62 protein-coding genes (2 of these 62 running past the window's edge) are annotated in these 53649 nt (G+C 70.1%); 28 read left to right on the top strand and 34 right to left on the bottom strand.

Going from position 1 to position 53649, the window contains the following annotated elements; all coding sequences use genetic code 11:
- Positions 1-905, bottom strand: the 5' portion of a protein-coding gene (locus ACIBX3_RS45255; RefSeq protein ID WP_397126828.1) for an FAD-dependent oxidoreductase. Its footprint begins 745 nt before the window's first position; the window shows 905 of its 1650 coding nt (coding positions 1-905); it begins with the start codon at positions 903-905; its stop codon lies off the left edge, out of view.
- 84 nt (positions 906-989) lie between these two features.
- Between ACIBX3_RS45255 and ACIBX3_RS45250 the strand changes: the two genes are divergently transcribed.
- Complete coding sequence (locus tag ACIBX3_RS45250) at positions 990-1562, top strand: TetR/AcrR family transcriptional regulator (RefSeq protein WP_397126827.1); 573 nt, start codon at positions 990-992, stop codon at positions 1560-1562.
- On the opposite strand, the gene ACIBX3_RS45245 is transcribed toward ACIBX3_RS45250, so the two are convergent.
- From ACIBX3_RS45245 to ACIBX3_RS45235, 3 genes are read right to left on the bottom strand one after another with little or no spacing between them, the layout of a single operon-like run.
- Positions 1552-2313, bottom strand: coding sequence for an SDR family oxidoreductase (locus ACIBX3_RS45245; protein ID WP_397126826.1), 762 nt, complete (start codon positions 2311-2313; stop codon positions 1552-1554). The two genes, ACIBX3_RS45250 and ACIBX3_RS45245, sit on opposite strands and share 11 nt — an antisense overlap.
- A gap of 8 nt (positions 2314-2321) precedes the next feature.
- On the bottom strand, positions 2322-3191 hold the full coding sequence (locus tag ACIBX3_RS45240; protein WP_397126903.1) for an RNA polymerase sigma-70 factor: 870 nt from the start codon (positions 3189-3191) through the stop codon (positions 2322-2324).
- Positions 3191-4066, bottom strand: coding sequence for an NAD-dependent epimerase/dehydratase family protein (locus ACIBX3_RS45235; protein ID WP_397126825.1), 876 nt, complete (start codon positions 4064-4066; stop codon positions 3191-3193). Before ACIBX3_RS45235 ends, ACIBX3_RS45240 begins: the two co-directional genes overlap by 1 nt.
- A gap of 100 nt (positions 4067-4166) precedes the next feature.
- Between ACIBX3_RS45235 and ACIBX3_RS45230 the strand changes: the two genes are divergently transcribed.
- On the top strand, positions 4167-4841 hold the full coding sequence (locus ACIBX3_RS45230; RefSeq protein WP_397126824.1) for a ThuA domain-containing protein: 675 nt from the start codon (positions 4167-4169) through the stop codon (positions 4839-4841).
- Here the strand turns inward: ACIBX3_RS45230 and ACIBX3_RS45225 are convergent.
- Together ACIBX3_RS45225 and ACIBX3_RS45220 are read right to left on the bottom strand one after the other, a co-directional pair.
- Positions 4831-5184 (bottom strand): hypothetical protein, encoded by a 354-nt coding sequence (locus ACIBX3_RS45225; RefSeq protein ID WP_397126823.1) that lies wholly within the window; start codon positions 5182-5184, stop codon positions 4831-4833. The genes ACIBX3_RS45230 and ACIBX3_RS45225 overlap by 11 nt on opposite strands.
- On the bottom strand, positions 5181-5393 hold the full coding sequence (locus ACIBX3_RS45220) for a hypothetical protein (RefSeq protein ID WP_397126822.1): 213 nt from the start codon (positions 5391-5393) through the stop codon (positions 5181-5183). The genes ACIBX3_RS45225 and ACIBX3_RS45220 overlap by 4 nt, the downstream gene beginning before the upstream one ends.
- 17 nt (positions 5394-5410) lie before the next feature.
- Between ACIBX3_RS45220 and ACIBX3_RS45215 the strand changes: the two genes are divergently transcribed.
- A complete protein-coding gene (locus ACIBX3_RS45215; RefSeq protein ID WP_397126821.1) occupies positions 5411-5923 on the top strand; it encodes a hypothetical protein in 513 nt (170 codons plus the stop codon).
- A 347-nt stretch (positions 5924-6270) separates the two neighbouring features.
- Here ACIBX3_RS45215 and ACIBX3_RS45210 read toward each other — a convergent pair whose 3' ends face one another.
- The 4 genes from ACIBX3_RS45210 to ACIBX3_RS45195 form a co-directional block, all read right to left on the bottom strand.
- Positions 6271-6558, bottom strand: coding sequence for a hypothetical protein (locus ACIBX3_RS45210; protein WP_397126820.1), 288 nt, complete (start codon positions 6556-6558; stop codon positions 6271-6273).
- The gene (locus ACIBX3_RS45205; RefSeq protein ID WP_397126818.1) at positions 6555-6941 is read right to left on the bottom strand and encodes a hypothetical protein; all 387 of its coding nucleotides are present in this window, start codon (positions 6939-6941) and stop codon (positions 6555-6557) included. The genes ACIBX3_RS45210 and ACIBX3_RS45205 overlap by 4 nt, the downstream gene beginning before the upstream one ends.
- Before the next feature lie 88 nt (positions 6942-7029).
- On the bottom strand, positions 7030-8379 hold the full coding sequence (locus tag ACIBX3_RS45200) for a helix-turn-helix domain-containing protein (protein WP_397126816.1): 1350 nt from the start codon (positions 8377-8379) through the stop codon (positions 7030-7032).
- Positions 8380-8445: 66 nt separating this feature from the next.
- A complete protein-coding gene (locus ACIBX3_RS45195) occupies positions 8446-8856 on the bottom strand; it encodes a TIGR03668 family PPOX class F420-dependent oxidoreductase (protein ID WP_397126815.1) in 411 nt (136 codons plus the stop codon).
- Positions 8857-8916: 60 nt separating this feature from the next.
- Between ACIBX3_RS45195 and ACIBX3_RS45190 the strand changes: the two genes are divergently transcribed.
- On the top strand, positions 8917-9801 hold the full coding sequence (locus tag ACIBX3_RS45190) for a hypothetical protein (protein WP_397126814.1): 885 nt from the start codon (positions 8917-8919) through the stop codon (positions 9799-9801).
- 22 nt (positions 9802-9823) lie between these two features.
- Here the strand turns inward: ACIBX3_RS45190 and ACIBX3_RS45185 are convergent, their stop codons facing one another.
- Positions 9824-10441 carry a MerR family transcriptional regulator gene (locus ACIBX3_RS45185; protein ID WP_397126813.1) on the bottom strand — a complete coding sequence of 206 codons (618 nt, stop codon included), beginning with the start codon at positions 10439-10441 and terminating at the stop codon, positions 9824-9826.
- A 15-nt stretch (positions 10442-10456) separates the two neighbouring features.
- The gene (locus ACIBX3_RS45180) at positions 10457-11305 is read right to left on the bottom strand and encodes a LysR family transcriptional regulator (protein WP_397126812.1); all 849 of its coding nucleotides are present in this window, start codon (positions 11303-11305) and stop codon (positions 10457-10459) included.
- Between the two features lie 170 nt (positions 11306-11475).
- On the opposite strand from ACIBX3_RS45180, the gene ACIBX3_RS45175 reads away from it, so the two are divergent.
- The 3 genes from ACIBX3_RS45175 to ACIBX3_RS45165 all read left to right on the top strand — a co-directional run bounded on the left by ACIBX3_RS45175 (position 11476) and on the right by ACIBX3_RS45165 (position 14054).
- Positions 11476-12549 (top strand): thiolase C-terminal domain-containing protein, encoded by a 1074-nt coding sequence (locus ACIBX3_RS45175; protein ID WP_397126811.1) that lies wholly within the window; start codon positions 11476-11478, stop codon positions 12547-12549.
- Between the two features lie 87 nt (positions 12550-12636).
- Positions 12637-13170 (top strand): RNA polymerase sigma factor, encoded by a 534-nt coding sequence (locus tag ACIBX3_RS45170; protein WP_397126810.1) that lies wholly within the window; start codon positions 12637-12639, stop codon positions 13168-13170.
- Positions 13167-14054, top strand: coding sequence for a hypothetical protein (locus ACIBX3_RS45165; RefSeq protein ID WP_397126809.1), 888 nt, complete (start codon positions 13167-13169; stop codon positions 14052-14054). Before ACIBX3_RS45170 ends, ACIBX3_RS45165 begins: the two co-directional genes overlap by 4 nt.
- 14 nt (positions 14055-14068) lie before the next feature.
- Here the strand turns inward: ACIBX3_RS45165 and ACIBX3_RS45160 are convergent, their stop codons facing one another.
- Positions 14069-15100, bottom strand: a complete 1032-nt coding sequence (locus ACIBX3_RS45160; protein ID WP_397126808.1) for an N-acetylglucosamine kinase — start codon at positions 15098-15100, stop codon at positions 14069-14071.
- A 79-nt stretch (positions 15101-15179) separates the two neighbouring features.
- Between ACIBX3_RS45160 and ACIBX3_RS45155 the strand changes: the two genes are divergently transcribed.
- Genes ACIBX3_RS45155 through ACIBX3_RS45135 form a run of 5 tightly spaced genes read left to right on the top strand, consistent with a single transcriptional unit; the run spans position 15180 to position 20043 of the window.
- Positions 15180-16049 (top strand): MurR/RpiR family transcriptional regulator, encoded by an 870-nt coding sequence (locus ACIBX3_RS45155; protein ID WP_397126807.1) that lies wholly within the window; start codon positions 15180-15182, stop codon positions 16047-16049.
- On the top strand, positions 16050-16784 hold the full coding sequence (locus ACIBX3_RS45150; protein WP_397126806.1) for a sugar isomerase domain-containing protein: 735 nt from the start codon (positions 16050-16052) through the stop codon (positions 16782-16784).
- A gap of 18 nt (positions 16785-16802) precedes the next feature.
- Entirely contained in the window at positions 16803-18215 is a 1413-nt protein-coding gene (gene ngcE / locus ACIBX3_RS45145) for an N-acetylglucosamine/diacetylchitobiose ABC transporter substrate-binding protein (protein WP_397126805.1), read from the top strand.
- A complete protein-coding gene (locus ACIBX3_RS45140) occupies positions 18215-19126 on the top strand; it encodes a carbohydrate ABC transporter permease (protein ID WP_397126804.1) in 912 nt (303 codons plus the stop codon). The genes ngcE and ACIBX3_RS45140 overlap by 1 nt, the downstream gene beginning before the upstream one ends.
- Positions 19126-20043, top strand: coding sequence for a carbohydrate ABC transporter permease (locus ACIBX3_RS45135; protein WP_397126803.1), 918 nt, complete (start codon positions 19126-19128; stop codon positions 20041-20043). The genes ACIBX3_RS45140 and ACIBX3_RS45135 overlap by 1 nt, the downstream gene beginning before the upstream one ends.
- Positions 20044-20094: 51 nt before the next feature.
- Here ACIBX3_RS45135 and ACIBX3_RS45130 read toward each other — a convergent pair whose 3' ends face one another.
- Positions 20095-20517, bottom strand: a complete 423-nt coding sequence (locus ACIBX3_RS45130; protein WP_397126802.1) for a hypothetical protein — start codon at positions 20515-20517, stop codon at positions 20095-20097.
- A 15-nt stretch (positions 20518-20532) separates the two neighbouring features.
- Positions 20533-21282, bottom strand: a complete 750-nt coding sequence (locus ACIBX3_RS45125; protein ID WP_397126801.1) for an FHA domain-containing protein — start codon at positions 21280-21282, stop codon at positions 20533-20535.
- A 182-nt stretch (positions 21283-21464) separates the two neighbouring features.
- Here ACIBX3_RS45125 and ACIBX3_RS45120 point away from each other — a divergent pair, with 182 nt between their 5' ends.
- Positions 21465-22016 (top strand): GNAT family N-acetyltransferase, encoded by a 552-nt coding sequence (locus tag ACIBX3_RS45120; RefSeq protein ID WP_397126800.1) that lies wholly within the window; start codon positions 21465-21467, stop codon positions 22014-22016.
- Here ACIBX3_RS45120 and metE read toward each other — a convergent pair.
- On the bottom strand, positions 22007-24154 hold the full coding sequence (gene metE, locus ACIBX3_RS45115) for a 5-methyltetrahydropteroyltriglutamate--homocysteine S-methyltransferase (RefSeq protein ID WP_397126902.1): 2148 nt from the start codon (positions 24152-24154) through the stop codon (positions 22007-22009). The genes ACIBX3_RS45120 and metE overlap by 10 nt on opposite strands.
- Before the next feature lie 86 nt (positions 24155-24240).
- Here metE and ACIBX3_RS45110 point away from each other — a divergent pair, with 86 nt between their 5' ends.
- The 3 genes from ACIBX3_RS45110 to ACIBX3_RS45100 all read left to right on the top strand — a co-directional run bounded on the left by ACIBX3_RS45110 (position 24241) and on the right by ACIBX3_RS45100 (position 25839).
- Complete coding sequence (locus ACIBX3_RS45110; RefSeq protein WP_397126901.1) at positions 24241-25080, top strand: LysR family transcriptional regulator; 840 nt, start codon at positions 24241-24243, stop codon at positions 25078-25080.
- Between the two features lie 130 nt (positions 25081-25210).
- Positions 25211-25429, top strand: coding sequence for a type II toxin-antitoxin system VapB family antitoxin (locus ACIBX3_RS45105; protein WP_397126799.1), 219 nt, complete (start codon positions 25211-25213; stop codon positions 25427-25429).
- Positions 25426-25839, top strand: coding sequence for a PIN domain-containing protein (locus tag ACIBX3_RS45100; RefSeq protein ID WP_397126798.1), 414 nt, complete (start codon positions 25426-25428; stop codon positions 25837-25839). The genes ACIBX3_RS45105 and ACIBX3_RS45100 overlap by 4 nt, the downstream gene beginning before the upstream one ends.
- A 115-nt stretch (positions 25840-25954) precedes the next feature.
- Here ACIBX3_RS45100 and ACIBX3_RS45095 read toward each other — a convergent pair whose 3' ends face one another.
- Both ACIBX3_RS45095 and ACIBX3_RS45090 read right to left on the bottom strand, forming a co-directional pair.
- Positions 25955-26623 carry a DNA alkylation repair protein gene (locus ACIBX3_RS45095; protein ID WP_397126797.1) on the bottom strand — a complete coding sequence of 223 codons (669 nt, stop codon included), beginning with the start codon at positions 26621-26623 and terminating at the stop codon, positions 25955-25957.
- 8 nt (positions 26624-26631) lie between these two features.
- On the bottom strand, positions 26632-27303 hold the full coding sequence (locus ACIBX3_RS45090; protein ID WP_397126796.1) for a TetR/AcrR family transcriptional regulator: 672 nt from the start codon (positions 27301-27303) through the stop codon (positions 26632-26634).
- Between the two features lie 97 nt (positions 27304-27400).
- Here ACIBX3_RS45090 and ACIBX3_RS45085 point away from each other — a divergent pair, with 97 nt between their 5' ends.
- The 4 genes from ACIBX3_RS45085 to ACIBX3_RS45070 are packed head-to-tail and all read left to right on the top strand — an operon-like array spanning position 27401 to position 32145.
- The gene (locus tag ACIBX3_RS45085) at positions 27401-28558 is read left to right on the top strand and encodes an acetyl-CoA C-acetyltransferase (protein WP_397126795.1); all 1158 of its coding nucleotides are present in this window, start codon (positions 27401-27403) and stop codon (positions 28556-28558) included.
- 4 nt (positions 28559-28562) lie between these two features.
- Complete coding sequence (locus ACIBX3_RS45080) at positions 28563-29927, top strand: alkaline phosphatase D family protein (RefSeq protein WP_397126794.1); 1365 nt, start codon at positions 28563-28565, stop codon at positions 29925-29927.
- Between the two features lie 25 nt (positions 29928-29952).
- Positions 29953-31431: a glycoside hydrolase family 3 protein gene (locus tag ACIBX3_RS45075; protein WP_397126793.1), complete on the top strand. Its 1479-nt coding sequence runs from the start codon at positions 29953-29955 to the stop codon at positions 31429-31431.
- A gap of 42 nt (positions 31432-31473) precedes the next feature.
- On the top strand, positions 31474-32145 hold the full coding sequence (locus ACIBX3_RS45070; protein ID WP_397126792.1) for a pentapeptide repeat-containing protein: 672 nt from the start codon (positions 31474-31476) through the stop codon (positions 32143-32145).
- Between the two features lie 7 nt (positions 32146-32152).
- Here ACIBX3_RS45070 and ACIBX3_RS45065 read toward each other — a convergent pair whose 3' ends face one another.
- From ACIBX3_RS45065 to ACIBX3_RS45045, 5 genes are read right to left on the bottom strand one after another with little or no spacing between them, the layout of a single operon-like run.
- Positions 32153-32767, bottom strand: a complete 615-nt coding sequence (locus ACIBX3_RS45065) for a hypothetical protein (RefSeq protein ID WP_397126791.1) — start codon at positions 32765-32767, stop codon at positions 32153-32155.
- A gap of 44 nt (positions 32768-32811) precedes the next feature.
- Positions 32812-33867, bottom strand: a complete 1056-nt coding sequence (locus ACIBX3_RS45060; protein WP_397126790.1) for an NAD(P)H-dependent flavin oxidoreductase — start codon at positions 33865-33867, stop codon at positions 32812-32814.
- A complete protein-coding gene (locus ACIBX3_RS45055) occupies positions 33864-34586 on the bottom strand; it encodes a CoA-transferase subunit beta (RefSeq protein WP_397126789.1) in 723 nt (240 codons plus the stop codon). Before ACIBX3_RS45055 ends, ACIBX3_RS45060 begins: the two co-directional genes overlap by 4 nt.
- Positions 34570-35337: a CoA transferase subunit A gene (locus tag ACIBX3_RS45050; RefSeq protein WP_397126900.1), complete on the bottom strand. Its 768-nt coding sequence runs from the start codon at positions 35335-35337 to the stop codon at positions 34570-34572. Before ACIBX3_RS45050 ends, ACIBX3_RS45055 begins: the two co-directional genes overlap by 17 nt.
- A gap of 8 nt (positions 35338-35345) precedes the next feature.
- Complete coding sequence (locus ACIBX3_RS45045; RefSeq protein ID WP_397126788.1) at positions 35346-36074, bottom strand: enoyl-CoA hydratase family protein; 729 nt, start codon at positions 36072-36074, stop codon at positions 35346-35348.
- A gap of 65 nt (positions 36075-36139) precedes the next feature.
- Between ACIBX3_RS45045 and ACIBX3_RS45040 the strand changes: the two genes are divergently transcribed.
- Positions 36140-36895 (top strand): SDR family oxidoreductase, encoded by a 756-nt coding sequence (locus ACIBX3_RS45040; RefSeq protein ID WP_397126787.1) that lies wholly within the window; start codon positions 36140-36142, stop codon positions 36893-36895.
- 40 nt (positions 36896-36935) lie between these two features.
- On the opposite strand, the gene ACIBX3_RS45035 is transcribed toward ACIBX3_RS45040, so the two are convergent.
- A complete protein-coding gene (locus ACIBX3_RS45035; protein ID WP_397126786.1) occupies positions 36936-37589 on the bottom strand; it encodes an NIPSNAP family protein in 654 nt (217 codons plus the stop codon).
- A 219-nt stretch (positions 37590-37808) separates the two neighbouring features.
- Here ACIBX3_RS45035 and ACIBX3_RS45030 point away from each other — a divergent pair, with 219 nt between their 5' ends.
- Together ACIBX3_RS45030 and ACIBX3_RS45025 are read left to right on the top strand one after the other, a co-directional pair.
- Positions 37809-38093: a hypothetical protein gene (locus tag ACIBX3_RS45030; protein WP_397126785.1), complete on the top strand. Its 285-nt coding sequence runs from the start codon at positions 37809-37811 to the stop codon at positions 38091-38093.
- A 57-nt stretch (positions 38094-38150) separates the two neighbouring features.
- Positions 38151-38411, top strand: a complete 261-nt coding sequence (locus ACIBX3_RS45025; RefSeq protein WP_397126784.1) for a hypothetical protein — start codon at positions 38151-38153, stop codon at positions 38409-38411.
- Positions 38412-38514: 103 nt separating this feature from the next.
- On the opposite strand, the gene ACIBX3_RS45020 is transcribed toward ACIBX3_RS45025, so the two are convergent.
- From ACIBX3_RS45020 to ACIBX3_RS44985, 8 genes are all read right to left on the bottom strand, one after another.
- Entirely contained in the window at positions 38515-39261 is a 747-nt protein-coding gene (locus tag ACIBX3_RS45020) for an SDR family oxidoreductase (RefSeq protein ID WP_397126783.1), read from the bottom strand.
- Positions 39262-39302: 41 nt separating this feature from the next.
- Positions 39303-40508 carry a RimK family alpha-L-glutamate ligase gene (locus tag ACIBX3_RS45015; RefSeq protein ID WP_397126782.1) on the bottom strand — a complete coding sequence of 402 codons (1206 nt, stop codon included), beginning with the start codon at positions 40506-40508 and terminating at the stop codon, positions 39303-39305.
- Between the two features lie 30 nt (positions 40509-40538).
- Positions 40539-41834, bottom strand: coding sequence for a DUF2252 domain-containing protein (locus ACIBX3_RS45010; protein WP_397126781.1), 1296 nt, complete (start codon positions 41832-41834; stop codon positions 40539-40541).
- Between the two features lie 63 nt (positions 41835-41897).
- The gene (locus tag ACIBX3_RS45005; protein WP_397126780.1) at positions 41898-42920 is read right to left on the bottom strand and encodes a hypothetical protein; all 1023 of its coding nucleotides are present in this window, start codon (positions 42918-42920) and stop codon (positions 41898-41900) included.
- A complete protein-coding gene (locus tag ACIBX3_RS45000) occupies positions 42917-43282 on the bottom strand; it encodes a PadR family transcriptional regulator (RefSeq protein WP_397126779.1) in 366 nt (121 codons plus the stop codon). The genes ACIBX3_RS45005 and ACIBX3_RS45000 overlap by 4 nt, the downstream gene beginning before the upstream one ends.
- A gap of 34 nt (positions 43283-43316) precedes the next feature.
- The gene (locus ACIBX3_RS44995) at positions 43317-44090 is read right to left on the bottom strand and encodes an SDR family oxidoreductase (RefSeq protein WP_397126778.1); all 774 of its coding nucleotides are present in this window, start codon (positions 44088-44090) and stop codon (positions 43317-43319) included.
- 11 nt (positions 44091-44101) lie between these two features.
- Complete coding sequence (locus ACIBX3_RS44990; RefSeq protein WP_397126777.1) at positions 44102-45256, bottom strand: acyl-CoA dehydrogenase family protein; 1155 nt, start codon at positions 45254-45256, stop codon at positions 44102-44104.
- Positions 45243-45764, bottom strand: a complete 522-nt coding sequence (locus ACIBX3_RS44985) for a flavin reductase family protein (protein ID WP_397126776.1) — start codon at positions 45762-45764, stop codon at positions 45243-45245. Before ACIBX3_RS44985 ends, ACIBX3_RS44990 begins: the two co-directional genes overlap by 14 nt.
- A gap of 230 nt (positions 45765-45994) precedes the next feature.
- Between ACIBX3_RS44985 and ACIBX3_RS44980 the strand changes: the two genes are divergently transcribed.
- The 4 genes from ACIBX3_RS44980 to ACIBX3_RS44965 all read left to right on the top strand — a co-directional run bounded on the left by ACIBX3_RS44980 (position 45995) and on the right by ACIBX3_RS44965 (position 50021).
- A complete protein-coding gene (locus ACIBX3_RS44980) occupies positions 45995-47164 on the top strand; it encodes a thiolase C-terminal domain-containing protein (protein ID WP_397126774.1) in 1170 nt (389 codons plus the stop codon).
- A complete protein-coding gene (locus tag ACIBX3_RS44975) occupies positions 47164-47598 on the top strand; it encodes a Zn-ribbon domain-containing OB-fold protein (protein ID WP_397126773.1) in 435 nt (144 codons plus the stop codon). Before ACIBX3_RS44980 ends, ACIBX3_RS44975 begins: the two co-directional genes overlap by 1 nt.
- 882 nt (positions 47599-48480) lie before the next feature.
- Positions 48481-49218 carry a GntR family transcriptional regulator gene (locus ACIBX3_RS44970; RefSeq protein WP_397126772.1) on the top strand — a complete coding sequence of 246 codons (738 nt, stop codon included), beginning with the start codon at positions 48481-48483 and terminating at the stop codon, positions 49216-49218.
- 200 nt (positions 49219-49418) lie between these two features.
- A complete protein-coding gene (locus tag ACIBX3_RS44965) occupies positions 49419-50021 on the top strand; it encodes a GNAT family N-acetyltransferase (RefSeq protein ID WP_397126771.1) in 603 nt (200 codons plus the stop codon).
- A 239-nt stretch (positions 50022-50260) separates the two neighbouring features.
- Here the strand turns inward: ACIBX3_RS44965 and ACIBX3_RS44960 are convergent, their stop codons facing one another.
- Positions 50261-52003 carry a proline--tRNA ligase gene (locus ACIBX3_RS44960; RefSeq protein WP_397126770.1) on the bottom strand — a complete coding sequence of 581 codons (1743 nt, stop codon included), beginning with the start codon at positions 52001-52003 and terminating at the stop codon, positions 50261-50263.
- A 96-nt stretch (positions 52004-52099) separates the two neighbouring features.
- Positions 52100-52771 carry a hypothetical protein gene (locus ACIBX3_RS44955; protein ID WP_397126769.1) on the bottom strand — a complete coding sequence of 224 codons (672 nt, stop codon included), beginning with the start codon at positions 52769-52771 and terminating at the stop codon, positions 52100-52102.
- A gap of 125 nt (positions 52772-52896) precedes the next feature.
- Between ACIBX3_RS44955 and ACIBX3_RS44950 the strand changes: the two genes are divergently transcribed.
- Positions 52897-53649, top strand: partial view of an acyl-CoA dehydrogenase family protein gene (locus ACIBX3_RS44950; RefSeq protein WP_397126768.1) — the 5' portion only. 213 nt of this gene lie beyond the right edge of the window; 753 of the gene's 966 nt are visible here — the first part of the coding sequence; the start codon lies at positions 52897-52899; its stop codon lies off the right edge, out of view.

The raw sequence follows: 53649 nt of genomic DNA, 5'->3' as shown, positions 1-53649 counted from the left end.
GCGGTCAGCAGCTCGGCCCCGAACTTCAGCGCCTGCCTGCGTGCCCGGTCGGCCAGTTGCTGGCCCGAGACGCCGTCGGGGAAGCCCAGATAGTTCTCGATCCTGGAGCTCTGCCCCGCCTGCCCGCCCGAGGCGTGCGCCTCGACCAGCACCGTGTTGAGTCCTTCCGAGGCGCCGTAGACGGCCGCGCCGAGCCCGGCCGGGCCGCCGCCGACCACGATCAGGTCGTAGAAGTCGGTGGCCGGGGTCCTCGACAGCCCCACCGCCGTGGCCAGCGTGGCCTGGTCGGGCGACTCCAGCGTGGTGCCGTCGGCGGTCACCACCAAGGGCAGGTGGCAACCCTCGCCCGCGGCCTTCACCAGCTGCGCGCCGTGCGGGTCCTCCGACAACATCCACTGGTACGGCACATGGTTGCGGGCCAGGAAGTCGCGCACCGCGTACGACTGCGCCGACCACCGGTCGCCCACCACCCGCAGCTCCGACCGCTCGATCCGCTCGGTACGCAGCCACGCGTCGAGCTGCCCGTCGATGACCGGGTAGAACTTCTCCTCCGGCGGATCCCACGGCTTCAGCAGATAGTGGTCCAGATCCACCACATTGATCGCCTGGATCGCCGCGTCCGTGTCGGCGTAGGCGGTCAGCAGCACGCGCCGCGCGTACGGATACATGTCCATGGCGGCCTCGAGGAACTGCACCCCGTTCATCTGCGGCATGCGGTAGTCGGCCAGGATGGCCGCCACGTCGTCGCCGCGCAGCCGCATCTCCCTGACCGCCTCGATGCCGTCGCCGGCCGTCTCGGCGCGAACAATCCGGTATTCCTGGCCATAGCGGCGTCGTAGGTCGCGAGCAACCGCTCGCGAGACGCCCGGGTCGTCGTCCACCGTCACGATGACCGGCTTGTCCATGCCCCCTACCTTCTCCCAATGGGTCTCTACTCGCAGCATGTCATGCGCGGGAAACCAGCGAGCATCCGCTCATATCATGAGCGGATGCGCACGCGCGATCGCATCATCGAGGCCGCCGAGCAGGCTCTTCACGAGTTCGGCATCGTGGGGGCGACGACCAAGCGGATCGCGCGGCAGGCCGGCTGCTCCGAGGCCCTGCTGTACAAACACTTCCCCGGCAAGGAGGCGCTCTTCCTCGCGGTGCTGCTGGAACGGATGCCCGCGCTCGGCCCCGCGCTGGCACGGCTCCGGAAGGGCGTGGGGCAGGGCGACGTGGCGGCCAACCTCACCGACTTCACGGTCGCGGCCGTCGAGTTCTACACCAGGGCGGCGGGCATCGCCTCGGGCCTGCTCGCCGACCCCTCGCTCCTGGCGGGCTTCAGGAGCATGCTCGCCGAGATCGGCACGGGCCCGCACACGCCGATCATGGTGCTGGCCGAGATCATCAAAGCCGAGCAGGCCGCCGGCAGGATCGACGCGGACATGGATCCGCAGGCCGCCGCCGCGATGCTGATGGGCGCCTGCTTCCACCGGGCGAACCTGTCCCACTTCGCCGACCCGCCCGACGACGACCGGACCTGGGCGGCCGGGATCGTGGGCACCCTCCTCAGGCGATGACGTGGCTCTCGCCGCCGTCAACCAGCATCGAGATCCCGGTCACGAACGACGCCCGCTCGCTGGCCAGGAACGCCACCACGTCCCCCACCTCCTCCGCGCGCCCGATGCGGCCGACCGGCACTCCCCGGCCCCGCGCCGCCAGCGCCTCCTCGCCGCCCGCCAGCTCCCTCAGCCGCTCGGTGTCGATGGGCCCCGGCATCACGTTGTTGACCAGCACGCCGTCGCCGCCGACCTCCCTGGCCAGCGTGCGGACGACCCCGGCCACGGCCGAGCGGGTGGCGTTGGACAGCGCCAGGCCGTCCAGCGCCTCGCGGGCCGACCTGCTGGTGATCGTCACGATCCGGCCCCAGCCGCGCGAGCGCATCTCGGGCAGCACGGCGTGGATCAGGCGTACGGTGCCGAGCAGGTTGCGCTGGACGGCCACGTCCCAGTCGGCCAGGGTCGCCTCGTCGAAGCGCCCGGCCGGCGGCCCGCCCGCGTTGGCCACGAGGATGTCGATGGGGCCGAGCACGCTGCGCGTCTCCTCGACGACCCGCCGCGCCGCGGTCGGGTCCTCCACGTCGGCCAGCACCGCGTGCACGACCTTGCCGTATTCCTGCAGCTCCACCACCGCGTCGGCGAGCTTCTCCGGATTGCGGGCGGTGACGCAAACGTCGCAGCCCTCCCGCGCCAGGCTCTTGGCCGCGGCCAGTCCGATGCCCGCGCTGCCTCCGGTGACGAGGGCGACCTTGCCCGAGATGCCGAGATCCATAGGCGAGACTATAGATCAGCGGATCGGCGCGGCCGCACGTGCTCCAGTTTGTCCGGGTTCAGCATCGTGTAGATATCCCTGATGACCCCGTCGCGGAAGTCGATCACCACGAGCTGGTGTCCCTCGCCGACCCGCGTCCAGATCGCCGGCCCGCCGTTGACGTCGACCACCCGCGCCTCCGTGAACTCGTATCGCGAGATGAGCCCCTCCAGGAACGCGAGGACCTTGCGCCGGCCGATGATCGGCCGCAGCGCCGCGCGCACCTTGCCGCCGCCGTCGTTCCAGGCCACGACGTCCTCGTGGAACAGGTCGGTGAGCGCGCTCAGGTCGCCGCCCGCGGCCGCGTCCATGAACTTCATCAGCAGCTTCGCGTGGTCCTCGGAGGACGGCCGGAACCGGTCGCGCCCCTCCGTCACCCGCGCGGAGGCCCGGTGGTGCATCTGCCGGGCGTTGGCCACCGACGAGCCGACGATCTCCGCGATCTCGTCGTACGGCAGCTCGAACGCCTCCCGCAGCACGAACACCGCCCGCTCCGGCGGCGACAGCTTCTCCATCATGTGCAGCGTCGCGTACGAGACGGTGTCGCGCAGCTCGGCCGTGTCCAGCGGCCCCGCCTCCGCCGTCAGTACCGGCTCCGGCAGCCACGGCCCGGTGTACGCCTCCCGCTTCACCCGGGCCGAGCGGAGCTGGTCGAGCGCCAGCCGCGAGACCACGGTCACCAGAAAGCCCCGCGGCTCCCTGATCTCGCTCCGGTCGATGCCCTGCCAGCGCAGCCACGCCTCCTGCACGACGTCTTCCGCGTCCCACATGCTGCCGAGCAGGCGGTAGGCCAGACCGAGCAGCATGGGCCTGTGTTCCTCGAAATCCACGGTTGGCATCATGCCGCGTCGCCGAAGAAGGAGGCGTGCCGGGGCCGCCAGTTGAGCCGGAGCCGCGCGCGGCAGTTGTCGGCGCCCCGCAGCCTGGTCATGTACGCCACCCCGAAGGGGCCGACCGCGAGCCTGGCCAGGAACGCCGGCACCCGCTTGGGCTTGGGCGCGCCGAGCCGGTCCGCGTACGCGGGCAGCCATTCGGCGAAGGTGACCGGCGTGTCGTCCACGACGTTGAGCGCCCCGGTGACGTCCCGGTCGAGTGCGGCCACCACGGCCGTGGCGGCGTCGTGCGCGTGGGTGAACGACATCACCGACCCGCCGTCGCCCACGATCGGCAGCTTGCCCGCCAGCACGGCCTGCGTGGTGGAGCCGTCCTTGTCGTACACCGATCCGGGCCCGGTGAGGTGCCCGAACCGCAGCACCAGCCCGCCTGCCGCCACGGTCCGGCGTTCCAGCTCCTCCAGGGCCGCCACCACAGGCGCGTACGCCTTGGGCGCCTCCCGCCACAGCGGCGCGTCCTCGTCGGCCAGCCCGGGCGCCGGCGCGTAGGCGTAGGCCAGCCCCTGGGAGATGAACCTGGCGCCCGGGGCCGCCTCGATGAGGTTGCGCGTGCCCTCGGTCCGCAGCCGGTTCGTCAGCGCGAACTGCTCGCCGATCTTCCGCGGGTCGATGACCTTGGGGATGGCCGTGAGCAGGTGGACCACCGCGTCCGGGGCGACCTTCCGCACCGCGCGCGCCGTGGCCTCCCGGTCGAGCGCGTCCACGACCACGTCCGCGCCGGGCGACCTGGACAGCGTGACCGCCTCGTGCCCCACCGCTTTCAGCAGCGGCACGAGCTGCCGGCCGATCACTCCCGTGGCGCCCGCGACCAGAACCTTCATGCTTCCTCCCTGTCTCGTAACACCAGCAGGACGGGACAAGAGCGCCGGATGTGACAGTTCATGGGTAGAAATGCCGCGTTAAGCATGATGGGCTGGGCAAGTGGCGAGAAATCTGATCCTGTCAGGAGGCCCGTTCCACGACTTCGCCGCCACGTCGGCCGCGCTCGCGGATGCGCTCGCCGAGGTGGGGGTCGAGTCCGAGATCACCGAGGACATCGCGGGCGCGCTCAGCGAGCCGTCGGAGGTCCAGCTCATCACCGTCAACGCGCTGCGCTGGCAGATGGCCCAGGACCGATTCGCCGACCTGCGCGACGAGTGGCGCTACGCCTTACCGGCGCAGGCCCGTACGACGCTCCTCGACCATCTGGACCGGGGCGGCGGATTGTTGTGCATGCATTCGGCGTCGATCTGCTTCGACGACTGGCAGGGCTGGCCGCGTGTCCTCGGCGGCTGCTGGACGTGGCCCAAGTCCCACCACCCGCCGCTGGGCTGGACGGGCGTACGGATCCACGGCAGGCACCCCGTGGTGGAGGGCCTGCGGGACTTCGACGTGGTGGACGAGGTCTACAGCGACCTCCACATCCTGCCGGACGTCGAGCCGCTGGCCTCGTCGAACGGCCAGCCGCTCGTCTGGGCGCGGCCGGTGCGGCGCGGCCGGGTCTTCTACGACGCGCTCGGCCACGACACCAGGTCGTACGACAACGAGGTCCACCGGACGATGCTGCAGCGGGCGGCGCTCTGGCTGCTGAAGCGGCCGGTCACGATCAGGGAATGACGCACCGGGGCGCCACCCCTTGACCGCTCGGGAGGCAGCAGCGCGGGGAAGGCCGCTTTTTGCCGCCCTGACGGCCAGCCGCGGCGCGCCTGGTGTGAGACTCGGCCAGTTCCTTCTCACGGTGATATTCGGACACCACAGCGGCCACCTCCTCCGGCAGGTCGAAGACGAAATCCACGCCGGGTGTGTCCTGGGGCCAAGCCCAAGTGTGGATTTCGGCCAAATCACGCTCCATCTGCGACAAGGAGCTGGCCACACCGACGCCCTCGGTCTCTCCCGTAGGGCAACGCGACACCCACCGTCCGTTCTCGTAGGTGATGACATAGGTGATCGTCTTGCTCATCGGCTCATCCTTTCAGTGACCGCCTCCAGGCGCTTGAGGGCTTCACGAAACAGGTCGGGGTCGCGGTCCGGGTCGGCAGGGATCATGACGGGAACCGAGATGATGCCATCCTTGATCACACGGAGCGCGCACATGTCGCCCCTGAGAGCGTGTTTGAGAAGATCATCATGGGCGGCATGGCGACCGATGCGATCACTCCCCTGAAGCACGCTCTTACTGTTGAGACGTGCAAGAGACGCTCACGTATCTAGACCAGACATTCATCAACTTTCGGGAGTTCCTCTTCGAGGATCATGCACGTCGCTGGGTCGACATCAAGCGCTTCGGTGTGTCTCACTCGGATGTCGGCGATACCCACCTACTGACGGAGCTGATTGGCAATGAGCAGTTCCGGGACGACTATGCCGGAGGGGGAGTCGAGTCCGACGGGCTTCGCCATGGCCCCTACTGGCTGCGGAACGTGAGCCCGGCCGCATACGTGCGCATGGACGAGATGAGCGCGTACGCCATTCTGCGCGACTGGGCGGCACAGTTCGGCCCTCTTCCTGTGGCTCTGTCCGCCCGGCTGGAGCAGGAGGTTCATCCGCTGGTCGCAGGAGCCACCGAGAGATACCAGCTCACAGATCTCGGTCATGAGGCCTTTCACGACTGGGGCGGGGTTCATATCGACTTTCTCGAACTGGTCTTCATCGACCGCTCCGCCAAGATCTTGTCGCTCCTGGTCGCCGCTGACGACTGAGCGCATGTTCAGGAAGGGCTAGTAGGTCGGCTGCTCAAGGACGTACCGCTGCTGGCGCGTAGCGGAGTTTCCGCGGGTGAGGCGGCGGGCCATGCCGGCGATGGACGCCCCGGCGAGAACCCCCTCTATCCAGTGGATATGCTGCCTGAAGGGTTAGAGGTGTGGCGGTTTCAGTTCTGGCCGGTTGCCGCCCCTGATCGCGCTCTCAGTCAGATGGCTCAGAGGCGGCTGCCTTGATTCCCGAGACTCACGCTGAAGAACTCGCGATCTCAGATGATCCCAAAGCTGCCGCGCGGGCTGCCGGCCTGCGCGGACCTTGACACCCTGCAGGTCCGAGTCCGCGTGCCTCAGAGTGACGTGGTGGCCAGTCTCGACGAATGCGGGGGCATATTCCGCTGTTGGGGGTGCCGTAGCGGCGCGAGCGCCCGGCACGGTGCTTCGAGTCTGCGTTCTTCGGCCAGATGGTGAGCCAATTCCTCCGGAGTCCGGCCGCATCGGACGTTGGACAGGCCGCGCTCTTTGCCCTGCTCCGACAGGAGGGCACGGCGCACGGCGTACCAGCCGCCACCGACCGCATCGGAGATGATCCACTGCCTGCCGTACTCGTTCTTCAGGCTGTCCAGGCTCACACTCATAGCGGCCACTCCGCCCGAGGCTCCGGCTCCTCTTCCAGCGCCGCCCGGACCAGCGCCGACAGCGGATGCCCCTCCCGCAGCTCCGCATAGCGGAACGCGATCCGGCGAACGGCCCGGCCGAGGTCCGCTACCGGATGCCAGGCGTAGACGGCACGCTTGCGCCCCTCGTCCCACCCGGTACGCCACCAGAACCCTTCACCGTCGCACCACACCACCAGGCCCACCCAGACCCAAACCAGCGCCAGTCGGTAACCCTCGTGAACATCGGCCGAAATGCCCCGGGTTTCGAGCTCCGCCCGGAGTCGTTCAGCCGCGGACGACGAATTCCAGCGGCTATCGAATTTCGTGACGTGCAGAGGAAGAGCATCCATGGAGAACAGCATCAAGGAGAGGGAGAGTGCACTCCAGATACACCATGTGGCACTTTACGAATAGAGGTTGATCCGACTATCACAACATGTGGCAGTTGGATCAGGCCTCGACCCCGAGGAAGCTCGCGACCTCGGCATACTCGGCTCTGAGCGCCCGCGCTCGGTCCTCGATGAGCTGGTCGGCCACCCGCCGGGCGAACGGCTGGTACTTGAGCCAGTGCGGCACACGGGCTTTGAGGTCGAGAAGAATTTCCCATGATTCCGCCGCATTCCGCTCGAAGGCATGAGCACCGGCCACATCGAGCAGATATCTGTACCGTGTACTGCTCGACAGATTCCCCGTCGAACGGATTTCGTCATGGATTTCCAGAGCCCGCGTGCTGTCCCCCCGCACCACCGCGTACTCGACGGCCTTGATCTGGATCAGCTCCGGGGAGAACCCAGCGAAGGTGGACGCGCCCCGTGCCGCCCACAGCGGGGGAGCCTCAAGCGGCTGCCCCTCGATGCGATGCGCCCCTGCACGGGCGAGTGTGAGCATGTCTTCGGCTTCATCACCCTGGTTGTCGCGTACGGCTGCCGCCGAGGCCCACAGCAGCAGCCATCCCCAGGTGGCGAACTTCGCGGGGTCACTCGTCGAGAAGCGCGGTTCGATGGCCTGGGCCGTCGCCAGAGCTGCGCGCTGCGCGTCATCGAGCCGCCCTTCCCGGAGGAAGAGCCAGCACTCGTTGAAGACGTGCCACGCGCCCAACAGCGGATCGTCGGCCCGTTCGGCCGTTGTGATCCCCTCCGTGATTGCCTGGTAGGCGAGGTCGTACTGCTGGAGCTGGATCAGCGCCTGTGCCGAGAACTGGAAGGTCTGGGAGAGCAGCGTCAGCGCGGCGCGCTCCTCGTCCGCGCCCCGAGCATCCGCCACCAGCGTGCGCGCCTCCACGAGCAGCGCGGGGATCGTCTGCACCACGGCCCGGTAATCGTCGGCGCGGTACAGGCTGTTCGCCGAGAGGAATGACTCCCGCACCGACCGGTACGAGACCGGTCCGTCTAGGTCGGGCATCTGGACGCCCGCGAGCCCGCGCACGGGCTTGAGCGTACGGCGCAGCGCGAGGAGGTCCGCGTGCACGGTCTCCTCCTGAGGCGAGACCGGTTCGGGGGAAGGCCGGAACAGATCCGAGGTCCGTACGTCGAGCGCTTCGGCCAGCTTGCGGAGCGTCGAGACACGCGCGCTCCTGCGGTCGCCCTGTTCGAGCTTGCGGATCGTGGACACGCTCACGCCCGAGCGTTCTTCCAGCTCCTCCTGAGTGAGGCCCTTGCTCACCCTGATGCGCGCCAGGTTCTCACCGAGGGCCGGTTCTCTCGACAAGATCCAACACCTCAAGGGGGGACGACCTGATCCCAGGGTAACCCGCTGCTCGCAGCCGTCTCCGAAGATCGGCCGAGCCCTCTTGAGGAGCACCCGCCGAAGCCGCTGGGAGTGCCGTGGGTTTGCCCCGGTCTGACCATTGGAGCACCGTGCACCATTTCAGGTGGCAGACCAGCCGGTCCAGCGCGTCACGTCCACAACGATCACAGGGCCGGCGGGGCGGCGCTCGCGATATTGGAGGTATTTGGCCGCCAGCGCGTCGATCGCCGCCTCGCGGTCCGGCCCGGACTCGACGACGCGGGCCGCCCCGTCTGCGCGTACCCACCACAATCGCGACCAGTCGTCGTCGTAATGGTCGACCAGCAGGCTGACCTCAGGGTTCTCCCTGATGTTCCGGAGCCGTCGGAGGTCGGTGGTGGTCTTGGGCTTGTGGTCGATCGCGGTCACCACCCGGTCACCGGCCAGGGCGAACACCACCGGCACCAGGTGCGGTCGCCCGTCGCCGCCCACGGTGGCGAGCCGGGCCACTCGCTCCCCGCCGAACTTCTCCCGCGCCACGCCGTCGTCCATGCACCCAGTGTGTCCGGAACCTACAAGACTGCACCTCAACGCCACGGGCACGATGGCGTCATGAACGTCAACCTATCCCTGATCCCCGGATTCCTGGCCACCCACGGCCGCGTGCTGGACCGCCGCCGCTACGACCTCCTCATGGGCGACGGCGACGCGGACGGCGCGCTGGCGGCCCTGGACGCCTACCGCAACGCCGACGGCGGGTACGGATGGGGCCTGGAGCCCGACCTGCGCTCCCCCGAGAGCCAGCCCGGCGCGGCGCTGCACGCCTTCGAGGTGTTCGAGGACGTCGCCCCGCACACCTCCCCGCACGCCGCGGAGCTGTGCGACTGGCTGGAGAGCGTGACGCTGCCCGACGGCGGGCTGCCGTTCGCGCTGCCGGTCACCCTCGCCGACGGCACCGCACCCTGGTGGGCCGGGAGCGACGGGACCGCCTCGTCCCTGCAGATCACCGCCATCTCGGCGGCCGCCGCCCACCGCGTCGCCGCCCACGACCCGGCCGTCGCCGCGCACCCGTGGCTGGAGAAGGCCACGCGCTACTGCCTCGACGCGATCCAGGCGCTGGAGGAGCGGCCGCACGCGTACATACTGTCCTTCGCCGTGCTGTTCCTCGACGCCGTGTACGACACCCAGCCCCGGGCCGCCGACCTGCTCAAGCGGCTCGGCACGTACATCCCCGCGGACGGCCGGGTGCCCGTCGAGGGCGGCACGACGGACGAGGCGCTGCGGCCCCTGGACTTCGCGCCGCATCCCGGGCACGCCCGCGCCCTGTTCGCCCCCGAGGTGATCGCGTCCGACCTGATGCGGCTGGCCGGCGAGCAGCGGGACGACGGCGGGTGGACCGTGGACTACGCGCGGATCTCCCCTGCCGGGTCCCTCGAATGGCGCGGCGCCATCACCGTCCACAACGTCCAGGTGCTGCAGGCGAACGGCGTCATTTGAGGCGGCGTCATTTGAGCCGGCGTCATTTGAGGCGGCGGGCCGACTCCGACTCCTGGGCCATGCGGCGCAGCGCGTCGAACGCCTTGCCGTACAGGACCGAGCCCAGCACCATGCTCTCCACGGCGGCGTCGCGCGGCCCGTTGAAGGGGACGGTGTCCATCTCGACCTCGGCCACCAGCTTGCGCGCCGCCTCGGCGTACGGACCCAGGTCGATGGGCACGCCCAGCTGGCGCATCCTGACCAGGGTCTGGGCGAGCTCGTCACGGGTGGGGGCTTCGGAGTGCACGGTCCAGCCGAGGTCGTCGATGAGCCGGTCCACCTGGGCACGGGCGGCCCGCCAGTCCTCGCCCGGCTCCGGCTCCACGGTGGGGCCGAGAGCGTAGTGCGCCGTGCCGAACATCTCGTGCATGGGGAGGGACTCGTCGTCGACGGCCGCGATGATCTGCTTGATGGCGGCCACCGGCAGCTTCCCCACCTCGAGGAGAGCGCGGATCAGGCGAAGCCGGCGCAGGTGCGTGTCGTCGTACTCGGCGCGGGTCGCGGCCGTCTGCTCTCCCTGGTGCAGCAGGCCCTCGCGCAGGTAGTACTTGATCGTCGGGATGGCCACCCCGGACCGGGCGCTGAGTTCGGAGATCCGCATCGCTAGATATTAACGCTATCCAGAGCGCGCGACATGGCGGGCGGCGCTGACCAACTCCGGCACGTCGGCCTGGCGGTTCCAGAGGAACACCACCTCCAGCGGCGGGACGTCCTCCTTTATCGGGATGAACGTGAGCGCCTCCGGCACCGACGTGCCCTCGTGGACGCTGAGCGCGTAACCGGCCCCCCGCTCCACCATGTCGATCGCCAGGTCGTGCGTGGCTGCCGCCGGACCGAGGCGGGGGTGGAGGCGGTGGCGTACGAAACCCTCCAGGAAACGGCGGGCGCCCGCCACCGCGTCGGACTCCGGCATGATCAGCGGCTCCGCGGCCAGGTCCGACAGCGACACCATCTCGGACGCCGCCAGGGGATGATCGCGATGGACCAGCGCGCGCACGGGGAAACGGTGGACGAGCATCCGCGCCACGCCCCTCGGCAGCGAGCCGGGCGCGTAGCCGAGTCCGGCCTGCAGGCTGCCGTCCACGATGGAGACGATCTGCTCGGCCGTGCCCATGGGGACCGCCCGCAGGCACAGGCTGTGGATCTGGGAGAGCAGCCGGGCGACCACGTCGGCCAGCCCGTCGGCCACGCCCAGGCGCGCGTTCTGGCCCTTGGTCCGCGCCGCGGCCACGGCCCGCTCGAAGGCGTCGACCGCGACGGTGGCCTGCGCCAGGAACGCCTCGCCCGCCTCGGTGAGCTGCACGCCGCTGGACGAGCGGCTGAACAGCTCGACCCCGATCTCCTTCTCCAGCGCCCTGAGCTGCTCGGACAGCGTGGGCTGGGCGATGTGCAGCGCGGTGGCGGCCCGGCGCAGGCTTCCGGCGCGGGCGATCGCCATCGCGTATCGGACGTGGCGTAAATCCATCGCTCACCTCGGGGTGACGGGTGACGGGTGATGGGCTATCGGTGGATCGCACCTCCGTATTACAAGACGGGACAGCTTCCGTGAAGTTGCGTTGTCACCACAGTGTCGACCAGACCCTAGCAAGCGCTTGGCGTGTTAGCGTGGCGGCGTCCTGAAGAGAGGAGGCCCGCATGCAGCCCTTCGGCGGGCGGGCGGCCGTGGCCGGGATCGGGATGACGCCGCTCACCAGGCGGTCCGGGCGCACGGAGCTGGAGCTCGCGGTCGAGGCGTGCCGGGCGGCCGTCGCCGACGCGGGGATCGGCCCGCGCGACGTGGACGCGGTGCTCAGCTACCACATGAACGACTCCGCGCCCGTGGTTCAGGTCGCCAGGGCCCTGGGGATCGAGCGGCTGGGGTGGCACAACGACATCGCCGGGGGCGGGACGCAGGCGGCGTCGATCCTGGGTGACGCGGCGATGCTCGTGCATGCGGGATTAGCGCGAAATATCGTGATTTATCGGGCGCTCAACGGGCGCTCGGGCAAGCGCATGAACACCGTCTCCACCGGTCCGCAGGAGCGCTTCACCTACGGCCTGGCGGGCCCGATCCCGCTCTTCGCCCTGGCCGCGACCCGCTACCTGCACGACACAGGGCTGACCGAGGAGCACCTGCACGCCGTCGTCGCCCAGTCCAGGGACAACGCCAAGACCAACCCCCGCGCCCTGCGCCGCGAGCCGCTGGAGCTCGCCGACTACCTCGCCCGGCCGTACGTCTGCACCCCGCTGCGCACGGTCGACTGCTGCCAGGAGACCGACGGGGCGTGCGCGCTGGTCGTCAGCGGCGTGCTCGACGGGCCACGCGTGCGGGCGGTGGTGCGTGGAGGCGGACCCGGGTGCTCGTCGATGGACCGCTCGCACGACGTGACGGCGATCTTCTCCGCGTACGTGGCCCCCATGCTCTGGGAGGCGTCCGGCCTGCGGCCGTCGGACGTGGACGTGGCGCTGCCGTACGACGCCTACTCGTGGCTCGTGCCCCGGCAGTTGGAGGACTTCGGGCTGGCCGGGCGCGGGGACCTGGGGGCGTACCTGCTGGAACGCCGCCACGCCTGGGTCAACCCGCACGGCGGCCTGCTGTCGGAGGGCTACGTGCACGGCCTGAACAACGTGGCCCAGGCCGTGCGCGAACTGCGGACGGGGCGTCATGAGGTCGCGCTGGTGACGGGGTTCGGCGGCAGCTACGGGAGCGCCGCCCTGCTCACGAGGTGACAAATCAGCTGAAATGCTGATGACGCCTCCGACATGTACGGGGTGACCCAATCCCGACACCGAGGAGGCCGACCATGGGGACCGCCCGTGGATGACGACCGGAAAACCCGGTTCGAGGCCGTCTACACGCAGACATATGAACAGATCCTCGGTTACGCGATGCGCCGCTGCGACTCGCCCGAGGACGCGGCCGACGTGGTCGCCGAGACGTTCGCCATCGCCTGGCGTCGCGTGGACGCGCTGCCGGCGGGCGGCGAGGCCCGGCTGTGGCTGTACGGCGTGGCCAGGAACGTGCTGGCCAACCACCGCCGCAGCCAGGCCCGGCAGCAGGCCAGGAACGTGTCCCTGGACCTTGACGTCGCAGACCTCTACGCGCGCACCCCCGAGGGCAGCGTCGAAATGGGCGCGATCGCGCGCGCGTTCGGCGAGCTGCTCGGAGACGATCGGGAGCTGCTCGCGCTGATCGCCTGGGAAGGGCTGGACCACGGCCAGATCGCCAAGGTCCTCGGCTGCTCGCGCAACGCCGTGCGCATCCGGCTCTATCGCGCCCGCAAGCGCTTCTCCAAAGCTCTGGCCGGCGCCGGCATCACCGCCAACCGATTCGCTGTGGAGTCCGCATGAACGAGCTGAGCGACCTCGCCAGAATCCGCGACGAGGAACTGGCCGGGCAGGCGTCCGGCGCGGGGGCGCGGGCGCTGCTGGCCTCGATCACCGCCGAGGACCCCGTGCCCGAACGGGTCCGGCCGTCCCGCCGCCGCGCCCGGCGCGTCCTGGTGAGCGTCATGGCCACAGCCGTCCTGGTCGCCGCCGCCCTGATCGGGCCCAGCATCCTCAACGGCCGGGGCAGCGCCACCTCGTACGCCAGCACCGAGCTGGACATCGTCCAGGAGGGCGGCGAATGGGTGGCCCGGATCAAGGACCCGTACGCCGAGGCCGAGAAGTACACCGAGGGGTTCGACGCCGTCGGCCTCAACGTCAAGGTCCAGGTCGTCCCGGCGTCGCCGAGCCGGGCCGGCAAGATGCTCCAGGCCGGCATGGGCGGCGGGGCGATCGGCGAGCGGATGAGCACCGACAGCGAGCCCGGCGGGTGCGATGGAGGGCAACCGGGGTGCGTCCTGGTGATCAAGCTGCCGATCGGTTTCAAGGGCGAGGCGTGGGTCAAGCTCGGCCGCCCGGCCGAGCCGGGGGAGGCGTACGACCTTCCCGGCCGTGCCAACGCCGAGGGCGAGATGCTGGAGGGCATCAAGGTCAGCGGGCGCACCGTGGGCGAGGTGAGGGTCGAGGCGCGGGCGCGCGGGGTGAGCACGGTCCTCCAGGTGATCAGGCCGCACGCGAACTACGAGGGTTACGCCATCCGGCCGGGGGAGCCCGCGCCCGAGGTCGGGAACGACTGGTACGTCTGGGAGGCGGAGTCCGTCCGGCCCGGCGTGGTGCGGCTCCTGGTCACCAAGGAACACCTGCCGAAGAACCCGGTCTACGGCGACGCCGAGCCCCGGGTCGGGTGACCCGGCCGCGAACGTCAGGGGCCGGCGGTGAAGGTCGCGTGGCCGGCCTTCGCCTCGGCCTCCGGCAGCAGGTCGCGGGCCGCCAGCCAGGCCGCCGCCCCCGCCGCGTCGCGCGCCGTCGTCACGCTCTCGCCGGCCAGCAGCTCCGTCACGGCCTGTCGCACGGGCCCCTCGCTGGTCAGCACGCTCCCGGCGAGCACCACAGGCCCGGACACGTGCACCCGCCTGAGCGTGGCGACCAGGTGGCCGGCGGCCTCGTGCACGATGGTGACGGCCATCGGGTCGCCCGCCGCCGCGGCCCGGCTGACGAGCGCGGACAGGCCCGCCAGCCGCGCGCGGTCGGCCTGGGCCAGCCGGACGATGCGGTCGGCCACGTCACGCGGCGTGGCGGGCCGCTCGTCACCGAGGAAGTCCTTCGCCACGAGCGCCACCAGCAGACCGGCCCCCGCATCCGACGCCGCGCCGATCGACTCCAGCGGCGAGTCCGCGCCGATCGCGCCCGTCGTCGCATCGGCGTCGATGGTCTCGACCGGCAGGCCCCGGTCGAAGGCGTCCACGACCGCCATCGCGGCCGCCCGCCCGATCCAGAAGCCCGACCCCGCGTCCCCCAGCAGCCACCCCAGCCCGTCCGCGATCACGTCGAGCTCGAAGTCCACGATCCTGGCCGCCACCGCGCCCGTGCCGGACAGCAGCAGCGATCCGCGGGGCTCCGGCGATCCGGCCGCGTACGCGATCGGCACGTCCCCCTGGAGCCGCGGCCCCTGCGCGATCCCGTGATCGGCCCACACCTTCGCCAGCTCGGGCGCCATCTCGGCCACGTGCCCGGCCACCCCGGCCAGCGACGCCACCACCCGTCCGCCGTCGTGCGAGCCGAGCGCCGCGCCCAGCGCCTCCCGCACGGCCGCCACCGCCTTGGACAGCCCGTGGGCGCTGGGATTGCCCGCCCCCGCCCGCGCGTAGCCCACCCGGGTGCCGTCGAGTGCGTGGACCGCGACGCGCGTCGACGTGGCTCCGGCATCGACGCCGACGACTAGCGATTCAGTCACGGTCCGAGTCTGGGGCTTGACGTGACCGGTAAGCAAGAATAATTTTCGCCAGAAGACCGGGTATTCGGAAGGAATATTCGTGACTTCAGGAGCGCTCGGGCGCATTGAGACGGAACTACCCGGTTTGCCGGAGGCGTTGCGCAGGGTCGGCGAGGTGATACTCGGTGATCCGGCCGAGGCCGCGCGGTCGACCATCATCGCGCTGGCCGAGCGGGCCGGCAGCTCGCCGGCGACCGTGACGAGGTTCTGCCGGGCTTTCGGCTTCTCCGGCTACGCCGAGTTGCGCGTCTCTCTCGCCACCGAGACGGGACGGGCCGCCCAGGCGGGCTGGGGCGCCGGCGTCGGCCACGAGATCGGCCCCGACGACCCGCTCGATGCGGCCGTCGAGGTGATGGCCGCCGCCGACACCAGGCTCATCCAGGACACCGCCGCACAACTCGACCTCGACATGGTCGCCAAGGTGGCCGACGCCATCGTGGCGGCCCCGCGCGTGCTCCTGGTCGGCGTCTCCACCAGCGGGAACGTCGCCACCATGTTCGAGGGCAGGCTGCGCCGCATCGGCATCCCGGGCTGGAGCGCGGGCGACGCGCACGTGGCCCTGTCGGAGGCGGCGCTGCTCAAGGCGGGCGACGTGGCCATCGGCATCAGCCACCGGGGTCGCACTCGCGAGGTCATGGAGTCGCTGGCCGAGGCGGGCAGCCACGGCGCGCTGACCGTCGCGGTCACCTCGTTCGCCCGCTCGCCGCTGGCGGAGCTGGCCGACCTGATCTTAACCACGGCCAGCAGGGAGACCACGTTCCGGCTCGGCGGGCTGGCCGCCGTCCACTCGCAGCTGTTCGTGCTGGACGCCGTTTACGTGGCGATCGCCCAACGCACCTACGAGCGCACGAACGAGGCGTTCGAGCGCACGATCAGCGCCGTGGAGAGCCACCGGGTGGGGAGAGGCTGAATGACGTACGCATCCAAGGTCCTCGACCTGGGTCACCAGGTCGCCGAGAGCCAGGCGGAGCCGGTGAAGAGGGCGGCCGCGCTGGTCGTGGCCTCGATCCGGGCGGGCGGCGTGGTCAACGCGTTCGGCTCGGGGCATTCCGAGGCCATCGCCATGGAGATCGCCGGACGGGCCGGCGGCTTCGTCCCCAGCAACCGCCTCTCGCCCAGGGACCTCGTCCTGTACGGCGGCCGCCCGCCCAGCGTGCTCACGCCGGAGCTGGAGCGGGACCCGGCCGTCGCGCACGAGATCTACGCCCTGGCGCCGGTCGAGCCGCAGGACGTGTTCGTCCTGATCTCCAGCTCCGGCGTGAACGGCGCGGTCGTCGAGCTGGCCACGATCGTCAAGGACCGCGGCCATCCGCTGATCGCGCTGACCTCGGTCAAGCACAGCACGCGGATGACCTCGCGGCACCCGTCGGGCGGCAAGCTGCTCGACCTGGCCGACGTCGTGCTGGACAACGGCGCGCCGTACGGGGACTCCATCCTCGACCTGCCCGGCGGCGGCAGCTACGGTGCGGTGTCCACGATCACCTCGGCGCTGCTGGCGCAGATGGTGGTCACCGAGGCGGTGGACGAGCTCGTGGCGCTGGGCGAGACGCCTCCCGTCTACCTGTCGGTCAACGTGACCGGCGGCGACGAGCACAACAAAGCCCTGGAAAGCCGCTACGCAGGGCGCATCCGACGCGGAACATGAAGAGTCAGGAGTAGCCATATGTCCGACACCCCCCAGATCAGCAGACGTGGGTTCCTGCGCGGCGCAGCACTCGTGCCCGTGGCGGGGACGCTGGCCGCCTGTGCCACACCCGCCTCGCCGCCCGCCGCCACGAGCTCGTCCGCGCCGGTCGCCACCAGCGCGGCCAACCCGTTCGGCGTGGACGCCAAGAAGCCGCTGGAGGTGTGGATCTTCGACGGCGGCTTCGGCCAGGACTACGCGAAGAACATCCACCAGCCGCTGTTCAAGACCAAGTACCCCGGCGTCGAGATCAAGCACAACGCGACCAAGGAGATCACCAAGGTCCTCCAGCCGCGTTTCGCCGGCGGGAACCCGCCAGACGTGATCGACAACTCGGGCGCCAACGCCATGGACTTCGGCGCGCTCGCCCAGGACGGCCAGCTCCAGGACCTCGGCCCGCTGCTCGACGCGCCGAGCTGGGACGACCCGAACGTCAAGATCAGGGACACCCTCGACCAGGCCGTCGTGGAGATCGGGACCTACGACGGCAAGTTCAGCGTGCTCGGCTACGTCAACTACATCTTCGGCATCTGGTATTCGCAGAAGGTGTTCCGCGACAACGGCTGGGCGGTGCCGAAGACCTGGGACGAGTTCCTCAAGCTCAACGACACGATCAAGAAATCCGGCAAGATGGCGCCCTTCACCTATGCCGGGAAGTTCCCGCAGTATCTCTATGAGCCGCTGCTGACCATGGCCGCCAAGATCGGCGGCAACGAGGTGCTGATCAACATCGACAACCTCGAGGACGGCGCCTGGACTTCGGAGCCCATGAAGACCTCGGCCGCGGCCTGGGCCGAGATCGGGGCCAAGTACCTCATGGAGGGCACTGCCGGCCTCGACCACGTGCAGACCCAGACCGCGCAGAACAAGTACAAGGTGGCCATGCTGCCCTCCGGCTCCTGGCTGGAGAACGAGCAGAAGACGACCACTCCGGCCGACTTCGAGTACGGCATGTTCCCGATCCCGGACTTCACCAGCTCGGACAAGCTCCCGTACGGCACCCTGCACACCGCGCCCGGCGAGAACTTCATCGTCCCGTCCAAGAGCCCCAACCCGCAGGGCGGCATGGAGTACCTGCGGGCCATGCTGTCGAAGAAGGCGGCCGGCGACTTCAGCGAGATGGTCAAGACCGTCTCCGTGGTCAAGGGCGCGGGCGAGGGCCGGCAGCTGTCTCCGGGCGCGGCCAGCGCGTCCAAGGCCGTGACGGACGCGGGCTCGAACACCGTGACCTACCGCTGGCAGACCTGGTACGCCCAGCTCAAGGACGAGGCCATCGCCGCCACCGGCGAGCTCATGACCGGCGGGCTCAAGCCGGACGCGTACCTGGAGCGCCTGCAGAAGAAGTCCGACGAGATCAAGAACGACTCCTCGATCAAGAAGTACAAGCGCTAATGATCTTCAACAGGTATCGCCGCGGGCTGTTCATCACCTCGTTCCTGGCAGCCCCGGTGATTCTCTACCTGGTTTACGTCATCTCGCCGTACATCCAGGCGTTCTACATCGCGATGACCGACTGGCGCGGGGTCACGGCCACGCCCACGTTCATCGGCCTGGACAACTTCAAGCGGCTGCTCAACGACGGCACCTTCTGGAAGGCCGTCACGCACAACGGCGCGCTGCTGATCCTGCTGCCGCTGATCACGATCGTCATCGCCTTGTTCTTCGCCTTCCTGCTCAACGTGGGAGGCCCGCAGGGCTTGACGGGGATCCGCGGGTCGAAGTTCTACCGCGTGGTGTTCTTCTTCCCGCAGGTCCTGGCCGTCGCCGTGGTGGCGGTGCTGTTCCAGCAGGTGTTCCGGCCCGACGGCAGCGGCATGCTGAACGGCCCGCTGATGGCGCTGGGGATCTCGCCGATCGGCTTCCTGTCCGACCCTGACGTGGCGTTCTGGTCGGTGCTGGGCGTCATGGTGTGGCAGGCGGTCGGGTTCTACGTCGTGCTGTTCTCGGCCGGCCTGGCCTCGATCCCCAGGGACATGTTCGAGGCCGCGCAGATCGACGGGGCCGGCCGCCTCAGCCTCTTCTTCCGCATCACGCTCCCGCTCCTCTGGGACACCGTGCAGGTTGCGTGGGTCTACCTGGGCATCCTGGCCCTGGACGTGTTCGCGATCGTCTGGGTGATGACCGACCAGCACGGCGGCCCCGACTGGTCGACCACGGTCATGGCCGCCGAGATCTACCGCAACGCCTTCCAGTACTTCCGCTTCGGGTACGCCTCGGCACTGGGCGTCGTGATGTTCTTCTTCACCGTCGGCTTCGCGATCCTCTCGCTGCGCCTCTCGCGGCGCGAAAGAATCGAGTACTGATGACAACGATGACCTCTTGGACGGTGGCGAACTCGCGCAAGCTCGCCCGCCAGGAGCGCAGGCGCCGCCTCGGCCCGCTCGCGGTGCTCACGCACCTCGCGCTGCTGGTGTGGACGCTGCTGACGGTGGTGCCGATCCTGTGGACGTTCCTGGCCTCGGTCAAGAGCGAGGACGAGATCTTCGGCGACGCCTGGTCGCTGCCGGCCGCGCTTCGCTGGGACAACTTCGCCCGGGCGTGGGAGCAGGCGCACATCGGGCAGTACATGCTCAACAGCGTCATCGTGGTGTCGTTCAGCACGTTCGGCACGATGCTCATCGGCTCGATGGCCGCGTACGTCCTGGCCCGCTATCCCTTCCGCGGCAACCGCGCGATCTACCTGCTGTTCGTCTCAGGCCTGGCGTTCCCGGTCTACCTGGCGCTCACCCCGCTGTTCTTCGTCGTCCAGAACATGGGCAACGTGCCGGTCGTCGGCCCGTTCATCGGCCTGAACACGCATGCCGGGCTCGTCCTGGTCTACATCGCGTACTCGATGCCGTTCACCGTCTTCTTCCTGTCGGCCTTCTTCCGCACGCTGCCGACGGCGGTGGGGGAGGCCGCCATGGTGGACGGAGCCTCCCACACTCGCGTGTTCTTCCAGATCATGCTCCCGATGGCCCGGCCCGGCATCATCAGCATCACGATCTTCAACATCCTGGGCCAGTGGAACCAGTACCAGCTCCCGCTGGTCCTGCTCCAGGAACGGGAGAAGTGGGTGCTGACGCAGGGAATCGCCGACATCTCCACCGCTGCCGGATACGACCAGGACTGGTCGGCCCTGTTCGCCGCCCTGACCCTGGCCATCCTGCCGATGCTGGTGGTCTACACGGTCTTTCAACGCCAGATCCAGAGCGGCCTGACGTCTGGAGCCCTCAAGTAGCCGGGGCTTGAGCTGCGGGGAGCCGGACGAGGCGGACCGGCGCCCGGGGCGTCAGTGGCCGAGGAGGGCGATCACTCCGGCGCCCAGTGGGCCGAGCCACTGGGCGATCCGGCCCAGGGCGTCGAGCAACGTGGCGCCGGCGCCGGCGAGCGCTCCGGCACGCTCCAGCCCCGAGGCGAGCTCCTGGAGGTGGTGCCCGGCCTGCTCCCTGTCGGGCGTCTCTCCTCGCACCGCGTCCTCAACCGCGGACAGTTCGCGCTCCGCGTTCTGGCGCTCGGCCGCGGACAGTCTCAGTTCGTCCAGGGCGCTCCTGATGGCTTCCAGATCGGCGTGGAGGCCCTGGTTCGCGATCTGGTGCCCCGCGACGCCGTGGATGTCCCGCCCGGCGGTCTGGTGATGTCCGCCCACGTACTGTGTGCCGCTCCCGGCGTTCACCGGTCCGCTGACGTTCCCGAAACGGAAGGTCTCCGCCATTACCGTCGCCTCTCTCTAACGCCGCGGCCCGCGCCGCCGCCGTCTGTGCTCCTCCATGCGTTTGCGCGCGGCCTTGGACATGGACGAGCCGATCGCCGCGAGCACCCCACCGGCCACGAAAAGACCGAAACCCGCGGGCGCCTGGGGGATTCCGGGAATCAACTCCTGCGTGAACGGATCCGAGAAATCATTCGAGGTCATGGCACCCAAGATGAGGGACGCCCAAACGCCGAACCCTGCCAGAGCGATCATCGAGCCGAGGATCAAGAGCACACGCCCGAACCCTTTTCCCTGGAAGATCTCGTCGAACGGCTCATAATCTGAGTTGACTTGAATGTCGTAATTGTCGCCATAAATGTCTCTGCCGGCACTCTGGTGATGTCCGCCCACGTACTGGATGCCGCTTCCCGCGTTCACCGGCCCGCGTACGTCCCCGAACCCGTAACCTGCCGACGAAGCCGCCGCGGCAGGTTGCACAAACCGCAGCTCCGCGTACCCTATCCGCAGTCGGTCCCCGTCGTGGAGCGCCTGACCATCGACGATCTTGTGGCCGTTGACCCAGGTCCCATTTCGCGACCCGAGATCGTTGATGACCACGTGGTCGCCGTTCCGGTCGAGCGATGCGTGCCGCCGGCTGACCCCGTCGACCTCCAGCAGGATCCCTGAACCTCGCATGCTGCCGATTTCGGTGTGCCCGCCGGGAATGTCGAATTTGATCCCGGCCATTCCCCTGCTGACAACGAGCAGCTGGGGCTGAGAGCCCATGCGCACCTCCCCTTGGCGCCGACCTCCGAATCACGAACAGCACAATTAAAGCAAATAATAGGCTCGATCTGCCCGGGCATTTGTAAGAACCGCCGAATTCTCGCAATAGGACGGTTCCGAAATGAAGAGCCGGGTTGAAAACGGTTCGCGGTGAGGTCTGGCGGTGTGGTTGGCTGCCTGCCATGACATCAGCATGGGTAGGCGAGCGCGTGCGCCTGCGCGCCACGGAGCCCGAGGACTGGGAGGCGTTCCAGGCCTTCGAGGAGAACTCGGACGCGGTCAGGAACGGCTGGCGCCTCCACCCGCCCACCTCGGCCGCGCATGCGAAGAAGCGGGCCGCCGAGGTGGCCGAGGAGGCGCTGGACCTCGACACGTTCAGGCTGGTGATCGCCACCAAGGACGACAACGCCCCGGTCGGCTCGCTCAACACCCACTCGGTGGACCGCGACCACGGCGTCTTCGGGTACGGGATCTCCATCGGCACGCCCCACCACCGCAAGGGCTACGCCGGCGACGCCATCGTGATCCTGCTGCGCTACATGTTCTTCGAGCGCCGCTTCCAGAAGGCCGAGGCGTGGGTCTACAGCTCCAACGAGCCGTCGCTGGCGCTGCACCGGCGGCTGGGGTTCGTCGAGGAGGGCCGCCGGCGCAGGAGCCGCTACGCCAACGGCCGTTACGATGACGAGTTCTTGTTCGGCATGATGATCGAGGAGTTCACCGAGCGCTACGCCTGAAGCTCGGCCCGGAGCTTGCGGGTCGCGGTGACCACGTTCGCCAGTGCGGCCTCCACCTGCTCGTACGTCCGCGTCTTGAGCCCGCAGTCCGGGTTGACCCAGATCCGCTCCACGGGCAGCGCCCGCAACGCCCTCCGCAGCAGCTCCTCGACCTCCTCGGGACCGGGCACGCGTGGCGAGTGGATGTCGTAGACGCCCGGCCCGAGCCCGCGCCCGAACGTCTCCACCGCCCCCAGGATCCGCGCCCCCGACCGGGCGGACTCGATCGTGGTCACGTCCGCGTCCAGCCCGTCGATGGCGGCCAGGATCTCGCCGGCGTCGGAGTAGCACAGGTGCGTGTGGATCTGCGTGCGGTCGCTCGCCCCCGACGTGGCCCGCCGGTACGCCGCCACCGCCCACTCCAGGTAGTCGTCCTGGGCCGCCCGGCGCAGCGGCAGCAGCTCACGCAGCGCCGGCTCGTCCACCTGGATGATCGACACCCCGGCGGCCTCCAGGTCGCGCACCTCCTCCCTGATGGCCTCTGCCACCTGGAACACCACGTCCCGCAGCGGCAGGTCGTCACGGCGGAACGACCAGGCCACGATCGTGACCGGCCCGGTGAGCATGCCCTTGACCGGCTTGTCCGTGAGCGACTGCGCGTACGCGGCCCACCGCACCGTGATCGGCTCCGGCCTGCCGACGTCGCCGTGCAGGATCGGCGGGCGGGTGCAGCGCGAGCCGTATGACTGGACCCAGCCGTTCCTGGTGACCGCGAAGCCGTCGAGGTGCTCGGCGAAGTACTGCACCATGTCGTTGCGCTCGGGCTCACCGTGGACGAGCACGTCGAGGCCGAGCCGCTCCTGCACGCGGATGACGTGCTCGATCTCGGCCTCGACCCGCCGCTCGTACTCCTCCCGCGCCAGCGTCCCCGCGGCCACGGCCGCCCGGGCCGCGCGCAGCTCGCCGGTCTGCGGGAACGAGCCGATCGTGGTGATCGGCAGCGCGGGCAGCCGCAGGTGCTCGGCCTGCGCCGCCGCCCGCACCGCGTACGGTCCTCGCCCTTCCGCGGCCACCGGCCCGGCCAGCGGCACGGACGGCCCTTCGAACACCGTCTCCCGGCGCTCGGCGGCCGCCAGCGCCACCACCTCGGCCACCTTCTGCTCCGCGAACGCCAGCCGCGCCCGCAGCGCCGGATCCAGCTCGGTCTCGGCCGCCACGTCGTAGGGCACGTGCAGCAGCGAGCACGACGTGCTCACCGTCACCCGCGAGGCCCGGACGCCGGCCAGCGCCGCCAGCGCCCGCTCGGCCGAGGTCCGCCACACGTCCCGCCCGGACACCACCCCCGCGACCACGGTCTTCCCGGTCAGATCGGTCACCGGCACGCCGCCCCGCACCAGATCGACCCCGATCGCCTCCACCGGCGTGCGCGCCAGCACCGGCAGCGCCTCCCCGAGATCACCGAAGTAGGACGCCACGAACAGCCCCGGCCGCGAGCCCACCGCCCCCAACCGCTCATAGGCGGCCCGCACGGCGGCCAGTTCCTCCGGTGTCCTGTCCTGTGCCAGCGCCGGTTCGTCCAGCTGCACCCACGCGATGCCCTCGGCGGCCAGTGCGCCGAGCAGCTCCTCGTAGCAGGACAGCACGTCGTCCAGCCGCTCCAGCGCCGACGCCAGCAGCAGGAACGTCACCGGCCCGACGACCACCGGCCGCGTCTCGAAGCCGAGCGCCCGAGCCTCCCGCACCTCGCCCAGCGGCTTGCCCGCGTCCAGTTTGAACACGGTGTCCGGGCCGATCTCCGGCACGATGTAGTGGTAGTTCGTGTCGAACCACTTGGTCATCCGCAGCGGCGCCAGCCCCTGGGTGCCCCTGGCCATCGCGAAGTAGGGGTCCTCGGCCGCGCGATACCGCTCCGGCACCGCGCCGAGCAGCATCGCCGTGTCGAGCACCTGGTCGTACAGCGAGAACGTGTTCGACGGCAGACCCTCCAGCCCGAGCTCGGCGAGCCTGCGCCAGGTCCGCTCCCGGATCGCGGCGCCCACCCGGTCGAGCTCCGCCCGGGTCGAACGCCCGTCCCAGTACGACTCCAGCGCTCGCTTCAGCTCCCTCCGCGGCCCGATCCTCGGGTACCCCAGCACGGTCGACTTGGGGAACGGCGACATCGTCATCAACTCCTCGGCACACTCGATTGATCGGTGCGATCGTGCCGAGTACCCGCCAGATCGTGCACCATGTATTGGTGCTGCTTATGCTCAGAGAGCTCGACTGCTTCGCCAGGGTCGCGGACCGCCTCAGCTTCTCCAATGCCGCCGCCGATCTGGGCATGTCGCAGCCCGCCATGAGCCAGGCCATCACCCGGCTCGAACGCGCCACCGGAGTCCGCCTCTTCGACCGCACCGCCCGCGAGGTAAGGCTCACCGGCGCGGGCAAGACGCTGCTGCCGTACGCGGAGCAGGCGCTCGACGCGGCCCGGGCGTTCACCGCCGAGGCCGCCCGGCTCGCCCGCCCGACCATTCACCTTGCTTATCCGCCTCTGGTCGGCACACTGGCGGCGCGCATCGTCAGACGCCTCGCGAGCCGCAGCCCGTCGATCGGCGTGGAGCTGCGGGTCGCCGGCCGCGCGACGGCGGCCCAGGCGCTGGCGGCCGGCGAGGTCTCGGCCGCGATCCTGTCCACCCCGGCCCCCGCCCAGTTCGTCACCGCGGTCCGCTTCCACGTGACCGTCGACCACCTCGCCGTCCCCGCCGGCCACCGCCTGGCCTCCAGCCCCAAGGTGACCGCGGACCAGCTGATCGGCCAGGTCATCCTCACCCCGGGCACCCGCCCGTGGCCCGGCCTGCCGGGCCGCTCCCGCATGGTGCCCGACGACGACTTCGCCGCCGCCCTCGACCTGGTGGCCGCCGGCGCGGGCCTGCTGCCGATCCCGCACCTGCTGGCCAGGACCATCCGGCGGGACGACGTCCGCTTCGTCCCGCTGGACGCGGGCGACCTGCGCATCACGTACGCGCTGGCCTGGTCGAAGGAGCGGGTCACACCGGAGCTGATGGCTCTGGTCCAAGCCGTTCAGGACGCGCTGTGGACGAGGTGAGGTTTCACCGGCTCGATGACGTGCGGCAGGTCGCATGCCACTCCAGGAGGAACGCGAAGGTCTCTCGTGATATCAAATCTGTCGGATTTTGATATACTCATGGCGTAGTCCCGACCGGCAAGGAGACGCCATGCGCACGGTGATCGACATAGACGAAGACCTCTTCGACGAAGCCGCCGAAGAACTCGGCACCAAGGGCCGCAAGGCCACCGTCAACGCCGCCCTGGAGCATTTCGCCCGCCGCCGCCGGCAGAGAGAGGCTGTAGCCGCGATCCTGTCGATGGACCTCGACTACAGCGCCGAACCATGGCAGACCGACCACAAGAACCACCCGGGCGAGTGCGCGTGACCGTATATCTCGTCGACAAGTCCGCATGGGAGTGGGGGCGCCGGGACCCCGCCGCCAACGCCGACTTCGCCCAGATCGTGGCCGACCGCGACACCATCCTAGCCGCCTGTCACCTGACAACCTTGGAGCTGGCCTACTCCGCCCGCAACGCCGCCCAGCACGCCACCGTCATCGCTCAGCAGCGCAAGAACCTCTTGTGGCTGCCCGTCACCGAGGTGGTCATGGATCGGACGCTCGACATCGTCGCTCTGCTGGCCAAGCGCGGCCAGCACCGCACACCCGTCCCCGACGTGATCATCGCCGCCACGGCGGAGGCATACGGGGCGACCATGCTGCATGTCGACTCCGACTACGAGCTGATCGCGGCTGTCACCGGCCAGCCAGTCCGCAGACTCGCCACCAACACTTAGAGGGCTTCCTCTAGCGCCTGGCGCCGAATCTTCTCACGGATGGGATATAACGCCGGGCCGCCTCTATACGCGAGCAAGAGCCCACGATGATGTCGCGGGCGGTACGCGAACGTGTTCAAGTGACCGGCAGGTTCTTCAGCGCCTCACGGCGGCTCAGACCGGAGATGCCCTTGGCCTTGACGTAGCGGATCACCTCGTCCGGGTTGGTCTTGGCGTATTCGCGTAACGCCCACCCGATGGCCTTGCGGGCGAAGAAGTCGTTGTCGGACAGGCTCGGCTCGATGCACGCGTACAGCAGGGCCGTGTCCGTGCGCTCCTTCAACCGGTTCTGGCACAGGATCGCGGTGCGCCGCTTCCACAGGTCCTCGCCGTGCGCCCACTCCAGCATGAGCGGCCGCATCGAGTCCGGGTACGCGGTCAGCAGGCCGCCCATGCGGTGTGTGGCCAGCTCGTCCACCAGGTCCCACCAGGCGCCGGTGACGATCATCTCCTCGTACATCGGAACCGTGTAGAGGGTCTGGAAGCGCCGGTAGAAGTGGTGCCCGGACAGCTCGATGGCGGCGTAGCGCTCCTCGCGGTATTCGGCCTCGCGCCACAGCGACAGCACCGCCTTCCGCCACTCCGGCGCGCTCTCGAGGCGGTGCTCGGCGAACACCTTCCGCAGCGCGGCCCGCCGCGGCACGGCCTGGACGCCGAGGAACGGCATCGCGGACTTCATGTACGCCCGCATCGTCTCCGCCTTGTCCGGCTCGGCCGCGCCGTGCAGTGCCAGCCGGACCGCCATGTCCAGGCTCATCCGTTGCGCTGAGTCGTGCGTTCGCCCGTGGCGACACCGTCGAACAGCACGGTGATGTAGTGCTCGGCCAGGCCGCTCGTGTTGAGCCTGCCGCCCGGGCGGAACCAGCGGACCGCCACCCAGATCGTGTCGCGGATCATCCGGTAGGTCAGCTTGGGGTCGACGTCGCGCCGGAACTGCCCGGCCGCCTGGCCCGCCTTGATCTGCGTCACCCAGATCTGCTCGACCTCGTCCTCGGCCTTGACCAGGTAGTTGAACCGCTCGAACTGCCGCAGGTAGTTCCAGTCGTTCTGCATGACGGTGATCGCGGCACGGTGCGGCTCCAGGGTGCCGAAGCCGATGCGGACCATCTCCGACAACACGGTGCGCGGGTCGGCGCTGGTGTCGACGGCGGCGCGGTAGCGGGCGATGAGGTCGTCGAGGAAGGTGGACAGCACCTCGTCGACGATCGTCTCCTTGGAGTCGAAGTGGTGGTAGAGGCTTCCTGAGAGGATGCCCGCCTCGTCGGCGATCTCGCGTACTGTCGTCGCCTGGAAGCCCTTGCGCGCGAAGAGCTCCGCGGCGAGCTTGACGAGGTGGTCACGACGCTCGGACGCCGACCCCGTTGAGGTGGCGCGCTGGCGCTTCGCCGGTGTGGTGGTGGCGCCGGAGTTCTTTCGCGTGGTCACGACACCATTATGGGCCCATGGGCAATCGCTTGTTCACTTAACTGGCCCAGCTCATCAGGCATTCCGGCATAGACCAAGCGCTTGCTACGATACGAGCATGAGCGAGGCGTACATCGTCGGCGCCGTCCGCACCCCCGTAGGGCGCAGGAACGGCGGCCTGGCCCGCACCCATCCCGCCGACCTCGGGGCGCACGTGCTGAGGGAGCTGATGGACGGCGCGGACACCGATCCGTCGGCCGTGGAGGACGTGATCTTCGGCTGCGTGGACACGATCGGGCCGCAGGCCGGCGACATCGCCCGCACCTGCTGGCTGGCCGCCGGGCTGCCCGAGGAGGTGCCCGGCGTCACGATCGACCGCCAGTGCGGCTCCTCCCAGCAGGCGCTGCACTTCGCCGCCCAGGCCGTGCTGTCGGGCACGAACGACCTGGTGGTGGCGGGCGGCGTGCAGAACATGAGCATGATCCCCATCTCGTCGGCGATGCTGGCCGGGCGCCCGCTCGGGCACGAGACCCCCTTCGCCGGCTCGAAGGGCTGGATCGAGCGGTACGGCCGGCAGGAGGTCTCCCAGTTCACCGGGGCCGAGCGGATCGCCGCGCAGTGGGACCTCTCGCGGGAGGAGATGGAGCGGTACGCGTACGAGTCGCACCGGCGCGCCCTGCACGCCATCGACGCCGGATATTTCCGGCGGGAAATCGTCCCCTGGAACGGGGTCGCCGACGACGAGGGCCCGCGCAGGGACACCACGCTCGGCAAGATGGCCGCGCTCAAGCCCCTGGTCGAAGGCGGCCGGCTGACCGCCGCGCTGGCCTCGCAGATCTCCGACGGCGCCGCCGCCCTGCTCATCGCCTCCCCCCGGGCCGTGCGCGAGCACGGCCTGACTCCGCGTGCCCGCGTGCACCACCTCTCGGCCCGCGGCGCCGACCCGATCACGATGCTCGACGCCCCGATCCCCGCCACGGTCCACGCGCTGGGCATGACCGGCATGTCGATCGACGACTTCGACACCGTCGAGATCAACGAGGCGTTCGCCTCCGTGGTGCTGGCCTGGCTCAAGGAGACCGGCGCCGACCCGGCCAGGGTCAACCCGAACGGCGGCGCGATCGCCCTGGGCCACCCGCTCGGCGCGACCGGCGCCGTGCTGACCGTCAAGCTGCTGCACGAGCTGGAGCGGAGCGGCGGCAGGTACGGCCTGCAGACCATGTGCGAGGGCGGCGGACAGGCGAACGTGACCATCATCGAGCGGCTGTCACCATGAGGGTATGGCCAACCCGTTCACCCTGGGCGTCGCCTCCGGAGAGCCGATGCCCGACGGCGTGGTCCTCTGGACCCGCTTAGCCGTCGATCCCCTCAGCGCCGACCCCGCGCGCCCGGGCGGCATGGCCCAGCGGGCCGTCGAGGTGCGCTGGCAGCTCGCCGAGGACGACCGGTTCACCCAGGGCCTGCGGCAGGGGGTGGTCCAGGCGCAGCCGGCCTGGGCGCACAGCGTGCATGTCAGGGTGGCCGGGCTCAAGCCGGGCGCCGACTACTTCTACCGGTTCCGGGCGGGTGACGAGCTGAGCCCGGCCGGCCGCACCAGGACCTCGGACGACCCCGCCGCGGCGCGCCCCGTGCGGTTCGCGATCGCCAACTGCCAGCGGTTCGAGCACGGCTTCTACACCGCCTACCGGCATCTGGCCGACGAGCGGCCCGACGTCGTCTTCCACGTCGGGGACTACATCTACGAGTCGCGCCAGGCCGCGACCGTCGTGCGGCCGCTCGGGCCGGTGCCCGGCGAGATCACGAAGCTGCACGAGTACCGCCTGCGTCACGCCCGCTACAAGACCGACGCCGACCTGCAGGCCGCGCACGCCGCCGCGCCCTGGGTGACGACCTGGGACGACCACGAGGTGGCCGACAACTACCGGGGCAGGGGCGACGGGTCGGCGGCGTTCCTGAGGCGGCGGGCGGCCGCGTACCAGGCCTATTACGAGCACCAGCCGCTCAGGGTGCGGCCGCGGGACGGGAACCTGCAGATGTACCGGCGGCGGACGTACGGGCTGGTCGCCGACTTCATGGTGCTGGACGCGAGGCAGCACCGCGACGCCGGCACCATGCTCGGGGCCGCGCAGGAGGAGTGGCTCATGTCCCGGCTGCTCACCAGCCCGGTCAGGTGGCGGGTGCTGGTGCAGCCGCTGTTCTTCGCCCGCCGCTTCGTCCCCGGCCCGGCGCCCAACCTGCGGCCGGACTCCTGGGACGGTCATCAGGCCGAGCGCGCCCGCATCCTGGCGGCGAACGCGCCAGGCCTGGTCGTCTTCAGCGGCGACGTGCACAACTTCTGGGCCGGCGAGCTCAAGGCCGACTTCCTCGACCCGGCCTCGGCCACGGTGGGGGTGGAGTTCGTGGGCAGCTCGATCAGCAGCCGGCCGCCGCAGACCGACGGGCCCGCCGTGCTGGCCGCGAACCCGCACCTGACGTTCTTCGACGACCGCCGGGGCTACATGTCCTGCGTGGCGAGCCCGGAGGAGCTGCGGGTGGCGTTCCGCGCGGTGGACTTCGTGGACAGGAAGGGGTCGCCGGTCCGTACGATTGCGGAGTTCCTCACCGAGGGGAGCGGGCTGACGTCAGAAAATGCCTCTAGCAAATAGGAAACTTTCCTATTAGATTGCGATCATGCCCCAGAGCGGTGACCTGCTTCGCCTTGCCGACGCCGTCCTCTTCCCCGGTTTCGAGGGACAGACGCCCCCCGACTGGCTGCGCCGCAGGCTCGGTGAGGGGCTGGCCGGCGTGGCGTTGTTCTCACGCAACATCGCCGGTCCCGCCCAGGTGGCCCGGCTGACCGCCGCACTGCGTGCCGAGAACCCCGCGGTGCTCGTCGGCACCGACGAGGAGTCCGGCGAGGTCACCAGGCTGGAGGTGGCCACCGGCAGCAGCCGCCCCGGCGGGTACGCCCTCGGCGTCGTGGACGACGTGGCCCTGACCGAGGCCGTGGCCAGGGACCTCGGCGGCGACCTGGCCAGGGCGGGCATCACGATCGACTTCGCCCCCTCGGCCGACGTGAACTCCAACCCGGACAACCCGGTCATCGGCCTGCGGGCGTTCGGCGCGGACCCGGAGCTGGTCGGGCGGCACACCAGGGCGTTCGTCCGCGGCCTGCAGTCGGCCGGCGTGGCCGCCTGCGCCAAGCACTTCCCCGGCCACGGGGACACCTCCATCGACTCCCATCACGGCGTGCCCGTGGTGGCCGGCGACGGGATCGAGGACGCGCTGCTCCCTTTCCGTGAGGCGATCAAGGAGGGCGTCAAGGCCGTCATGACCGGCCACCTCCTCGTGCCCTCGTACGACGCCGAGCTGCCCGCCACGCTCAGCCCCAAGGTCCTCACCGGACTACTCCGCGAGGAGCTGGGCTTCGACGGGCTCATCGTCACGGACGGCATCGAGATGGCGGCCGTGTCGGGGGCGTACGGGATCGGGGGCGCCTCCGCCCGCGCCATCGCCGCGGGCGCCGACGCGGTCTGCGTCGGAGGCGAGCGGGCCGGCGAGGCGACCGCCGTGGAGATCCGCGACGCCATCGCGGCCGCGGTGACCGATGGACTGCTGCCCGAGGAGCGGCTGGCCGACGCCGCTCGCAGGGTCCGCGAGCTGGCCGGCTGGGCCACCTCCTCGGGCAGCCCGATCTCCATGGACGGCCAACTCGGCCTCACGGCGGCCCGCCGGGCCGTGCGTGTCACCCGCCGCTCCACGGCTCCGGTCCTGCCGCTGACCTCGGCCGCGTACGTGCTGGAGCTGGCCCCGGAAATGAACCTGGCCATCGACAAGAACACCCCCTGGGGCGTCGGCGAGCCCCTGGCCCAGGTGCTGCCCGGCACCGAGGTCACCCGGCTCGCGGCGGGTGAGACCTCCGGGCCCGCGCTGGAACGCCTGCTCGCGGCCGCCGCCGGTCGCCCCCTGGTGATCGTCGTGCGGGACGCGCACCGCTACGCCTGGCAGGGCGAGGCGCTGCGGCACCTCCTCAGTGGCCGTCCGGACGCCGTCGTCGTGGAGATGGGGTTGCCCGCACGGTCGGATCTGGGGGCCGTGCACATCGCGACGTACGGGTCCGCGCGGGTCTGCGGACAGGCGGCGGTGGAGGCGCTGACCGGCGGCCTCTGACGCCGTCGGTTCTGTCACCGCGGGCGTCTAGTGTCTGTCATCGTGAACTTCGACGGCGAGAACCTCTCACGCAAATCGCTCGGCGACCGGCTCCCGGCCGGCGAGCAGCACGTCTTCCGCGACTGCGACCTCACGGAGACCGACCTGTGGGGAGCCTCGCTGGCCGGGGCCCGGTTCGAGTCGTGCGTCCTGGAGCAGACCGACTTCCGCAAGGCCGACCTGGACGGGGCCGTGTTCGCGGGCGGGGGCGGGATGCGGACCCGGTTCAACGACGCCGACCTCATCGACGCGTCGTTCACCGACGTCGACCTGTCGTCCGCCCAGTTCGGCGGGGCGCTGGTGACGGACGTGACCTTCACCGGCTGCCGCATGATCGGCGCCTCGCTCACCGCTTCGCGCGGCACCGGCTTCAAGGTGGCCCGGTCGAATCTGACGCTGGCGAACCTGGGCGGGTGCTCCTTGCGCGGGGAGCTCATCGAAGGGGTGCGCTTCGACGACGCCGACCTGTCGGGGTGCGACTTCAGGGAGGCGACGTTGAGCGAGTGCCGCCTCATCGGGACCCGCCTGCTGAACACCAAGTTCGCCAAGGCCGACCTGCGCGGGGCCGACCTGGGGGAGCCGGACGACGCGAAGCTGCGGGCGTTCGCGGGCGCGATCATCAATCAGGCCCAGGCCAACGCCATCCTCGCCGCCCGCGGCATCACCGTCCTGTGACCGCTGTCTAGGAGCAGACGCCCGGCAGGCCGCACACCTTGCCGGCCATCGTGCGGGCGTCCTTGAGCATCGTGCGGAAGTGGGAGGACTTCAGGCTCTTGGTCACGAGGCCGTCTTCGACGTACATGGCGAGAGCCTTGCCCTTCCGCACGATGACGTAGCGTGCCCTGGTCTCGAAGAAGAAGCCGCCGATGCGCAGCGCCTCGTCGCCGATATCGGTCTTCTTCCATCGGTACGTGTGGGTGTAGGGCTTGGTGCCGCCGGTGGCGCACCGCTTGAGGCCGGCCCGTACGTCGTCGAACGCCTGGCGGGCGGCGGTCTCGCTGCGGTAGATCACGACCTGTTCGCTCAGGTGATCGGTCTCGGCCACGTACGTGATGGTGCGCGCCGCGACCCGGTCCTTGGCGCCGGGATTGCGCTCGCACGGATTGACCTCCAGGCGCCGGCTCAGCCGGTTGCTCACCTTCCACTTTTCCCACGGCTTCGCCGGTCCCGCGGCCTTGGCCTCGTACAGCAGGAATCCCTTGGGCAGGGAGGCGGCCGACGGCGCCGCCGCGGCCTCGCCCGCGCCGGCCCCCAGCACCGTGGCGGCAATCCCCAGCCCAATCAGCTTCTTGAGCAACGCAGGCTCCTCTGTTCGCTCCCGGATGGAGTGCGTACGTGAGGTTAGATGCGGCTCTGGCTGATTTGTTCGCCACTTCGAGGCAGGCGGGTCAAAGTGGCCTCCGCCTCGGACATGATGCGCTCGATCAGTTCCCGGCACGACGGCAGGTCGCCGATCACGCCCACCACCTGCCCCGACGCCATCACTCCCAGGTCGGCGCGCCCCTCCACCATGGCCGCCCGCAGCAGCACGGGCGTGTTCGCTGCCTGGAGCACCTGGGCCCAGGTCAGTTCCCGGCCGCGGCGCATCCGGCGGCCCTCGCGGATCATCGCCGCCCACGACAGCCCCGACAGCCGCTTGAACCTGGCGCCGTTCACCACGGCCCTGACCAGGCGGGAGCGTTCGAGCGAGGTCACGAACGGGGTGCTGAGCACCCGGTGCGGCACCCCGTCCACCTTCGTCGTCACCACGGTCTCCCGCGCCCCCAGGTAGAACTTCTTCACCTCGTCGGGCACCGGCGAGTCACTGGTCAGCAGGAACCTGGTCCCCATGGCGATCCCGCAGGCGCCGTACGCCAGCGCCGCGACCAGCCCGCGCCCGTCGAAGAAGCCGCCGGCCGCGATCACCGGGATGTCGACGGCGTCCACGACCTGGGGCAGCAGCAGCGTCGTGGCAACCGGCCCCGTGTGGCCGCCGCCCTCGCCGCCCTGCACGATGACGGCGTCCACGCCCCACTCCGCCACCTTCTCCGCGTGCCGCCGCGCCCCCACCGACGGGATCGTCACCACCCCGGCGTCCTTCAGCCGCGCGATGAGGTCCCTCCTGGGCGCCTGCGCGAACGACGCCACCCGTACGCCCTCCCGCACCATCACCTCGACCCGTTCGGCCGCGTCGTCGGCGTCGGAGCGGATGTTCACCCCGAACGGCGCGTCCGTCCGCTCCTTCACCCGCCGGATGGCCTCGGTCATCTCGGTGACCGACATGGTGGCGGCGCCGATCACGCCCAGCCCGCCCGCCTGCGAGGCGGCCGCGGCCAGTCGCGCGCCCGCGACGTACCCCATCCCGGTCTGCACGATCGGATACCGGCACCCGACCAGCGAGGTCAGCGCGGTCTTCACGCCGCCACCTCGCGGTCGCGCGCCCGCTCCGGGTCCAGCCGGTCGAGAACGCGCAGCTCCTCATCGGTCGGACCCCGAGTCGTCGGGATATTTCCGGAAATGTCAAGATCGAAGCCGGTTGCCGCCACCACCTCGTCCACCTCCACCCCCGGATGCGCCGACACCAGCCGCATCGTGCCGTCCGGAGTGCGGAAGTCCAGCACAGCCAGGTTCGTCACCACACGGCGCAGCTCGAAGGCGCCCCGGTCGGTGCCGACCCCGCTCACCATGTCGACCTCCGGCACGAAGACGCGCGGACTGTGCCGGGGGATCCAGTAGCTGGTCGGGTCGCACCGCGTGTTCCCCGGTGCGCCCCGCACGCCCAGAAGTTGCGCCTTGGGCCGCGCCCAGTCGCCGATGCAGGAGATGTTCGTGTTGCCGTACCGGTCGATCTGGCTCGCGCCGAGCATGACGTGCCGCCGCCCGTTCAGCACCAGCCACAGATGATCCCGGAACGGCAGCCACCCCTCGACCACCTCGGGCGCCCGCCCCAGCCCGGGCACGTCCCCGGTGAGCAGGCAGACGCCGTCGTGCGTGAGCAGCTCCGGCTCGAAGGTCAGCCGCGCCAGCCGCGCCGCCAGAACCGTGACCGCCCCGCCGATGCCGGCCGCCAGGATCTCCCCGTCGCCCCGGAACGCCTCCGCGCACGCCACCACGCAGACATCAGCCCTGCTGCTCATCGGCACCCGTCTCCACGTAACGCCGCTGCCTGTCCTCGTCGCGGCCGTAGTCCGGCTCGCACGCGGTGAACCCGGCCCCGCCGGGCGCCTCGACCACGCCCGTCACCATCGACCGGCTGATCAGCAACGACTGCACCGGCCCCTCCTTCAGCAGGTCGGCGGTGTCCACGAGCCGCTCGCAGGAGACGTAGCAGCGGGCCGCCGCCTTGGCGTAGAGGTCGTCGAAGTACGGATCCGGCCCCAGGTACTGCGCGTTGCCCCGGGAGTCGGCCCGGTTCATGTGCACCAGTGCCACGTCCATGGTCAGCGCGGGCACCGCGACCAGCTCCTCCCCGTCCTCGTACGGTGACCGCACGGTCTTCAGCCCCGGATTGACCCGCATCACGTCCGACCCCAGCCCCGCCCGCGTCGGCAGGAACGGCAGCCGGTGCGCCGCGGCCAGCAGGCCGAACATGAACATCCCCTCGTCGTACTCGACGAACTCGATCTCCCCTGCCTGCCTGGCCCGCCGGAAATGCGGCTCCAGGGCGATGGTGTCGAGCGTGACGAACGGGGCCACGACCTTGCGCACCTTCCCGGCCGCGCAGAGCATGCCGACGTCCGGGCCGCCGTACGAGACGATCGTCAGGTCCGTGACGGGGGAGCGGAGGACGGCCGACACCAGGGCCATGGGCTTGCGGCGCGAGCCCCAGCCGCCGATCCCGACCGTCATCCCGCTCTCCAGCGCGCCCGCGACCTCATCGGCGGACATCACCTTGGTCACGTGAATCGCTCCCTGTGCCGGTCGCCGGCGCCCATGAGGTTCAGCTCGAAGGTGAAGCCCTGCTCGAACCGGTAGCTGCGCTTGACGTCCACCGGGTCGATGCCGTTGAGCGACTCCTTGGCGCGGCGGATGACGTACGGGTCCTTGGCGGCGATCTGCCCGGCCACCTCCATCGCCGCGTCACGCAGCTTGTCCCGGGGCACGACCTCCAGCACCGACCCGAACGTGTGCAGTTCGGCCGCCGTGACGTTCCTGCACGTGTACACCATGGCCCGCATGAGGTGCTGCGGCACCAGCCGGGCCAGGTGCGTGGCCGCGCCCAGCGCGCCCCTGTCCACCTCGGGCAGCCCGAAGTACGCGTCCTCGCTCGCCACCACGATGTCGGCGTTCCCGGCCAGCCCGACGCCGCCGCCCAGGCAGTACCCGTGCACCGCCGCCACCACCGGCACCGCGCAGTCGTAGACGGCCGCGAACGCCGCGTAACAGGCCCGGTTGACCCCGACCAGCGCCTCGTACCCGTCGGCGGCGTTCAGCTCCTTGATGTCGACCCCGGCGTTGAACCCGCGCCCCTCGGCCCGCAGCACGACCACCCTGGTCCCGGGGTCGTTCCCGGCCAGCCGCACGGCCCCGGCCAGCTCCTCCCAGCCCTCCACGGTCAACGCGTTCACCGGCGGCACGTCGACGACGACCTCGGCGACCGGTCCGGCCCGCAGCGTGATGCCCACCCGCCCACCTCTCTACCCACAACCGGCTGTATCGCACCTAACGCTTGCTTGGTACGGTAGCACCCGTGACCGTGACTTACGACTACACGGGCAAGTCCGTCCTGGTGACAGGCGGAACCAAGGGCATCGGCGCGGGCATCGCGCGGGCCTTCCAGGAGGCGGGCGCCGACGTCACCGTCTGCGCCCGCACCCGGCCGGCGGGCGGCGAGCCGCGGTTCGTCCAGGCCGACGTGCGGGTCCCCGAGGACGTCGAGCGGCTCGTCGCCGGGTTCGACCGGCTCGACGTGGTGGTCAACAACGCGGGCGGCTCGCCGTACGCGCCGCTGGAGGGCACCTCGCCGCGCCTGCACGCCCGCGTCATCGAGCTCAACCTGACGGCCCCGCTGCTTGTGGCGCAGTACGCCTACCCCCTGCTCGCCGCCGCGCGTGGGGCGATCGTGATGATCGGCAGCGCCAGCGGCACCCGCCCCTCGCCCGGCACCTCCGCGTACGGCGCCGCCAAGGCCGGCCTCCACCACCTGGCCCGCTGCCTGGCCGCCGAATGGGCCCCCGACGTGCGGGTCAACACGGTCGTCGTCGGCCTCGCCGCCACGGAGAGCGCAGCCGGCCACTACGGCGAGCACGGGGACGGGCGGCTGGGCGCGGCGATCCCGGCCGGCCGGCTGGCGACGCCCGCGGACGTGGCCCGGGCGTGCCTGTGGCTGGCCGCACCCGGTTACGTGACGGGCGCGGAGGTACGGGTGGACGGCGGCGGCGAGATCCCGTACTGGCGGCACCTGGCCACGGAACTCACCTCGGGTGGGGCGCCCGCGCCGTCCTGACCGGCGTGGCGCAGGGGCGGCCCCGGCGGTGGGAGGGTCGTCACCGCATGGCGGAGCGGGCGGTGGGACGCAGGCGGTGGCGCTGCGGGGCGGCGGTCAGCCGCTCCTTCAGCATCGGCGGCAGATCCACCTCCCTCTCGTCCTCAGGCGTGTCGAAGCGGGCGAACCACACGAAGACGTTCTCCCCGCTCCGGACCGGCAGCAGCGGATAGGTGTTCTCGGAGTGCTCGCTCTCGAACGAGGCGACCACCGGCACCCCCGCCTCGGCCAGCACCGGCGCGATCTCGGTGGCGAAGAACGCGGCGAACCCGTCCTCGACGTGGTAGATCGTGGCGACGTACAACGACGGCGGCAGCTCCGTCGTCCCGGCGGGCGGCCGCTCCCACTGGGGCGGCTCCATCAGGGCACGCAGGAGCAGCACGTCGTCGGAGTCGGTCATCGTGGCGTTGGCGGCGTCGCGGTTGGCCAGCCACACGGGCCCGCCGTAGAAGGCCTCCAGCGCCGCCTTCCTGGAGGCCATGTCGGGAAAGGCCCGCAGCCAGGGGTACGTGCCGGGCGCGTCCGGGTCGCGGAAGGATCCGGCGACGCGCATCCCCGCCGCCTCCTGCGTCTCGATGAACTCCCGCTCGAACAGCTCGATGAGCGTGTCACGCCGCCTGGGCCGCATCGTGTACCGCCGCAACTCGTAGATCATGCGGCGACCGTAAGCCTGAGTCGCTGACACCTCATGTCAGCGTATGCGCCGAACAATGTTCTGATTACTTTATGCTATCAATCAGCAACAGAGAGTTATAGGCTCGCATCGACCTTGATCTCCTGGGGTCAAGGAAGGTCAAAGGGGGGGTGGTGGTGTGCCTTGGGTCCGTGGTGCCCACCGCTCCGCAGGGCTTCCCCAGACGGCGAAGGAGCAGAAGTGATCCGAAGAGTGTGCGCCGCCGTGGCTGTGGCGGCAGCGGCCGCCGGTGGCGCACTCCTTGCTGTCCCCGCGCACGCTGACGACTGGTCCGGCCGTTGGAGCGGCCACGTCTGGTTCGACAACCGGAGCGGCAACGGCGGCTCGTCCCAGTCCGGAAACAACTTCGCCGACGTCATCGCCGCCAACCACGGCGCGGGCGCCTCGACGAACGTCAACAACATCAACGGCATCGCCTCGACCGCCACGCACGGCGGCATCACGGTGACGTACATCTTCGACTGACCGGCTGACGCCCCGGAACAGGTCTGACACGACACAGGAATCGGAAAGGACACCCCCATGGTGAAGAAGCTCTGCGTGGCCGGTCTCATCGCCGCCGCCGCGGCCGGCGCGGCGCTCCTGCCGGCCCCCGCGTACGCCGACACGAACGCGGGCAACTCCAGCTCCAACAAGAGCTCGGTGCAGTCCGGCAACAACTTCGGCAACGTCGTCAGCGCCAACGAGAGCGGCCGCAGGGCGACCAGCGTCAACAACGTCAACGGCAACGCCATCACGGCCGCCAACGGCAGCGGCGTCAGCATCGACGACGTCCTCGACTAGCCCACCCGGTAACGCGAGCCAGGCCCCTTCCCGGCCTGGCTCGCGCCGTTCCCCTGCCTGTCTCACGGAAGTGCTTACCATCCCGCCGGCGCCCACGACGGGGTCAGCAGGAGATCCCGCCGTCCACCGGGATGACCGTACCGGTCACGTACGCCCCCGCCCGCGAGGCCAGGTAGATCGCCGCCCCCGCCATGTCATCGGGACGCCCGATGCGCCCCAGGGGCACGTGCGAGGCGATGATCTCGCGGGTGGCGGGATCGTCCAGCGCGAACGCCATCATCTTCGAATCGAACGGCCCAGGCGCGATGGCATTGACCGTGATGTGCTCCTTCGCCAGCTCCGTAGCCAGATGCCGGGTGAGCATGTGCACGGCGGCCTTCGTCGACGAGTAGGCGTACGTCGGCAGAGCAGGCACCCTGATGCCGTCGATCGACCCCACGTTGATCACTCGGGCCGGATCCTCCGCCCGGGCCGCCTCCCGCAGCCGCGGCAGGAACCGCCGCGTCAGGGAGAAGACCCCCTTGACGTTGATGTCCCAGAGCTTGTCGAAGGCGTGCTCGGGATATTCCTCCAGCGGCGCGCCCCAGGTCGCCCCCGCGTTGTTGACCAGCACGTGCAGCGGTCCGTCCACCGCCGACACCAGCGTCTCCAGCCCCTCGGGCGTGGACAGGTCGGCGGGCACGGCCGTGCAGCCCAGCTCGGCGGCCGTCTTCTCGACCTCGGCGCTCTTGCGGGCGGAGATGTACACGGTCGCCCCGGCCTCCGCGAACCCGGCCGCGATCATGCGCCCGATGCCCCGCGACCCGCCCGTGACGACGACCGTCTTGCCGTCGACCGAGAACAGACTCATGTTCTGGGAGCATGCCATACCGACCGGTCGGTTGCCAAAGACTATCCGCCCTGGTCCTTCACCCAGAGCCGCAGCAGCCCTCTGAAGTGCTCCACGAACGCCTCCCGCTCCCGCGGCGGGTAGGTGGCCGTCACCGTGTCCACGAGCAGCCGGTCGAACTCCGGCCCGGCCACCCACTCCAGCACGACCTCGTCGATGTGCCCCAGGTGCGTCTCGCAGAACTCCCGGTAGCGGTCGGTCTCGAAATACCGGTCCGCCAGCCGCCGGTACTCCGCGAGCCGCTCCTCGTAGGTCCCCGTGACCGCGAAGTAGTCGTGCGTCTCGAGATCGACCCTGGGCCTGCGCCGGGTGGCCACGCAGAACACGCACCACTTCACCAGCGTCTTGATCGCCCAGGGGAAGTAGTAGTGCAGGCTCGTCAGCGCCACGTCCGGGCAGGCGTTGGCGTAGTCGATGGGGTGCACGTCCGAGCCCTTGACCAGGGTCTCGCAGGAGTTGAACTCCCATCGGAAGAACGCGTTCACCAGCCGCCCGATCGTCACCACCTCCTCGCCCGCGGCCGGCGACAGGAAGGCGTGGTCGACGGCGTACCTGGCGTGCATCGGCTCGTCGGGCCTGAACCGCATGACCATCGTCTCGGCGCCGATCGACAGCGACCTGGCGAACGCGTCGTACCCCTGGATGGCCTGCTGGAGGTGCATGAGCATCTCGCCGCTCGCGTCGTAGGCGCGGTGCAGCTCGTCCCTGTCGCGCACCATGGACACGCCGCGCCAGGCCCCGCCGTCGTACGGCTTCATGAACAGCGGGTACCCGATCCGCTCCGCGACCTCGTCCAGGTCGAAGGGGCGGTTGTAGCGGGCCGCGGTGTAGGCGTAGCGGGCGTTGTCAGGCGGGTTCTTGTACGGCACCAGCACGGTCTCCGGCACCTTGAGCCCGAGCCGCATCATCGCGCAGTACGCGGCGTGCTTCTCCATCGACTGGAACGTGAACGGGCTGTTGAGGAGGTAGACGTCGTCCATCATGGAGATCTTCTTCAGCCACTCACGCGGGTGGTAGTACCAGTACGCGAGCCGGTCGATCACCAGCGCGTGCCGCGGCTCGGCCCGCAGGTCGAACGGCTCGATCGTGATGCGCTCCACGTCGAACTCGCCCACGCCCTTGATCGGCCCGAGCCGCCGCAGCACGGTCTCGAACGCCGACGGCCAGTCCTCCTCGGTTCCCAGCAGCAGCCCGATCAGTTGTCGCACGAGGCCTCCTCCCGCCGGCCGCCTGGGAGATCAGACGCCAGGAAGACGGCCGTTGCGGAACAGATCGACGAACCTTCGATGGTCTTCCCGGGCCTGTGCCCCGTAACGATGGGCGGAATCCACCAGCATGCCGACGAATCCGGCCCGGTCGCCGCCGATCACCGCCACGATCGCCTCCTCCGTGGAGAAGTCGACGAGGTCGTGGCTGGACTCGTCGTCGGCCACCGAGTGCATGCGCGCCACCGCCCGCCCCAGGTCCCGCATGATCGAGCGCAGCTCGTCAGGCTCGTTGACGTCGTCCCAGTCCAGGTCGGCCGAGTACGGCGACACCTCCGCCACGAGCTGCCCCACCCCGCCGAGCGTCGTGTACCCGAGCCAGGGATCGGCGTACGCCTGCAGCGCCCGCTGCGACTCGGCCGTGCGATGCCCCTGGTGCGTGAAGTAGGAGGCGACCTTCTCGTCGGTCACGTGCCGCGCCGCGGCCGGCACCGCCGCCTGCTTCATGTACAGGATGACGTCGTTCTCCAGCGCCTGCGACCGCCCTTCGAGTAGCAGGTTGTACGACGGCAGCCCGGCCGACCCGATGCCCACGCCCTTGCGCAGCGCCACGTCCTTGATCACGTGCTCGACCGGGTTCGCCTGCGCGGGCAGCGTGGTCAGATAGTCCTCGAACGCGGCCAGCACGGCACCCCTGGTCGTCGCGTCGACGGCCTCCCGCCCCTCCATGAGCGCGAAGCGCCGGTCGTAGTCGTCGATCACGGTCTCGATGTCCAGCAGCGCCACCCGCGTGCTGAGCCGGGCCGTCTGCAGCACCCGGTGCAGCACGCCCGCGGTGGTGTCCAGCGTGAGCGAGCCGATCGCTTCGTCACCGCCGGCCGCGATGCCGCCCAGCTCGTCCAGGTACGCCCCGGCGAAGTCGGTCACCAGCCCGCCGATCGCGTCGTCGGACAGCGCCTTGGCGTACCCGAGCAGCGCCACGCTGGCGGCGAAGCGCTTGAGGTCCCAGACGTACGGGCCCACGTACGCCTCGTCGAAGTCGTTGACGTTGAAGACCAGCACGCCGGAGGCGTTCATGTACGTGCCGAAGTTCTCCGCGTGCAGGTCGCCGTGGATCCAGACGCGGCTGGTCGGGCCGTCGAGATAGGCGTCGTCGGCGTAGGTGCCGATCATGTCCGCGTAGAAGAGGCACGCGCTGCCCCGGTAGAAGGCGAAGGGAGAGGCCGCCATCTTCCGAAATTTCCGCCTGAAAGCGGCGGGGTCTCGCTTGATTGATTCGCCGAACTCCGTCATGAGGACATCGAGCAGGAAAGAGGAGCGTGTGCCCATGTTCGGGACAGTAGAGCCGAAACCTCCTGCCGGATACCCTGATCTTTCCCTGACAGGAGAGAGTCAGGGCCGGGCCGCGGCCGGGCCTGCCGGGGGCAGCGCTCGCAGGCCCGTCGCCGTCAGGACGCCGAGCAACACGCTGAGCAGCAGGCACTGCGCGCAGACCGTCGACCACGCGGCCGTGTTCCACGCCGGCTCGTAGAGGGCGAGCAGCAGGGGCAGGCGGACCACCAGCAAGAGCAGCGCGGCGCCCGCCAGCGCGAGTGTCCAGGACGGCGAACGCCTGCGACCCAGCGCGAATGCCGAGCCCGCCGCCAGCGCCAGGACCGACGTCCCGGCGAGATCCAGCCACAGGTAGATCCAGTCCCGCTCCTGCAGTCCCAGCACGATCACAGCCTCGATCAGGCCTTTCATCGCCAGTCCGGCGATCAGCGGCGCCATGGCGAGTCCCCATGGCCGGCGCCGGGGCTCGACGTCGCTGTGGAAGCCCAGCAGGAGCGCGACGGCCGGGACGACCGCGAACAAGGTGTCGGCCGCATCGGCTCCGGGATTCATGCCCACCACCAAGCGCCCGACTGCCGGCGTCAGGAAGCCGGCCAGCTCCAGCGTCATGCCGATCGCCGCGAAGGCCTTCGCCGGTCGCGCGTGGCCACGCGTGATCGCCACGAACGCGACGGCCGAGCAGAGGACCGCGAGCGACTCGGCGGTGTACAGCAGCCGCTCGGCGGGTCCGGCCGCATCGAGGAAGTGCGGGACGTCGCCGGAGATCAGCCCGCCCAGCAGGACCTCGGCGACGAAGACGGCATAGACCGACTGGTAGGCGAGGCCGAGCAGCGCGATCAGGCGGACGGCCTCACCCCAGGCGAAGGCACGCGGTGCGGCCCGCGTGCCCCCGAGCCGCACCTGGACGGCCAGGGCCAGCACGCTGGCGAGCTCGCCCCAGCGCGGCCGCGGGTTCACCTCGTCGGGCACGTCGCCGGACATCTCCATGAACTCGGCCACCATCTCGTCCTCGCGCTCGGCGCGGTAGGAGGAGGGCAGCAGGCGAAGGGCGGCGCGGTAACGCCGTTCGAGCAGACTGCTCATGCGGCGCCTCCGGAGAGCGACGCGCGCGCGGTCATGAGGGCTCCTCCGGCGGCTCTGACACGCAGACGGGCGGTGGCCGTGCGGGCGTTGGCGGCCATCCTGGCGGCCTCCTCCTGCAACGCCCCGGCTCCTTCGTCGGTCAGCCGGTAGTACCGCCGCAGCCGGCCCTGCTGGACCTCCTCGCGATCGAGAGCCACCAGGCCCTCGGCCGTGAGCCGGTCCAGGACGCCGTACAAAGTCCCGATCTTGAGCTGCACCCGGCCCTCGGACAGCCGATCGACCTCCTGGACGATCCCGTAGCCGTGGCGCGGCTCGTCCACCAGCGCGGTCAGCGCCAGGAACATGGGTTCCGTGATATGCACAATCCCACGATATCTTGTCGCTCAGGATATCGTGTCACGGATGCTGGGAGGAGACCGAGACCACCTCGCCCGTCATGTACGAGGAGTAGTCGCTGGCCAGGAAGACGATCACGTTCGCCACCTCCCACGGCTCCGCCGAGCGCCCGAACGCCTCCTTGGCCGCCAGCTCCGCCAGCAGTTCCTCGCTGGTCACCTTCGCCAGGAACGGGTGCACGGCCAGCGACGGCGCCACCGCGTTCACCCGTACGCCGTGCTCGGCCGCCTCCAGCGCCACGCACCGGGTCAGCGCCATCACCCCGGCCTTGGCGGCGGCGTAGTGCGCCTGCCCGCGCTGAGCCCGCCAGCCGACGACCGAGGCGTTGTTGACGATGACGCCGGAGCCCTGGCCGATCATGTGCCGCAGCGCGGCCCTGGTGCAGCGCATGGTGCCGTTCAGGGTCACGTCGATGACCGCGTGCCACTGCTCGTCGGTCATCTCGGCCAGCGGCGCCGTACCGCCGAGTCCGGCGTTGTTGACCACCACGTCGAGCCGGCCGTGCGCCTCGACCACCGCGTCGAACAGCGCCAGCACCTGCGCCTCCGACGTCACGTCGCACGGGACGGCCAGCGGCTTGACGCCGGTGAGCTCGGCCAGCGTGTCGGCGGCGGCGTCCAGGCGGCGCTCGTGCCTGTCGGAGACCACGATCGTCGCGCCCTCCTCGGCGCAGCGCCGGGCGGTCGCGTAGCCGATGCCCGCTCCGGCGGCCGCGGTCACGAGGGTCACCTTGCCGTCGAGAAGTCCGTTCGCCTTCGGGTAAGCCGGGGTCATCGACGCTCCAATCAGCGGGGGAGTCCCAGGGTGCGCTCGGCGATGATGTTCCGCTGGATCTCGCTGGAACCGGCATAGATCGTGTCGGCTCGGCTGAACAGGTAGAGCCGCTGCAGGTCGTTCAGCTCCCCGACGAGCCCGGCCTTGCCCTGGACGGCCTGCGCCAGCTCGCCCAGGCGGCGGTGCCACTCCGACCAGTACAGCTTGGCGATCGACACCTCGGGCCCCGGGTCCGGCCGCAACATCCTGAGCGCGTTGAGCCGCATGATCTCCAGCTCCAGCCACGATCGCACGAGCCGGTCGCGCAGCACGGGGTCGCCGGCCGCGCCGGTCCGTCTGGCGGTCTCGACCACCTTGGCCAGCTCGCGCCGGAAGCCGATCTGCTGCCCCAGCGTGGACGCGCCGCGCTCGTAGCCGAGCGTGGCCATCGCGACCCGCCAGCCGTCGCCGGGCGCGCCCAGCACGTTCTCCGCCGCCGTGCGGGCGCCGTCGAAGAACACCTCGTTGAACTCCGAGGTCCCGGTCAGCTGCACGATCGGCCGCACGGTGACGCCGGGCCGCCGCATGGGGACGAGCAGGTACGACAGTCCGCGATGCCGCTGCGAACCGGGCTCGGTACGGCAGAGCACGAAGCACCAGTCGGCCACGTGGGCCAGCGAGGTCCACACCTTCTGGCCGCTGATCACCCACTGCCCGTCCTCCAGACGCGCCTTGGTCTGGACGGCGGCCAGGTCGGAGCCGGCCTCGGGCTCGGAGTAGCCCTGGCACCACAGCTCCTCGCCGCGCTGGATCGGGGGCAGGAAGCGGGCCTTCTGCTCGTCAGTGCCGAATTCGAGGATGGTGGGGCCGATCAGGCCCTCGCCGATGTGGCCGACCCTGGCGGGGGCGCCGGCTCTGGCGTACTCCTCGTGGAAGGCCACCTGGTCCGCCAGGGAGGCGGCGCGGCCGCCGTACCGCTCCGGCCAGCCGAGGCAGGTCCAGCCGTTCTTGCCGAGGTGGCGCTCCCACGCCGACCGCAGCTCGTGCCCCTCGTGCTCGCGGCCGGGCCCGCCCAGCCCCCGGGCGGCGGCGAACTCGCCGCCGAGCGCCTCCTCCAGCCAGGCCCGCGCCTCCTCGCGGAAGCCGGGCGTCTCCCCGCGGCCGGCCTCCACGTCAGGAAGCGTCAACGAACCCCCCGTAGCCGCCGCGGAAGAACAGCAGCGGGCCGCCGTCGGCGTGCGTGTCGAGCTGGAGCACCCGCGCCACCACGATCATGTGGTCGCCCGCCGGGTGTTCGGCCTCGACCGCGCAGTCCATCCAGGCCAGCGCGCCTTCGAGCACCGGGTTGCCGCCGGGGGAGCCGCTCCACTTCAGGCCCGCGAACTTGTCGCCGCCCCTGGTCGCCATCTGGGCGCACACCGCCTGCTGGTCTTCGGCCAGCACGTTCACGGTGACGACCTTCCCGCCGCGCACCCTGGGCCAGCTCGTGCTGGTGTGCGCCACGCAGAACGCCACCAGCGGCGGGTCGAGCGAGACCGACGTGAAGGAGTTCGCGGCCAGGCCGCACGGCTCGCCGTTCGCGGGGTCGAGCGCCGTGATCGCCACCACGCCGGTCGCGAACCTGCCGAGCACCTGCCGGAAGCGCCGGCTGTCGAGATGGCCGTTCGCGCTTTGGGGAGAAGGGCCCGTCGGCATGGCGGCTCCGTTGCGAATCCTGCGCTGATGAGGCGTCGGAAGGCCGCGACAGCCGTCCGGCGCGATGAGCCGGGCAGCGTGTGTGCTCATGGTCCGCCTCCTAGTCCACCGGCTGCGCCCTATCTTACCAAGCGCTTGCTTGGACGGTAGGGGGTTGGCGGAAAACGTGTCAAGTCGGTACGTCTGTAACGCGTTGACATGGGTGAAACGCCCGGCCTACCGTGACAGGTGTGGCCAAGCGCTTGCTTGATTTTCGGGATGCGACCGCGATCGCCGGCGTCGGATACACGCCCTTCACCAAGGACTCCGGCGTCAGCACCCTGACGCTGGCCTGCCGCGCGGTCCTGGCGGCGCTGGAGGACGCCGGTCTGGCGGCTGACGACGTGGACGGCCTGGCCACGCATCGCGTCGGCGACTCGGCCGCGCCCACCCTGGTCGCCCCCGCGCTGGGCCTGACGGACCTCGCCTGGCATCTGGACCAGTTCGGCGGCGGCAGCGTCTCTCATGCCGTCGTCGGCCAGGCCGCGCTGGCGGTGGCGGCCGGCGTGGCCGAGACCGTGGTCTGCTACCGGGCCATCAACGCCCGCTCCGAGTTCCGCATGGGCGGCTCGGGCCGGGGCGTGCCGGCGAGCCCGGAGGTGCAGTACCAGGCGCCGTACGGGTACGTCGCGCCACCCCAGCAGTACGCCATGTACGCCCGCGCCCACATGCTGAAATACGGCACCAAGGCCGAGCACTTCGGGCACCTGGCCGTCACCCAGCGCGCCAACGCCGCCAAGAACCCGCGGGCGCTCATGCGCACGCCGATCACCCTCGACGACTACCTGGCGAGCCGGTGGATCGCCGAGCCGTTCCGGCTGCTGGACTGCTGCCTGGAGACCGACGGGGCCTGCGCGGTGGTCGTCACCACGGCGGAACGGGCCCGCTCGCTGCGCCGCCCGCCGGTGCTGATCTCGGCCGCGGCCTGGGGCGGCGGCACGTCGCATCTGTCGGGTCCTTGCGCCGATCCCACGGCCACGGCGGCCGCCGCCCTGGCGCCGCGCCTGTACGCGCAGGCCGGGCTCGGTCCCGGGGACGTCGACGTGGCCGAGATCTACGACTGCTTCACGTACTCGGTGATCGTCCAACTGGAGGACTACGGATTCTGCGCCAAGGGCGAGGGCGGCCCGTACGTGGCCTCCGGCGCCACCGCCCTGGACGGCCCGCTGCCGGTCAACACCCACGGGGGCTTCCTGTCGGAAGGTTACGTCCACGGCGTCAACCACATAGCGGAGGCGGTCTCCCAGCTCAGGGGCGACGCGGGGGATCGCCAGGTGCCGGGCGCGGAGGTGGCGCTGTCCACGGCCCAGCCCGGCTACATCCTGCCCGCCACCTCCGCGCTGATCCTCAGGAGGCCGTGATGGTGGCCTACCGGCCCGAGCCCGACCGGGACTCCCGGGAGTGGTGGGAGCGGATCGCCAGGCACGAGTTCGCCGTGCAGCGCTGCGACACGTGCGGCACGACGCGCTTCCCGGCCAGGGCGTTCTGCCCGGCCTGTCGTACGGAGGCGTGGCACTGGCAGGAGGCCGAGCCCGAGGGGCGGGTCGAGAGCTGGATCGTCAACCACCAGCCGTTCGTGCGGGGGGCACGGGAGCCGTACGTGGTCGTGATGGTACGGCTGGCGGCGGTGCCGGATTGCCTGGTGTACGGGAACTGGTGTGGGGAGCGGCCCCCGGAGTCCGGCGAGCGGGTACGGGCGTCATACCGCCGGATCGACGAGAGCCTGGTGCTCGTCGACTGGAAGCCGGCCACGGAGGATGCCGGGGAAAATGGATCCTTATCCACTCCCGCGTAAATCCTCGCACTAGTTGACCTTGATCCGTAAATTGGATTCGTACCCAGAAATCCCATCAGTCCCACCATCACGAAAGCCGGCCCCAGGCTGGGCTCAACGGGGCGATGATGAGGCAGTGAACGTCAACGTGGACGGCTGATCTTGGCGGCGGACGTGAGCGGAACGGACTCGGTGGCGATCGTGGCCACGCGGCCATCGGTTACGATCATGCCTGCCGTCCGGCCGTGCCGGCCGGCGCGGGGGCCGCCGGCGAGGCGGAGCCCCAAAGGGAGAAGAGAAACCCCGTCAGGAGGAAGAGATGGGTTGGTCCCTCGGAGGAAAGCGCGCCCTGGCGGGCGTGGGGGACCCGCCAGGACGCGCTTCCTGCCCCGTGAGCGGCGGCGCCAGGACTCCGGCGAGGGATGGAGTCCTAGGCCGTGTGATCGCACACGGAGTCGATGGGGGAGCGTGAAGGCTCCTGCTGCCGGCAACGTGCGGCGATGCGTCGAGCTGCACCAACCGGGTCATCAATGGGGTGCGTGACGGGGGCGCCACCCTCCTCGTTCCAGACAAAGGATCCGTCATTGCACCACACGGTCAGCTCAGTCAACACCGATTGCACGGACTCGCCATGCCGATTGCTCTGGTAGGTGTGGGTGAACCCCTGGCGGGGCAACGCGTAACGCAGTAAACGTGTTGCGTCACCATGGGCATGCCAGGGCAGGTACGGCGTACCCGTGCGGACCGGCAACACTGGCCTTCACCCCCTCACCGGCCTTTAGATGGATTTGTACCAACGAATGGATGATGGGCCGCTCAAGGGGGTTCGGTCAAGGGGTTGTGGCCTGCTAGAACCAGATCGTCTAAATTGTTGGAACAAAAGGGGTGAAAGTGGCAAGGTCGGTGCTGTATCAGCAGGTGGCTGCGGAGTTGCGTCGAGCCATCTACTCGGGTGTCCTCGGCCCCGGGGCACAGCTTCCGACCGAGGCACAGCTCATGGAAGACCATGGGGTGAGCAGGAACACCGTACGGCTGGCCCTCGGAGAGCTCGTCAACGAAGGGCTCGTCACGCGCACGCCGCGGCGCGGGACCGTGGTCAGAGACCGGCGACCGCTGCTCATCTATCCCCAGCGAGAGCTGGAGCCGCAACCCACTGGGGAACTACGGGAGGCCTTCGCCTACGCCGTTGCGCAGGAAGGCCGCGCGCCGAGCCAGTACATTGAAGTGCTGACGGTTTCTCCCGTCGAGGAGATCGCCAGCAGGCTGGAGTTGGCGGATGGGGAATTGGCCGTGGTGAGACGTCGTCTGCGATTCGTGGACGGCCAGCCGTACAACACCAACGATTCCTATTTCCCCCGTGACATGGTTGCCGATTCCGAGATCGCCAGGCCCGGAGACATCGCGCGAGGGGCGAACCGGGTGCTGGAAGAGCTGGGTCATGCGCAGGTGCGCGTCGTCGACGACATCTGGGCCCGCATGCCCAACCAAGAGGAGGCGGAGCGCCTCCAACTCGAACTCGGCACACCAGTCATGGTGTATGTCCGAGTCGGATACGACGGGGCCGACATGCCAGTGCGTGTCGCTGTGTCGGTGCTTCCCGCCGACAAGCATCTGATCAGATACGAGCTCGACCGCCGCTAACGGGCTCGGATGAAGGGGTGATTTCGCCGGCCGGGCGCAGCGAGAAATAGCCGCCTCGCTGGCCTGGGGGAGTCGTGCATACTCCCCTAAATCGCCATTTATCCATATATATCGGGTTGAGGCCCCATTTCGCCCCTACGCGACATTGCGCCATCACGCTATGCGCACGCGTAGAAACCCAACGCAACGGGAGTTGTATTATGCACACAAACACCCTGCTTCATCCGCTCTCGCTCCGGCGAGCGGAACCCTCGGACCTTCCCGGCGTCCTCACGCTGCTCTCGGACACCGCCGAGTGGCTCTATGCGCAGGGAGTACGACAGTGGCCCCGCAACGGGTTCGGTCCTGAGCGGATCGAGCCGCTCATAGAGGAGCGGGTGCTGTTCCTGCTAGACGACGAGCTTCGCTATCTCGACCCCGACGATTCAGCACCGCCGGTGGCCACCATAGCCGTCGACGACCACGCCGACCCGGAGTTCTGGACCCCCTCCGACGATCCGGGGGCCGCGCTCTACATCCACAAACTGGCCGTGGCCCGGCCGTGGTCCGGGAGCGGCCTCGGCGACGCCCTCCTGGACTGGGCCAGCGCCTCGGCGTTCGCGTCCGGGCTGCCGTGGGTTCGCCTCGACTGCGCCAAGGCGAATCCGCGCCTGCAGCACTACTACCGCAGCCGCGGCTTCCACCACATCCGCACGGTCGACCTCCCTCACCGCTCCTCCGGCGCCCTCTTCCAACGCCATTCGGAGGACCTGTCCACGACGGCCTTCCGTGACCTGACGGCAGCGGAACTGATCACCGCCTGACCGGCGACCACCGGGCCCGGCCCTTGGGTGAGCCTGCCCCCGGGGCGGGCCCGGCCTGCCTCGGAGGCGGGACGGGCCGGGCCCGTCCCGCCGGCCCCGAAGCGTCCTCGGTTCTCTGCGTTCACCTGAGTGAATGGGCCCGACACCGCGCTCCCTGGGGAGCGCGGTTCTTGGGCCACCGCCCCGCCGGACGTTGTTCCATGGGCGTGACCCCGATGGAAGCGAGGGGAGGGGTGGGGTCAGGCGATGGCGGATGTGATGCGGTCCGCCGCGTCGGACAGGGCGATCTCCGACTTCTCGCCTGTGACACGGTCGCGGAGCTCCACCACGCCCTGGGACAGCCCGCGCCCGACCACCACGATCGTCGGAACCCCCAGCAGCTCGGCGTCCTTGAACTTCACGCCGGGCGAGACCTGCGGCCGGTCGTCCACCAGGACGCGCAGGCCGCGGGACTCCAGCTGGACGCCCAGCTCCAGGGCGGCCTCCACCTGGTTTTCCTTGCCGGTGCCGACGATGTGCACGTCGGCGGGGGCCACCTCGCGCGGCCACACCAGCCCGAGCGAGTCGTAGGCCTGCTCGGCGATGACCGCCACGGCACGTGAGACGCCGATGCCGTAGGAGCCCATCGTGATGCGCTTCGGCTTGCCGTCGGGGCCGAGGGCGTCGAGACCGGCGGCGTCGGCGTACTTGCGGCCGAGCTGGAAGATGTGGCCGATCTCGATGCCGCGGTCGATGGACAGCTCAGAGCCGCAGCGCGGGCAGGGGTCGCCGGCGCGCACCTCGGCGGCCTCGATGGTGCCGTCGGGGGTGAAGTCGCGGCCCGCGATCACATTGGCGGCGTGCTTGCCCGGCTCGTTGGCGCCGGTCACCCAGGAACTGCCGGTGACCACGCGGGGGTCGACCAGGTAGCGGATCCCGAGCTCGCGCAGGGCCTGCGGGCCGATGTAGCCGCGTACGAGGCCCGGGTGGCGGACGAAGTCCTCGGACTCGAAGATGGCGGGCTCGCCGGGCGCCAGCGCGGCCTCCAGGCGCTTGAAGTCGACCTCGCGGTCGCCCGGGACGCCGATGACCAGTGTCTCGACCTTGTCGGAGCCGGGTGTGGAGATCTTGACGACGACGTTCTTCAGCGTGTCGGCGGCGGTGATGGACAGGCCGTGGTGCTCGTTGACGTACGACACCAGGGTCTGGATGGTCGGGGTGTCGGGGGTGTCCATGACCCGCAGGGCCGGCGCGTCGTCGTACGGGCGGGCGGCGGGGGCGGGCGTGGTGACGGCCTCGGCGTTGGCCGCGTAGCCGCACGAGTGGCAGGCCACGAACGTGTCCTCGCCGGTGGGCGTGGGCGCGAGGAACTCCTCCGACGCCGACCCGCCCATGGCGCCCGACTGGGCGAACACGATCTTGTAGCGGATGCCGAGCCGGTCGAAGGTCTTGATGTACGCCTCGCGGTGCTGCTCGTAGGAGCGCTTGAGCCCGTCGTCGTCGAGGTCGAACGAGTAGGAGTCCTTCATGAGGAACTCGCGGCCGCGCAGGATGCCCGCCCGGGGCCTGGCCTCGTCACGGTATTTGGTCTGGATCTGGTAAAGGGTGACCGGATAGTCCTTGTAGGAGGAGTATTCGCCCTTGACCATGTCGGTGAAGAGCTCCTCGTGCGTGGGGCCGAGGAGGTAGTCGGCGCCCTTGCGGTCCTGCAGCCGGAACAGCGTGTCGCCGTATTCGGTCCAGCGGCCGGTGGCCTCGTAGTATTCGCGGGGCAGCAGGGCGGGGAAGAGCACCTCCTGGGCGCCCATCCGGTTCATCTCCTCGCGGACGATCCTGGTGACGTTTTCCAGGACGATCTTGCCGAGGGGCAGCCAGGAGTAGATGCCCGGCGCCACGCGGCGGACGTAGCCGGCGCGGACCAGGAGCTTGTGGCTCGGCACTTCCGCGTCTGCCGGGTCGTCCCGCAGGGTGCGAAGAAACAACGACGACATGCGCAGCAACACGGCTACTCCTTGCTCGAACCCGGACGTGAAGGATTACAGGCTATCGAGTGGGGGACGCCGTTCGCTCGGGCTTAATGGCGAGGGGCGCGGCAGGCGTCAGGCCACCAGTGGGACCCAGTCCGGCACGAAGGTCGCCAGGCCGACCGCGAACAGGCCGGAGAAGACCGCCGAGAGCGCGAGGGCGCGGACCCGGGCGCGGGCCCTCCTGCGCAGCGCGAGCACCAGGCCGACCGCCAGCAGCCCGACGGTCAGCGCGGGCACGGGCCAGAACGCGTGCTCGCTGTCGATGAACCCGGGCGTCGCCCGGTCCAGGACGTCCGCGATCAGCGCCGCGCCGATCGTGCCCGCCGCCAGGTCGCCCCAGGCGTCGTCCCGGCGGGTGACGTACGCCAGCAGGCCCAGGCCGACGAGCAGGGTGAGGGTCCAGTTGAGCCCGGCGGCGCTGCCGCCGATGACGTCGAAGGTGAGATCGCCGCGGAGCACGCTCGCGCCCATGGCCGCGACCAGCGTGGACACCGCCGCCAGGAAAGTCGTCAGCAGCGCCCAGCCGAACCCTGACGCGCTGACCCCGACGGCCAGGGACAGGGCGAGGTAGACATACGGCTCGTAGAACTGGTCGATCCAGCCGGGGCCGCGGCCGGATACGAGCATGCCGATGAGGCCGACGGCCAGTCCGCCGAGGAAGGCCGCGACCAGATGGAGTTCGATGCCGCGCTGCCGGCGGTCGTACTCGGCGAAGTCGGCGTAGTCGATTGCGGTGTTGTTCATCTCCATGTCCCTGGTCAACCCTCACCCGGTAACTCCTAGGGATGACCGCCCTCAGATTATGTAAACCTACACAAAAGGCAAATTTCGGTCATACCTCTACCAAAACAAGCAATCGCTTGGTTAGCATGAGGGCCGTGTCGCTTCCCGATGAGCTCCGCGCCGTTGTCCGCGACTACCTCGCCGGGCGTCCCGGCGCGTCCTGGCGGGAATTCGCGCGTGACGTCGGTGTCGCGGGACTGCTCGTCCCCGAGGAATGCGGCGGCGCCGGTTGCGGGCCGGCCGAAATGGCCGCCGTGGCGGAGGAGCTGGGGCGGGTCCTGTCGCCGCATCCATTCCTGCAGTCCGCGGTGATGGCCGTCGAGGCCGCCGTCGCGTGCGGAGCCTCCGACCTGCTCGCGGCGCTGGCCGACGGGTCCTCGACCGCGACCGTGGTGCTGCCGGGCGACGGTGGCCTGCGGCTGGCGGACGGGCTGCTGACGGGTGTGGTGCCGTACGCGCTGGAGGGCGAGCTGGTGCTCCTCTACGTCGGCGACGCGCTGGTCGAGGCCGTGCCCACGCGGCGGGAGCCGTACCGGACCATGGACGAGAGCAGGCCGCTGACGCGGCTGACCTTCGAGAACGTCCCCGTGCGGCGGCTCGGCGACGGCGCGTCGCACGCCCGCGTGCGCGACCTCGGCATCGCGGCGCTGGCCGCCGAGCAGGTGGGCGGGGCGGAGCGCTGTCTGGAGATGGCGGTCGAGCACGCCGGGCGGCGGCACCAGTTCGGGCGGCCGATCGGGTCGTTCCAGGCGATCAAGCACAAGCTGGCCGACGTGCTGCTCCTCGTGGAGTCGGCCCGGTCGGCGGCCGGGGCGGCGGCCGTGGACGGGGTGTTCGCG

It is taken from the genome of Nonomuraea sp. NPDC049480, from assembly GCF_044465905.1.
GTDB lineage: Bacteria > Actinomycetota > Actinomycetes > Streptosporangiales > Streptosporangiaceae > Nonomuraea.
The sequence above is the reverse complement of the archived record's forward strand: the minus strand, read 5'-3'. Positions and strand labels throughout refer to the sequence as shown.

Excerpts from the sequence above, each read along its gene's own strand:
- ACIBX3_RS45250 (WP_397126827.1), top strand. The coding sequence starts at position 990 with ATGCGCACGCGCGATCGCATCATCGAGGCCGCCGAGCAGGCTCTTCAC.
- ACIBX3_RS45245 (WP_397126826.1), bottom strand. The coding sequence starts at position 2,313 with ATGGATCTCGGCATCTCGGGCAAGGTCGCCCTCGTCACCGGAGGCAGC.
- ACIBX3_RS45240 (WP_397126903.1), bottom strand. The coding sequence starts at position 3,191 with ATGCCAACCGTGGATTTCGAGGAACACAGGCCCATGCTGCTCGGTCTG.
- ACIBX3_RS45235 (WP_397126825.1), bottom strand. The coding sequence starts at position 4,066 with ATGAAGGTTCTGGTCGCGGGCGCCACGGGAGTGATCGGCCGGCAGCTC.
- ACIBX3_RS45225 (WP_397126823.1), bottom strand. The coding sequence starts at position 5,184 with ATGAGCAAGACGATCACCTATGTCATCACCTACGAGAACGGACGGTGG.
- ACIBX3_RS45210 (WP_397126820.1), bottom strand. The coding sequence starts at position 6,558 with ATGAGTGTGAGCCTGGACAGCCTGAAGAACGAGTACGGCAGGCAGTGG.
- ACIBX3_RS45205 (WP_397126818.1), bottom strand. The coding sequence starts at position 6,941 with ATGCTGTTCTCCATGGATGCTCTTCCTCTGCACGTCACGAAATTCGAT.
- ACIBX3_RS45195 (WP_397126815.1), bottom strand. The coding sequence starts at position 8,856 with ATGGACGACGGCGTGGCGCGGGAGAAGTTCGGCGGGGAGCGAGTGGCC.
- ACIBX3_RS45190 (WP_397126814.1), top strand. The coding sequence starts at position 8,917 with ATGAACGTCAACCTATCCCTGATCCCCGGATTCCTGGCCACCCACGGC.
- ACIBX3_RS45185 (WP_397126813.1), bottom strand. The coding sequence starts at position 10,441 with ATGCGGATCTCCGAACTCAGCGCCCGGTCCGGGGTGGCCATCCCGACG.
- ACIBX3_RS45180 (WP_397126812.1), bottom strand. The coding sequence starts at position 11,305 with ATGGATTTACGCCACGTCCGATACGCGATGGCGATCGCCCGCGCCGGA.
- ACIBX3_RS45175 (WP_397126811.1), top strand. The coding sequence starts at position 11,476 with ATGCAGCCCTTCGGCGGGCGGGCGGCCGTGGCCGGGATCGGGATGACG.
- ACIBX3_RS45165 (WP_397126809.1), top strand. The coding sequence starts at position 13,167 with ATGAACGAGCTGAGCGACCTCGCCAGAATCCGCGACGAGGAACTGGCC.
- ACIBX3_RS45150 (WP_397126806.1), top strand. The coding sequence starts at position 16,050 with ATGACGTACGCATCCAAGGTCCTCGACCTGGGTCACCAGGTCGCCGAG.
- ngcE (WP_397126805.1), top strand. The coding sequence starts at position 16,803 with ATGTCCGACACCCCCCAGATCAGCAGACGTGGGTTCCTGCGCGGCGCA.
- ACIBX3_RS45140 (WP_397126804.1), top strand. The coding sequence starts at position 18,215 with ATGATCTTCAACAGGTATCGCCGCGGGCTGTTCATCACCTCGTTCCTG.
- ACIBX3_RS45135 (WP_397126803.1), top strand. The coding sequence starts at position 19,126 with ATGACAACGATGACCTCTTGGACGGTGGCGAACTCGCGCAAGCTCGCC.
- ACIBX3_RS45130 (WP_397126802.1), bottom strand. The coding sequence starts at position 20,517 with ATGGCGGAGACCTTCCGTTTCGGGAACGTCAGCGGACCGGTGAACGCC.
- ACIBX3_RS45125 (WP_397126801.1), bottom strand. The coding sequence starts at position 21,282 with ATGGGCTCTCAGCCCCAGCTGCTCGTTGTCAGCAGGGGAATGGCCGGG.
- ACIBX3_RS45120 (WP_397126800.1), top strand. The coding sequence starts at position 21,465 with ATGACATCAGCATGGGTAGGCGAGCGCGTGCGCCTGCGCGCCACGGAG.
- metE (WP_397126902.1), bottom strand. The coding sequence starts at position 24,154 with ATGTCGCCGTTCCCCAAGTCGACCGTGCTGGGGTACCCGAGGATCGGG.
- ACIBX3_RS45110 (WP_397126901.1), top strand. The coding sequence starts at position 24,241 with ATGCTCAGAGAGCTCGACTGCTTCGCCAGGGTCGCGGACCGCCTCAGC.
- ACIBX3_RS45105 (WP_397126799.1), top strand. The coding sequence starts at position 25,211 with ATGCGCACGGTGATCGACATAGACGAAGACCTCTTCGACGAAGCCGCC.
- ACIBX3_RS45095 (WP_397126797.1), bottom strand. The coding sequence starts at position 26,623 with ATGGCGGTCCGGCTGGCACTGCACGGCGCGGCCGAGCCGGACAAGGCG.
- ACIBX3_RS45085 (WP_397126795.1), top strand. The coding sequence starts at position 27,401 with ATGAGCGAGGCGTACATCGTCGGCGCCGTCCGCACCCCCGTAGGGCGC.
- ACIBX3_RS45080 (WP_397126794.1), top strand. The coding sequence starts at position 28,563 with ATGGCCAACCCGTTCACCCTGGGCGTCGCCTCCGGAGAGCCGATGCCC.
- ACIBX3_RS45075 (WP_397126793.1), top strand. The coding sequence starts at position 29,953 with ATGCCCCAGAGCGGTGACCTGCTTCGCCTTGCCGACGCCGTCCTCTTC.
- ACIBX3_RS45055 (WP_397126789.1), bottom strand. The coding sequence starts at position 34,586 with ATGAGCAGCAGGGCTGATGTCTGCGTGGTGGCGTGCGCGGAGGCGTTC.
- ACIBX3_RS45050 (WP_397126900.1), bottom strand. The coding sequence starts at position 35,337 with ATGTCCGCCGATGAGGTCGCGGGCGCGCTGGAGAGCGGGATGACGGTC.
- ACIBX3_RS45035 (WP_397126786.1), bottom strand. The coding sequence starts at position 37,589 with ATGATCTACGAGTTGCGGCGGTACACGATGCGGCCCAGGCGGCGTGAC.
- ACIBX3_RS45025 (WP_397126784.1), top strand. The coding sequence starts at position 38,151 with ATGGTGAAGAAGCTCTGCGTGGCCGGTCTCATCGCCGCCGCCGCGGCC.
- ACIBX3_RS45020 (WP_397126783.1), bottom strand. The coding sequence starts at position 39,261 with ATGAGTCTGTTCTCGGTCGACGGCAAGACGGTCGTCGTCACGGGCGGG.
- ACIBX3_RS45010 (WP_397126781.1), bottom strand. The coding sequence starts at position 41,834 with ATGGGCACACGCTCCTCTTTCCTGCTCGATGTCCTCATGACGGAGTTC.
- ACIBX3_RS45005 (WP_397126780.1), bottom strand. The coding sequence starts at position 42,920 with ATGAGCAGTCTGCTCGAACGGCGTTACCGCGCCGCCCTTCGCCTGCTG.
- ACIBX3_RS44995 (WP_397126778.1), bottom strand. The coding sequence starts at position 44,090 with ATGACCCCGGCTTACCCGAAGGCGAACGGACTTCTCGACGGCAAGGTG.
- ACIBX3_RS44985 (WP_397126776.1), bottom strand. The coding sequence starts at position 45,764 with ATGCCGACGGGCCCTTCTCCCCAAAGCGCGAACGGCCATCTCGACAGC.
- ACIBX3_RS44975 (WP_397126773.1), top strand. The coding sequence starts at position 47,164 with ATGGTGGCCTACCGGCCCGAGCCCGACCGGGACTCCCGGGAGTGGTGG.
- ACIBX3_RS44965 (WP_397126771.1), top strand. The coding sequence starts at position 49,419 with ATGCACACAAACACCCTGCTTCATCCGCTCTCGCTCCGGCGAGCGGAA.
- ACIBX3_RS44955 (WP_397126769.1), bottom strand. The coding sequence starts at position 52,771 with ATGAACAACACCGCAATCGACTACGCCGACTTCGCCGAGTACGACCGC.